Origin of the sequence: Nocardia violaceofusca NBRC 14427, assembly GCF_963869435.1 — a bacterium.
GTDB classification, from domain to species: domain Bacteria; phylum Actinomycetota; class Actinomycetes; order Mycobacteriales; family Mycobacteriaceae; genus Nocardia; species Nocardia aobensis.
The window spans coordinates 1-40,437 of sequence record NZ_CAWMPM010000051.1 but is presented as its reverse complement, the minus strand read 5'-3'; the positions used below and the strand labels follow the sequence as shown (position 1 = coordinate 40,437).

The window sequence follows — 40,437 nt, the reverse complement described above, 5'->3', positions numbered from 1 at the left end:
TGCCGAGGTCGGTGGCGTCGGTGGCGGCTACCTGGCGCTGGTAGTACAGGTAGCTGGTGCCGGCGAGGATTTTGTGCAGCGTCGCTGTCACGTATCCATCAGACACCTAACGACATTCGGATCGCGAGGGCTGGAAGGGACTGAGTTTGTATCAATTCTCGCCGTTTCGCCACGTCGTAAGGAAACTCTCAGCCGGAGTGCAGGAGGTCTGCGTGTGGTGTGTGGATTATGGGGGTGGGGGTTATGGGGGAGAGGGGAGTTGGGGGTTATGTGTATGAGTGGAAGTGGGTGTGAATTTGTGGGGGGTGATGATGTGGTGAGTGGCGGTTGGGAGAGTGATGGTGGGAGTTGCGATTGAAGCCTCCTTTGATCGCCGCCTCCTACCGCTGAAGACTCATCGACAGGAGTCGAGCGAGGCACGGAGGGTGCCAACTAGATCGCAGCGGGGAGCCCGCTCAGGATCAAGATCAAGAACCTCGCCTCTCGGGATGGGAGGTGGTGGGCTGGCAGGACCATCAACATCTGATCATGTCTAGCGTGCCGCGATGCTGCTTTGCGAGAATTAAGAAGCTTCGCAGAAGGGGGAGCGATGACAGCAGCGATCGTTGCAGCTATGGCTGGGACCTTGGGCATCGCGATCGGCCGGTTTTGGGATGTGCGTTCCGAGGCGTTACGTTGGCGGCGTGATCAGATGGCGTCCAGCTACCAACGTTTGGCGGAAGTCTTTCGTACGACCGTCGAAGGGATCCGGACGGTTGCTCTAGCAGATCCGTCTGATCGCCGATTCGTTGAGTTCGTCAATGCTGTTCGCGCGGACAGTAGTTGGGATGACGCGTATTCTGCGGTGTGGCTACATGGATCGCCTAGTGTCGTCGAAGCGGTGACCGCACTCGATCGTGCTGTCACAGAGTTGTTCATCGATGCTCAGGAGCGGCGCCATCGCATCGAAGACTGGTACCGCATCCGTGTACCGGCTCGTTGTGCTTTCGAAGACTTCCTGACTCAGGCTCGCATTGAGCTCCGCCTTCAGCGGGTGACGGTGTCATTCTTCCCGGAGATCCCTCGACAAGTCCTGCTGTCGGAAGCGCGCAGCACCAAGACCGAAGAAGTGTAGTTTGCGGGCCGGCTCGCCGAGGGCCGGTGACCGAACGGGTCCGCTCTCAATTCACGCCGCGCAGGGCGAGGAGCAATGCTCCACGCAACCGAACAAGCGCTTGCCTCCTTCTGGTCGAGGTAAGCGTCGGACGGCGCCGCCGCGACGCCGAGGCCGATCGGTCTTGTCAGAAGCTCTGACTTTTGTGCACAGTCATGTCCCGCAACGGATTTCGCTGGTGTATCGTCATTTGAGATATTCTCGATATCGAGGGGGGTGAGCACAGGGTCACAGTCGTCAAGAGTTGAGTCGAATCAGCTTCGCGTTCGCGACGTGGCTCAATCACGAATTTGCGCACGTCCCCGACGAACGCCTCCGGGCGTTCTTTTTTGTGGACATTTCCGGTGGACGCAACGCGGCGGGTGAGCCTTCGTCCTAATACGTGTGGCGTCGCTAGGTGAAGCTGTTGTGGCAGCGTTGGCTTCATCGACTGCGGCCGAGCTCATCGCTGACAGATCTTCGCCGCGTCAGCGGGGTGGTCTCGTACTGCGCGAGGGGACTCCGGCGATCGACGGGGTGCACTGTCCTGCCAGTGGTCGGTACCGAGGGATGTTGACACCAGGCCTTCGCGGATGCTGTGCCGGCGTGGTGCATGGAGTAGTCAGATTGTGGTGGGGAGTGGATGACAGATAGAGCTGACACGGCGGACACCCTTGTGGCCCTGCGAAAGTCGCTTGACAGCTACCGCTGTCCAGTCGAAATCTCCCCACCCACCTCGTCGGGATATCCCGATCTCGTGTTGCTCGATCCAGCCCGCGGCCTCCTCGCCGTCGATGTCCACCACTCGGTCGCCGGTGATGCTCGTGCGGAATTCGTCGAGTTGAATCGTCGTATCGAGGCATTTCGTGCCGATACTCAGGCCGATGAGGATGTGCCGATTGTTCGTGTGCTCGCCGTCGCCACCGGTCTGTCGGTCCCCACCCGGACGGTGGCCGGCAGGGTGCTGGTTCCCACGGCGCAATTCAACGAATGGCGGTGGCTTAGTCTCATCGCGGAGCAGAACGTCGATCCGCAGGCATTCGACCAGGTTCGGGCTGTGCTGTTCCCCAGCATTGTGTTTACCGTCGATCTGCGTCGAGGAATCTCCGACGACAGTGCCGGTGATCGCGCCGCGCTGCGGGTCGTACTGGACCGGCAACAAGCTTATGTCGCCGAGCGCGACATCGCCGACATGCTCGTCCTGACCGGGCCGCCCGGCAGCGGCAAGACACTGGTGCTGGCGGCGCGGGCACGCTGGCTCGCCGCAGAGCATCCCGAGTGGCGCATCCAGATGCTCTGCTACAACAAGACATTGGCGCCGTATCTGCGTCGCCTGGTCGCCGACGTACCGAATGTCCGAGTGAACCGGGTCTGGGAGATCGCCCACGAATTCGGAATCCGTTTCTCCTACGCCGATGACACGGTGCTATCAGCCGGACTGGCCGCCGCCGTGCGAGCAGGTCTTGCGCAGCCGTTCGACGCGGTGCTCATCGACGAAGTCCAGGACTTCCATCCGGCCTGGATCGAGCTGGCGCACGCGCTGCTGCGGCCCGGAAGGGGAGGGATGCTGCTGGCCGGTGACTACGCGCAAGCCCTCTATAACCCGGGTGACCCGCACAGCTCGCCCCTGCTCCAAGCCGAACATCTGGAATTGCAGCGGCCCTATCGCAGCACTCGACAGATCCTGTCGGCGGTCCAGGGCCTCGATCCCTCGTTCGCTGTCGTTGGTCTCGACCACGCACCATCAGGCCCTCCGGTGGATCTGGTCTGGGCGGCAAGTTGGGACGAGCAGGCCCAGTGCGTCGCCTACGAAGTCAACGCCATGCTCGTCGCTGGTGGTCTGCAGCCCCGTGACATCGGCATCCTGGTCACTCAGTACCGCGGTGCCTACGGCCGCCTCAAACGCGCCTTGGAGGAGTACGAAATCCCCTACAGCGCAATGGATCCCAAGGACAAGGGCGAATTCGACCTGTTCTGCGACACCGTGAAGCTGCTCACCGTGCACTCGGCCAAAGGCTACGAGTTCAAGGCGGTAGTCCTGTTCGGTCTCGAGACGCTGCCCGATCCCGACTCCACCGATCCGGAAACTCTACGACGGGCACGGGTGACCTTCGTCGGGGCGACTCGCGCGATGGACAACCTCGTCATCACCTACACGCGCGACAACAAGTTCCTCACGCGGCTCAGTTCCGACGAGCAGGACGTGGCCCGATACTGCTGGCCAGATGACTACGAGGAGGCAATCGGTGGCTGAGCTGCGTGTCGTGGGGGATTACCGCGGTCCCGGTGAGCAGTTGACCGCCGAGACGTTGGCCCGCCACCTGCCCGACGGTTGGGTCGTCATCGCCAACCGCTCCCTGCCGACCCAGGAGCACGACGACCTCGATCTCACGATCGTCGGACGCAACCTGATCTTCGTCGTGGAGAACAAGCACTGGGGTCCGTCGATCCGAGTGACTCCGGGCCCGTGGATCGTCAAGCAGCAATCACGTCAGAATCCTACCGATCGGGTGTCGTTTCTGGCGCGCAAGTTGGCCGGGCTGCTGCGCACCCGTGTGGCCGGATACCCGAAAAAGGGCCGGTTGGTCGAAAGCTACGTCGTACTGTCCTATCCCGATGTGCAGGTCGACTGGTCAGAGGCTGGCCCCGAGGCCGACATGGTCGTGCTGTTGGCCCAGGCCGCGCAGGTCCTCGCCGATGACGACCGCGCCGCTGCCCCGGCGTTGGCCGGTGCGCGCGAGGCGACCATCGACTTCCTCGATGGATGGCCACAACGTAACGACGTCCCCACCCGCATCGGTGCCTATCGGGTCCTTCAGGAAGTGACGCCCTTGGGGCGGGCACGGGTCTTCGCTGCCCGCGATGATGTCGCCAACCTGGTTTTCCTGCGCTGTTATCCGATGGATGGGTGGGGTCCCCACATCGACCCCGACGATCTCGTCCGTCGCGAGCGCAAGGCCATCGAGAAACTGGCCCACAGTGGGCGCACCCTGCGAACGCAGCCGGTATTCGACGACGACCTGCACCGCTGGATCGTGGTTCCTGTCGTGCTGCAACCTATGAAGACCTTGCCCCAACTTCTGGCGATGCCGACACCGCCGCTCGATCCTGCCACCAGCGATATCGCTGACATCGTCAAGTTCTTGATCGACGCGTTCGGTGGTCTGAAGGACATTCATGCCGCCGGTGTCGTTCATCGCGGCATCGCGCCGTCGCGGGTCGCGCTCGACGGTGAGGCAACCGTGAAGTTCACCGACTTCTATCTGGCCCACCTCAGTGGCGAGGCCACCGTGGCCGACTTCCTCAACGAGCTGGCCGACGTCGGTAAGCCGTTCCGAGCACCCGAATGTCGCGAGCTCGTCGGTTCCGCGACGGCCGCCTCCGATGTCTACTCCCTGGCGCTGGCTCTGCTGTGGTGGCTCCACGCCTCGGCCAACGCCGTGCCTGATGTCGACCTCGCGCCGAAGCGGTCCGAGCTCGCCGAGGTCGCCGCGGTGCTGCGTCGGTGTCTCGTGAGCACCGCGGCGGAGCGACCCGACATCGAGGAAACCCTTGTCGCACTAAGGAAGATGCTGCCAGTGACTGTTAGCGACAACTTCGCTCCCGGGGAGCTCGTCGCCGGAAGGTATCTGATCGAGAGGGCGCTGGGGGAGGGCGGCTTCGCGAAGTCGTGGCTGGCCTCGGATCAGAAAACCGGCCAGAAGCGAGTTCTCAAACAGTATTCGGATTCGGTGCCACGCGACAGTGCGGCCAAGGAGTTCAAAGCCGCCTCCAGCATCGTTCACGACCGCTGCGCGCGGGTGTGGGACATCAACGACACCCCCGCGTTCCTGGTGGTCGACTACGTCGACGGGGAGAGCCTGGCCAACGCGTGCAAGTCGATGATCTCCGCCGAGGACTATCGTCGCCATGCCTTGGACATCCTCAAGGCACTGGCTTACATGCACGACCACGATTACCTGCACAACGACATCACCCCTAGCAACATCATCATCGAACCCGACGGCCGCGCACGTCTGATCGACTTCGGTCTGACTCGGGGGCAGGGATCGCAAACCCGACTGGGGTTGACCCCTTTATACGCGGCTCCGGAGTTGGCAGGCCACGCCAAACGCAGCACCTGCTCAGACCTCTACGGGTTGGGCGTGACATTTCTTCGGTGCATGGTGGGCCGGCTGCCCTTTCAGGAGGTCGACGGTGACTACGACAAGTCGACCCTCAAACCGCTCAGTGAGCAAGAGAAGACGGCGCTGGGCCCGCTAGGGGTCGCGATTGCCGAGCAGTTCTTCCGACTTGTCGTGGCCGACCCGAGTGAGCGCCCGGACTCGGCACGCCACTTCGCCGACGACCTGCGTCGTGTAGCCCCGATGGCGGCAGAATCGGGCACGCCCAAGATCAATCCAACGGTCGATTTGCTGCGTCAGCTCTACCGTGGGAGCAAACTGGGCAATGCGGGCAACCGAGGGCTCGACACCGAATTCGCAGAAAACACCTATGTCGACACCTTGCTCGACACGGAACTGACACCGAAAATCCTGCAGGGACGCATCGATCTGGTGATCCTCACTGGCAACCCAGGTGACGGCAAGACCTCCTACCTCAAGAAGCTGCGTGGCTATCTGCTCGAGTGTGGCGCATCACCGCTCAGCGACGGGTTGGGCGGATGGGTGTGCCAGACCCCTTCCCGCACATTCTCCGCGCTCTACGACGCCAGCGAGGCACGAGACCAAAAAAGCTCCGACGACCTCGTGATTGAGGCGTTGAATCCTCCCGACCCGCATACTCCGCACACGGCGTTGCTGGCCATCAACGACGGCCGTCTACGTCAGTTCTTCCTCCATGACTACTCCGACCTGTACACCGACTACCACAAGGCAATCCGCAAGGGCCTGTCCGGCGAAAACCCCGACGAGGCAACGCGCGTCGCCTACGTCGACCTCAAGCGCCGCACGTTGGCCCCCACCTCGGCAGACGCCGACGGAATCGCCGGGCGGACACTCGACCTGTTCACCCACGATGCGCGGTGGACAGAATGCGAAGGCTGCAATGCCCGCGACGTCTGTCCGATCCTGCGAAACCGAACCCAACTGCGCGGGCCCGGCCGCGCACGGCTGCTGGAACTGGTAACCATCTCCCACCTGCGCCGCCAGCGGCGCGCCACCTTCCGTGACTTCCGCTCCGCGGCGGGATGGGTGCTCACCGGCGACCGCGGCTGCACCGATGTGCATGCCACGATCGACAAACAGATCGACCTGCGGCTGGGCGATGACGCCCTGCATTTCGACCTGGCATTCGACCCCCGCTCCACCGACTACCTGATCCGCGAATGGGCCGACCTCGACCCCACCCGGCTGCCAGTGGCGGCCCTGGAACGCGACGATCGCGCCTCCAACGGCCACGAACCGTGGCATCGTCGCGAATCATTGAACCGTCGCGCCTTCTTCGGCGACCTCGACGGCAATAGCGTCCACCAGCGCGAAGCAACACCGTACCGCTTCCTGCAGGACTTCCAGACCGCGCTCGGCAGCGACGACGCGGCCGCGCAGTTGCTGGACCGAATCCTGCTGGGACTCAGCCGCCTGCTGGGTGCCTTCGGCTACGACGGCCCCAATCTCGCCCTCCAAGACGGCGAGAACAACGGATGGGCCGTGCTTCGCGAGATACCGGCCGCGGACTTTCACCTCAAGCGCCCACCCGCCTCGTCGCCGTATGTCGAGCAGCATGCCGACGAACTGGTTCTCATCCATCCCCGCGCGCAGTTGGCGTTGACGTTGGATTCGGTGGAGATGATCCTGCGCGCCGCCGACGGCGCACTGATCAACGACGCCGCAGCCAACGCGATCAAGCTGGAGTTGTCCCTGCTCGCCGGCAAGTTGATGCTGCACCCGACCTCGACCGCCATCGTCGTCACCCCCTCCGGCGCACCAAATGCCGTGGCGGTACGAAACGGCGCTATAGCCATGGAGTCGCACTGATGAAGATCGAATTGCCCCGAGAGCCGAAAGAGCTGAGAAGTTTCGTCTTCACCGAGCTCAACCTCGTCGAACTAAACTCCATCGAGGTCGATCGGCTGCTGCCACATACCTACGAATCCGCGATTAAGGGCGGTCGACACGCCCCTGCACTCAAAGACGCCTCAGCAGATGCCTACGAGACGACTTATCTGCCCAAACTCCTGAGACGCGACGACGTCGTCGGGTTCGATTCCCCGGAGGCCCGAGACGTCATCGACGCCTGGCTTCGCTCGTCGGTAGTCGCTTTCGGCAGGTCCGGACTGTCGCAACGGGCCGACAAGATGGACTTCATCCGAGCGCGCACCATCGCCGCGTACCGTGCCGGTTTTCCCGATCGTCGACGCAGTCGACAGGCCGACACGGTGATCTACGCTCAGATGCTCGAGGAGGTCAAGCGGCGCAAAGAACAAGGGGTGTTCCCGAGCCAGGCCGATGCACGAAAAACTCTCAGTGAAATCGTCAAGGATTCTGTCGGTGACGGCGTCAAGTTCTCCGACCCCTCATGGTGGGCACCCGAATACGACGGCCACACCGAGGTGGATATCACCACCCTGCTGGCATTGCTATTTCTGGAAGGTTTCGAGGCTCTTCCCGCAGTCAACGAGGCCACCGCCAAGAAGGGACCAAAGAGTCACGAGGCCCACTATCGAACCCATCCCGCGGTGCCGGCGGCAGCAGCGCCGCTGGGCAGCGATGTCGTGAGCTATCTGGTGAGCTTTCGCGATTCCACCCCGCTCCAGACCGCCCACCACCTCACCGCGATCCTCGGGTTTCGATTGTTCCAGCTGCCGCTGCGCACCTCCCGAGCCATCCATCAGCTGCTCGAAGACCACGACCTGCCGCTCGACATGCAGCGCCGCGACGCCGACAATCCGCTCGACCAGTACATCGACTTCTCCGGTGATGTCGCCTCGGACTCGCGCAACCTCGCCCGCACCTGTGTTCAGCGAGACCTTCGGCTCACCCACACCGGTCTCCGGGATCGGTTGGTGCTCAAGATAGTTCGGCGTGCGGCCGAGACCAGCGAAGTACTGGCTAAAGACTACGAAGAATGGACGGGACCGCAGAGGTTCCAGTATCTGGCTCAGCTGCGAGACAACGCCGAGCTCGAACCGTATTTCAAACAGGACCTGCAAGCAGTTCGCAGGGCCAACGAAGACTCCGAGGACGACGACACACTCGCGTTCCTGCAGAGAATTGCTGATCCGACTCGCCCGGCGCTCGACCGACTGACCGATGCACTCTTCGAAGCCACTAAGGCACGAGCCAGGCACGCCGCGCTGAGTTGGTTTCGAGACACCGGCGGACTCAACCGTGCCAACGGGATGCTGGTCGGTGATTCCAAGCGTCGGGAGACGTGGGCCTACGCACCGGGAAATGACCTGGTGACAGCTCTGCTGGGCATCGTGTTCACCGACGACCGTGGCAGAGATCCCCGTCGCGAGATGCTGCTCGCCGACGTGCTCACACAATTCAACAGCCGCTTCGGGCTTCTGATCGACCGGCCACCATCGGAATTCGATACCGTGGCCGCACGCGCTGCAGCCAGCGACAATCTTGAAGCCTTCAAACGCCGGCTCAAGCTGCTCGGCGTCTTCGACGGGCTCAGCGACGATTTCAGTGCCCAGGTTGTCCGCAACCCGTTGCTCATTGGAGACGCACGATGACATCCCGCACCGAGACGTTGTCCGAGTTGCTCGTCGCATACATCGAGACGGCCAAGGCAGGCCACTGTCTGCGCGTCGACGACTTGACGAGCGAGCAAGCTGTTGACCTGCAGGCCGTGGTGGCCGAGCGGTTCGCTGACCGCCCAGGCCGGCCGCCGTTGATGGTTCGCGTGCTCGACCAGAACGGCGGTCGCGGTCGCGTCACCATCGAAGAAGCTGTCGGACTGCGCAACGACATCGCCCACAGCGACGAACATGGCGCGATCTTGATCCTGCTCGTCCCGCCATCCCTTGCGCGCGAGGCAAGTTCGCTCGACAACGCCTTTTTGCGCCTGCCTTACACGAATCTGCTCGAGGCCGCCGCCGACCACGTTATCGACCGTATTCGCGCCGCCAGACCCGATTTTCCTGTGAACGAATTGTCCCGCCTGACCCGCGGGCGAACACCCATCGAGTATTGGCTCGAGTTCCTCGAGTACGTCGAGCGCGACCCACGTGCGCCGTTCGGAGATCATCTGTGGCGCATCGGCCTGATCCCCGACGGCGGAGACGACGATGCGACCAAAGCTCGCCTGCGAGACAATGCCGCGTTCGTGCGCAAAGTCGCCGACCCGGCCGGCGCCGGCCATGCTATCGACGATCGCCTGCGTCAGACCCGTCTGGCCCCCGGTGACCAATTCAACCGGCTTCTGGCGGAGTTGACCGCCCGCGAGGATCACCTCCATGATGCGCGGAAGTGGACTGAAGCGATCGCCGACCGCCTCGGCGTCAAGTTCGACCAATTCAAACTCGTTGACAATGAAATCGACTCTGACCTCGATCACGTGGAAGTACTACCCTTTCGTTCCACGGCAGGCACGGTGGCCAAGTCCACCGGGTTGATGCTGGACGGGGAGAGTCTTGTTTGCCAGATCCGCGGTGATTCGCCGGGCAAGGTGGTAGTCAAATGGCGGACCACTCCCGTCAACACCAAGCGAGTACACAAATGGTACCTGCGCCTTGTGCATCCCGAGGACCTGCGCGAGGACGGCGAAGCCCCCCTGGTGGAGAAACGAGTCGCAGGCACCAAGCGCACAGCGACCCTCAAACTCGACCTGGCGAGTGAGGACATCACAGGTGGTTTTCTCTTCGTCGTGGAAGTCCTACCACTCGATGACGACGATCTCCCCCTCACATTGCCGGAGTCCGCGCTCACCGAATCCGAGCCGTTCGACCTGATCTTCCTCGACGACACCGAGTCACCCGAAGTGACTCGGCCACCAGCTACCGCCCACAGTCTCGGGGCCGCGCGGTTGCGCGCAGTGGCCAACGGCGCCAACTCACTCACCGAAACCAATCCGGTCTGGGAGTGGAACCGTCACCTGTTCAGCCTGCGTATCGACGGATCACGAAGCGTACAGGTCCCGGCCAACGCGGTGACGGTGAGCTTGCAGAAGCAGATCCTCACCGATCCTGGCATCGTCGGCTACGTCGCCACCTCACCCTACGGATTGGCGCTACAGGCCGAGGACTTCAAACCGTTGTATGCAGAGCTTCCTGCAGCGTTCGCTAAGAAACGCAGACAGGTGATGGAGCTGCTCGCAGCTGATTCACGGCGAGACGTCCCGGAAGTCTTTGCCTGGGACGGGGACAGCCGAGCCGTGATTCAGGACTATCTGCAGTCCTACAAGCGAGCCCTCGACAGCGCAGAAGGATCCACGCTGGAGATACTTCAACGCCTCGACACCGTCGACGTTGCGCTGGGCAGCGCCACCAGCGGCGCAAGCGACGTCACCGTGGTGTTGCCGCTGCAGCCTCTTCGTCTGGCGTGGTTGGCAGCCTACGACCAGTTGACCCGCACCTGGGGCGAAGAAATCCTCCAGCGAGGAGTCGCTGCAGGTGAGCGCAAGACCCTCATCGATTTCGAGGGGTTGACCCGCATTGCGCCCACCAACATTCCGTTCGCGGTCGCGACCGCCGAGCGCACGCTCAATGTCTACTTCGACGAACTGACATTCGGCGTCGGAGTCTTGCTGCCGCTCGGCCATCCTGCACCCGACGTACTCGCTGCCACGGTGAGCACCGTCTTCGGCCTCGTCCGCCAATCCGCATCGATGTCGTCAGATTCGGCGATGATCGCGGATCGGTTCATCGAATACCGCAAAGCCCACCGCGACCCCAAAGCACTGCGGTTGGCAGCGATGCACCCTGGCGACGGCGCAGTCCTCGCCGAGGCCCTCGCCGCGTTCGGTACTCGCACCGCCGATGACAGTCTGCGACTCGAAGTCGTCGCCTACGGAGAGCGCGACCGCTACGCCGAGCCGTTGGCCCCGTTGACCCGACTGCAAATTGAGCGTGACGGACAGCAAATCCAGATAGGGCCACCGGAGCATCCCGGCGACTCTCCGGCGGCGGGCGCACGACATGCGAAGCAGAGCCCACTGTTCGCACCAATCGAAGCGTCACTGCGACCGCTGGACAGAATCGTCAGCGATTTCGAGTCCATTCACGTGGCACTGGCCAGTGGGATCAGCGACCTGAAGAAGACCCTGACACCACGGGCGGCGCTCGGACGGTTCACCTCGCTCGAGGACTTGCTGTGCCCGCTGGTCACCACCGATATGTCCGAGAATGACGGTGGATGGACCGTCTCTCCGGCGTTGCATCCGCGCACGAAGACCGACAATGCCACCATTGTCACAGGGCATCGCTCACACCAAACCGCGGCCGGAACAGCGCTTGGCCTAGCGGGTCCCCCGGCACTGCGAGTCGAGGTTACCGGTGACACCCTCGATTACGTCAGGGTGTTGCACGAACGATCAGATTGGGTGCTCACCCTCGACCGCTTTGTCGGCCTGAACTTTTACGAACGCGGACCCTTCCGCCAGGGCGCCACCAACTACATCCTCGACTACGCACCGGACTTCATCGACGGCATGAGCCACCGGCTCACCGTCACCACCGCCCATCGTGCCGAGATGACTTCCATCCTCAAACATGCGATGACCGATCTGGGGCTCGACGCCCTCGAAGCCAGTTCGACCCAGGTGCTCGACGATCTGATGACCATCTCCGGGCGGCTCCTTCTGCGTCTGCAGAGTAGTGAGGGTTTCGCTCGCGAATCGGTCAGCCTCGCCGCACTGGTGTCTCACCTGCGCGGGCAGAAGAAGCTCGACGGCGCCATCATCGTCCCGGTCGACTCGCATCAAGAAATCTTCGGCCGCACTGCGCTCGGCAACGAATCAGGCCGCCGTTGTGACATGCTGATCGTGCGCGTCACCCAGCGCAGGCTCAACATCGAATGCATCGAAGTCAAGTCTCGGCGTTACGCTGTGCTTCCCAATGACCTCGCCGACAGCATCGCCGATCAGCTTGAGACCACCCGAGACCTGCTGGTGCAGCGCTTTTTCGCCAGCGATCCTCCACGCATTGACGCGGCACTGCAGCGTGCCCAACTCGCCGGACTGCTGCACTACTACGCTGATCGCGCGGTGACCAACGGCCTGCTCACCGCCGACAAAGTCGCCGAAACGCACAAGCACATCGACAGCCTCGTCGAAGGCGGTCTCGAGGTCGAAATCACGATGCACGGCTATGTCATCAGCTTGACCGGCAGCGAGGGCCTCCCCGCCCGACATCGCGGCATCCCCATCTCGGTACTCACTGCGGCCGACCTGGGAAAGCTGGGTTTTTCCATCCTGCCCACCGAGGCCTCCACCGCGGCGACAAGCAGCGACAACTCATCAGTGCTCACAGGCGACGTCGAACAGCAGGCGTCGACGCCGAGCACACAGACATCGACACTTCCGGAGCCGGAGGACAGCGACACCACCGGCAGCGACAAGAACGACGAAATCCTCACGCATCCAAGCGAAGTCGAACCCACAGCCACGCCTGCCGCCGTGGCACCGGCCGGACCCTCCCGTAGCGACCAATCGTCCGATGCCGCCTCCGACAGCCACCGACTCACTGCGGAGCCCCTCGGTGCCGTTGCAGAACGGGTCGGGGTTCGCGACGTGCGAGTATCGGTCGGCACGGACGCCACGGGCGTACAGGTCGTCTGGGAACCCAGCACCAAAGGCAGCCCGCACGCCTTCATAGTGGGCATCCCCGGCCAGGGTAAATCGGTGACAACCCGGCGTCTCGTCCGGGAACTGGCCCGACACGGACTGCCGTCGCTGGTCATCGACTTCCACGGAGATATGGCCGCCGACCCACCAGCCAATGCCGAAGTGCTCCAGGCGGAGAACGGGCTGCCGTTTACTCCCTTCGACGTGCTCAATTCCGGTGAGTCTGCGAAGGTCAACCAAGCCTCCTGGGAGCTCGCCGAAGTCATCCAGTTCGTCGGATCCATGGGCGAGATACAACGCAGCAACGTCTACAAAGCCCTCCAAGAGGCCTACAACACCGCCATCGCCGAGCACAGAGTTCCGACTCTCAGCGAGTTCGCCACCGCACTCGAGGATGTGGAGCGACGCACCCGCGGTGCGCAGAACGCGCGCGAGCGCGTACGTCCACTCACCGACTTCGGACTCTTCGATGAAAACGCCTCCCGCGGTTTTGCCCCGCGCGAAGTCGGCATGGTGGTGGATCTGAGCAAGCTGATGCTAGAGGAGGTGCAAATCGCAGCGACGTCGTTCCTGCTGCGCAGGGTCTATCGCGACATGTTCTCTTGGTCCCAGGACGGCACACTCAAGCTCGCGATCGTCCTCGATGAAGCACACCGGGTCGCCAACGACGTCACTTTGCCGAAGTTGATGAAAGAAGGCCGCAAATACGGGGTTGTCGTTCTGGTCGCCAGCCAGGGCTTGTCCGACTTTCACCGTGACGTGCTCGGTAATGCCGGCACGAAGATCGTCTTCCGCACCAATCACCCCGAAAGTAAGGCAGTTGCCCGCTACCTTCGTGGCCGCGCCGGCCAGGACCTCAGTGTTGAGGTCGAAAAGCTGGGAGTCGGGCAGGCATACGTCGCAACTACCGAAGTTCCGCAAGCACGCAAGACGACAATGTTTGAGTGAATTCTCGAACAAACGGCGCGTTCCCGTGGCAGAGCCTGGGCGGGGCGTCGGAGTTTGGCCATGATCAGGACCATTTGACCGGATCAGCGAGACTTTGTGTTGTGGTGGAACAGCATTGGGAATGGTTCCGGCACCGGTTCATCAGATGTTTCGTCGTGGGCCATAGGTCGGCGGCGGGAGTCTCAGGCCCGTCCTGCGAGTGCCTCTGAGACTGGCGCGGTGGCTGCATTTGGTTGCTGGATGCGGTTTCGAGGACACGATACCTGCGGCGCAACCGATTCCGTCGTGCTGGAAACGAACCACGCCAAGGTGCTACCCAGTTAGGCTTTGGGGTTAAGGGGATCGAACCCTTAACCCCTCTTACCTTCTCGTCGGCAGGTCGGCTTGTGGCGGATCGAAGATCATGTCGTGGGTTGGTTGAGCGCCTGGGCTCGACTGAGGATTCTGCTGACGGTTGATCGGCTGCGATGGGTTCGTTCGGCGATCTCGGTGGCTTTGAGTCCTTCGGCGTAATGCAAGGCCAGGATTTGGGCGACCTCATCGGGGTCTCGGCGGCGGGCGGGATCGCGTGCACAGATGACCGCCGCGATTTCGCTCCATGTGGTTGTGTCCGCAAAGGTCGCTTCCGGCGTGCGCACGATGTCGTCGGCCGAGGTGCGTGACGATTCCGGCAGTGCATCAGGAATCGTTATCGGTCCGGTCGGTGCCGCGGTTTCTGTTGTGGCGCTGGTGTCGTGGGGTGGTTGTGTGATCGAGATGAGGGCGACGGTGGCTTGGGTCATCGAGCCTTCGATGATCAGCGGCCACAGCCACGCCTGGTTGTGCGGGATGCCCGCGAGTTCGGCGAGGGACCGCAACGCGGTGAACGACAGCCAGAACGCGCCCGCTGCGATGAGGACGGTCAGCACGACGGCGAGGCGGTGGGCGGTGGTACTGCGCACCTGCTTTCGCTGCAGCACGGTGACACCGTGCACAGCGGTCAGCAACGCGATCGGCGGCACCACTGCGACCGCACCGGCGATCGGCGGGGCTGGTGCGTGCAGCACGGCGGCGTGCACAGCGTTGCCGGTCACGCTCACTGTCGCGGAGGCGGCGAGCACACACCAGAAGAAGGCGTGCGCACGGTCGGGACGGTGTGCACGGTCCGGGACGCTCGGCGAGGTGGGCGTGCGCACGACGGTGTCGGGTGCGGGCATGGGGTGTGGTCCTTCGGACAAGCGGGGATCCGGTGTGCACGCGGCAGTGTTCATGTGGCCGTAGGTCCTTCGGCCGTGGCCAACGGGTGGGGCTCGCCGGTGAGTACGGCGAGGGCGGCGGCGACTTCGAGCAGGTTGGCTTTGACGTAGGTGGCCGTGGTGCCCGCGGTCTTGCCATGGTGGCCGGCGTAGGCGCGGGCCACGGCGTAGCCGAAGGTGCGCTCCACCCACGTCAGGGTGGTATGGCGAAGCCAGTGCATGGTCACGCCCTGCACGGCCACCCACGGCAGCTCTTCGCCGATGCGCGACCAGATGTGGTCGTAGCGTCGCGAGGTGATGGGTGCGCCGTTGCGGTAGCGCAGCAGCTGCCCCGACACTGGCGCGTTGCGAGCGGCGCCGTGCGCGCGCAGGTGGCGCATGAGGGTGGGGGAGACCGGCTGCCAGCGGTCGGTGCCGTCTTTCTCGCGGAGCCACACCAGGCATTGGTCGGCGTCGAGGTCGCGCGGTCGCAGAGCCAGTGCGCCGCTGCGCCGGCACGCGGTCTCGATGTGCAGGCGCAGGATCAGCGCGTCCAGTTCCCCGTCGTTGCCGGTCTCGGCGGCCACCGCGCAGATCTCGGCCAGCTGCCCGGACGGAATCGCGTAGCGGTGCGAGGGTTTTCGTGTGGGTTTGGCGACCTTGCGGGCGGGGTTGTCGCTGGGGCGGATCCAGCCGGTGCTCTCGGCGTAGCGGTAGACGCAGCGCACCGCGCTGACGAAATGCTCGACCGCGCTGCCTCCGCCGCGAGAGGCCCGGTTGGCGCGGGCGTGCTCTTGGACGACGCGGGCCATGGCCTCGAGGTCGGCTTGGGTCGGCTCGTCGAGGCGCCGTGTCGCCCATTGTGTTTCCAGCCGCCGCAGATGCGCGTCGTAGGTGCGCATCGTGCCGGGACGCAGCGTGGCCCGCACCTGCGGGACCACCTCGGCGAAGGTCGGCACCAGCGCGGTGGTGCCGACGAGATCGGCGGGGCTGATCCCCATCTGCGCCAGCAGGACCCGCGCGGCCGCGACCGCCTCGGCCGATGGCGCGGGTGTTGTGTTGGTGGTCATCGGTGTCAGCGCTCCAGCAGTGCCAGGCCGGGAGCGAGCACCGTCTCCATCGCGGCTGGCGCGACGATCCCCAGCCGATCGCCTGTGCGTCTGCCGAGAAGGAGGACGCGGTCGCCGATGACCAGCTGCACGCGGCGCCGTTGCCGCAGGGGGATATGAATGGTCCCGTCGCGCATCAGGATCGGGCCCTCGGGGTCGGGGGAGGTGACGAGGATTCCGTGCTCGGCGCAGCGCAGGGCCAGCCGGTCGCCGGCTTCCCAGCCCAGCGCGGCAAAGACCTTGCGATCCACGACCCGCCCGCCTCGCCCGACCGTGGACATCCCGACGACGAGGTCGGCGTCCGGCGCGGGAACAGGCAGCGGGGCAAGCGAATGCGGGCCGTGGATCAGCTGCTGCAACGGCGTCTGCGGTGGGATCACCGGTGCGATCACGCGCACCACCCCCGCACACCGAGGGACAATGAGGGTCCAACGAACGCACGCGAATTTCGCATTCGTGCTACCAAAGTGCGCGGGTCACAGACTGTTGTCACTGGTCGTCCTTCGCGTGGTTGAGTGCGCTCACACACGCGGACGCCGAATGTGTCACCAGTGACACGAAACGGTGCGCGAGGGGGGACTTGAACCCCCACGTCCGAGGACACTGGAACCTAAATCCAGCGCGTCTGCCAATTCCGCCACTCGCGCGTGATGGTACGACCGTCCAAACTCTACCGGCCCGGGGGCGGATCGCGAAGCCGCGCGGGGGTGTCGTGTACCCACGGGTAACACGAACTGGGATTATAACGATTTCGCAACTCCCAATATGAGGAACCCTCAACTTTCTGACTTCCAAGTAACCCTGCCACCTGGGGGTTCAAACATGAGGGAGGGTCATGTTTGGTGGCGTTCTTGTACGTACGTACCGAAATACTCGACGGTAGGGATGTGGGGGCCGGGGAAACGTGAGGCTTTCCTCATGATTTTGTGCGAACCTGAGGCTTCGTCAGGTCCTCAGGGGTGAGGGACGCCTGTGCACGCAAGAGCGGGCCCCCGCGGGGTGAGCCGCCACGAGAAGGAAGTCGATACGTCTTGACGATCAACGAACGCACCGGGACCGGAACGAACGCGAAGGTCGTTGGGGGAGTTTCGGATACGGGTATCAAGTCGTCGCTGCTGGATCGCCTGCTCGGTGGTGAGAAGTACGCGCTGGCCTTCGGGGGGCAGGGGGCGCAGTGGCTGCGGGAGCTCGAGGAGATCGGCCGCGACAGCGCACTCGAGCCCGAGTTGACCGCCCTCGTGCGCGAGGCGGACGCGCGGCTGGAACCGGTGGCGGCGCAGCTGCTGGTGGTCCGGCCCGTCGGCTTCGACCCGATCGCGTGGATGCTCGAGGACGAGCTCGCCGACGGTGCGGAAGGGGAGGAGTCGGCGGCGCCGTCCGCGCAGGCGCTGCGCTCCGCCGCGGTGTCGATGCCGGGTGTGTTCCTCGCCCAGGTCGCCGCGCTGCGCGCGTTGCGGATGCAGGGGCTGGATCCGGCCGAGCACGCGCCGACCGGCATCGTCGGCCACTCCCAGGGCCTGCTCGCCGCCGAGGCCGCGACCGCCCACGGTGCGCGCGACGCGGAACTGCTCGCGCTGGCCCAGTTGATCGGTGCGGCAGCCACGCTGGTGGCGCGCCGGCGCGGTCTCATCCCGGTGGGCGACAAATCGCCGATGGTCGCGGTGTCCAATGTCGACCCCGACGAGCTGCGCGCGGTCGTGGCCGAGGTGTCGGAGGGTGTGGATCCGAATGTCGCCGCGGTGGTGTCGATTCGCAACGGCCGCCGGCGGGCGGTCCTGTCCGGCACCGTGGCGCAACTGGAGCGGGTGCGGCAGCGCTGTGCCGAGATCAACGCCGAACAGACTCGCGATCGCGACGCCAAGAAGCGCGGCGGTGCGGTGTTCGCCCCGGTCTTCGAGGACGTCCAGGTCGAGGTCGCGTTCCATCACCCGGCGCTGGCCGAGACCGTCGAACTGGTGTCGACGTGGGCCGCGCAGTGTGAGATCGACACCGAACTCGCCGCGCAGCTCGCCCGCAGCATTCTGGTCGACCCGGTGGATTGGGTACAGGTCGTCGACGACACCGTTTCCGGTGGGGCCCAATGGATTCTGGATATCGGCCCCGGCGATCTGCTGAGCCGCCTGACCCAGGGTTCGCTCAAGGGCACCGGCGTCGGAATCCTCGCGGTCGCCACCCGGCCCGGACAGCGCAGCCTGTTCACTCCCGGCGCGGCCCCGCAGGTCGCACCGGCGTGGGATGCCTTCGCGCCCAAGCCGATTCGGCTTCCCAACGGCCGCATCGTGGTCGAAACCTCGTTCACCCGCCTGACCGGCCGGTCGCCGATCCTGCTGGCCGGTATGACCCCGACCACGGTCGACGCGAAAATCGTTGCCGCCGCGGCGAATGCGGGCCACTGGGCCGAGCTGGCCGGTGGCGGTCAGGTGACCGAGCAGATCTTCGCCGATCGGGTCGCCGAGCTGAAGACCCTGCTGCAGCCCGGCCGGGCCGTGCAGTTCAACTCGCTGTTCCTCGACCCGTACCTGTGGAAGTTGCAGCTGGGCGGTAAGCGACTGGTGCAGCGCTCGCGCACCGCCGGCGCCCCGTTCGACGGCGTGGTCGTGACCGCCGGCATCCCCGAACTCGACGAGGCCGTAGCGCTGATCGCCGAGCTGACCGAGGCCGGTATCGCCCACGTCGCGTTCAAGCCCGGCACCGTCGCGCAGATCCGCGCGGTGCTGCGCATCGCCGACGAGGTACCGGATTACCCGGTGATCATGCACATCGAGGGTGGCCGCGCGGGTGGCCACCACTCCTGGGAGGACCTCGACGACCTGCTGCTCGAGACCTACGCCGAATTGCGCAACCGCGACAACGTCGTGATCTGCGTCGGCGGTGGCATCGGCACCCCGGAGCGGGCCACCGAATATCTGACCGGCGAATGGTCGGTCTCTCACGGCTACCCCAAGATGCCGCTGGACGGCGTGCTGGTCGGCACCGCGGCCATGGCCACCCTGGAGGCCACCACCGCACCCGAGGTCAAGCAGCTGCTGGTCGACACCCCCGGCACTCCCGACTGGGTCGCCGCCGGGACGGCTACCGGCGGAATGGCTTCCGGCCGTAGCCAATTGGGCGCCGACATCCACGAGATCGACAACTCCGCCTCGCGCACCGGCCGCCTGCTCGACGAGGTCGCCGGCGACGCCGAGGCCGTGGCCGCGCGCCGCGACGAGATCATCGAGGCGCTCGACAGCACTGCCAAGCCCTACTTCGGCGACGTCGCGAGCATGACGTACCTGCGCTGGCTGGAACGCTACGTGGAGCTGGCCGCACTGCTGCCCGAACATCAGCGCGCCGGTCGCGACGGCTTCGACTGCGGCACCGACCTCGGTGACGCCATCGCCGACGCCACTCGTTCGGTGTGGGCCGACATCACCTGGCGGGATCGGTTCGCCGAGATGGTGCGCCGCGTCGAGGGCCGCCTCAACCCCGCCGACCGCGGCCGCATCCCGACCCTGTTCGACGACGACAGCGTCTTCGAACGGCCGGTGCACGTGATCTGCACGCTGAAGGAGCACTACCCGGCCGCCGCCGAGACCGTCCTGCACCCGGCCGATGTGCCGTTCTTCGTCTCGCTGTGCAAGACCCCCGGCAAGCCGGTCAACTTCGTGCCGGTCGTCGATGCCGACGTTCGCCGGTGGTGGCGTTCGGACTCGCTGTGGCAGGCCCACGACCCGCGCTACACCGCCGACCAGGTGTGCGTGATCCCCGGAACCGTGTCGGTCGCCGGCATCACCCGCGTCGACGAGCCGGTCGGTGAACTGCTCGATCGTTTCGAACAGGACACCGCCTACACGCTGATCCGCGGCGGCGTCACCCCCGCCGCCGTCGACGGCCGCCGCCGGGCCGACATCGGTTCGGGCGCCATCGACATCGTGCTGGCCGCGCCCGATGTGCAGTGGGCCGGGCGCACCACTACCAACCCGGTGCACCGGCTCGGCGATCTGCACGAGTGGACCGTCGACACCCAGGGCGCGCTGCACCGCCCGACCGGCGCCACCCTGGTTCCCGCGACCGGTCCGGACGCCGACAACGCCTACGTCGAACTGGCCGTCCCGCTGTCGCCCGCGAACGAGGTCCGGATCCGCATCACCGTGCCGGGCTCGGTCTACAACGGTGGCGCCCCGGTGGTGACCGAAGCCGATGCCGAGACCGCGATGTCGGCCCTGCTGGCCGTGGCCGCCGGGCAGGCGCTGCCGGAGATCAAGTCCGCCAACGGAACTCATGTCGCACACGTGAATCTGGCGTGGACGCCCGATATGGTCGCCGACCACGCCGGTGTGACCGGTTCGGGTCTGCCGGAGGGCCTCAGCACCATCGGCAGCCGGGTTCCCGACGTGCTGGTCGGCGCCTGCTGGCCGGCCGTCTTCGCCGTGCTCGGCGCGAGCCGTGTCGAGGGCGAAAACGGAAGCGTCATCAGCGTTATCGAGGGCATGCTGGATCTGGTGCACCTGGACCACCAGGTCGATCTGGTGCGCGAGCTGCCCAGCGATCCGGCGGTGCTCAGCGTGCGCGCGGAATCCGCGTCGGTGATCGACACCGACCTGGGCCGCGTCGTCGAGGTGCGGGTCACCGTCGGCGTCATGCGCGATCACGGTCTAGAGACCCCGACCGTCGCGACGCTGGTGGAGCGCTTCGCGATTCGCGGCCGCAACGGCGCCGGCGAACTTACCGATCCGCCGCGTGCGGCCGGGACGGTGTCCGAGGAGGCGACCGAAACCCCGCGTCGCCGCCGTCGCGACGTCACGCTCACCGCGCCGCGGGCCATGGCTGCCTTCGCCGAGGTCTCCGGCGACCACAACCCGATCCACACCAGCAACGCCGCCGCGAAACTCGCGGGCCTGGGCAGCCCGATCGTGCACGGCATGTGGCTGTCGGCCGCGGCCCAGCACGCGGTCTCGGCGGTGGATCCCGAATCTCCGCTGCCCGCACGCACTGTCACCGCCTGGACCACCCGATTCCTCGGTATGGTCCGGCCGGGCGCGCAGATCGATGTGCGCGTCGAGCGGATCGCCGTCGACCGCGGCTGCGAGATCGTCGAGGTGTCCTGCCGGACCGGCGGTGATCTGGTGATGACCGCGACCGCCCGGCTCGCGGCCCCCAAGACCGTCTATGCCTTCCCCGGTCAGGGCATCCAGACCAAGGGGATGGGACTGGACGCCCGGTCGCGGTCGAAGGCGGCCAAGCAGGTGTGGGATCGCGCCGACAAGCACACCCGGGAAGCCCTGGGCTTCTCGATCCTCGCCGTGGTGCGCGACAACCCGACCTACCTCAAGGCCCGCGGCGTGGAATACCGCCACCCGCAGGGTGTTCTGCATCTGACCCAGTTCACTCAGGTCGCGATGGCCACCCTCGGTGTGGCGCAGGTCGCCGAACTGCGTGAGGCCGGTGCGTTCGTCGAGGGCGCGATGCTGGCGGGTCACTCCGTCGGTGAGTACAACGCGCTGGCCGCGGTCGCCGGTGTGCTTCCGCTGGAAGCCGTGCTCGAGGTCGTCTTCCAGCGCGGCTCGGCCATGCACGAGCTGGTGCCCCGGGATGCGCAGGGCCGCAGCGACTATCGGATGGCCGCCATCCGGCCGTCGCAGATCGGACTGCCCGACGCCGAGGTGATCGACTTCGTCGCCGGCGTCGGTGAGCGTGTCGGAGAATTCCTCGAGGTGGTGAACCTGAACCTGCGCGGTTCGCAGTACGCGATCGCGGGTACGGTCGCCGGGCTCGAGGAGCTGGAAGCCGAAATCGAGCGTCGCCGTGCCGAATTCGGCGGCAAGCGTGCCTTCGTCCTGGTGCCGGGTATCGACGTGCCGTTCCACTCGACGGTGCTGCGCAAGGGTGTGCCGGAGTTCCGCAACAAGCTCGAGGAGTTGCTGCCGGAGAATCTGCATCCGGAAGTCCTTGCCGGACGCTACATTCCGAACCTGGTGCCGCGGCCGTTCTCGCTGGAGCGCGACTTCATCGCCGAGATCGCCGGCTACGTGCCGTCGGAGCCGCTGCGTGCGGTGCTCGACGACTTCGAGTCGTGGGCCGCGCGTCCGGAGGAACTGTGCCGGGTGGTGCTGATCGAGCTGCTGGCCTGGCAGTTCGCCAGCCCGGTGCGGTGGATCGAGACCCAGGATCTGCTGTTCTCCGACACCGGACGCGGTGGCCTCGGTGTGGAGCGGTTCGTCGAGATCGGCCTGGCGGCGACGCCGACCGTGGCGAACCTGGCGAGCAACACCCTGAAGTTGCCGCAGTACTCCGCCACCAAGGTCGAGGTGCTCAACATCGAGCGCGAGGCCGGCGTGGTGTACTCCACCGATACCGATCCGGCTCCGGTGGACGAGCCGGAAGAGACTGTGGCCGAGGCGGTTCCGGCCGCGACGGCCGCCGCGGCCGCCCCGGCGCCGGCTCCGGTCGCCGCCTCCGGTGGTCCCCGCCCCGACGACATCACCTTCACCGCCGCCGACGCCACCCGCGTGCTGATCGCGTTGTGGACCAAGCTGCGGCTGGACCAGATCGGTCCCGTGGACACCATCGAGGCGCTGTGCGACGGTGTGTCCTCGCGACGCAACCAGCTGCTGGTCGACCTCGGCTCGGAGCTGTCGCTGGGCGCGATCGACGGTGCCGCCGATGCCGATATGGGCGCGCTGTCGGCGACCGTCGACCGGCTGGCCCGCACCTACAAGCCGTTCGGCTCGGTGCTGTCCGACGCCATCGGCGACCATCTGCGCAAGGTGTTCGGACCCTCGGGTAAGCGCCCGGCGGCGATCGCCGATCGGGTGAAGAAGGTGTGGCAGCTCGGCGACGGCTGGGCCCACCACGTCACCGCCGAGGTGTCGCTGGGCACCCGCGAGGGCGCCAGCGTGCGCGGCGGGGATCTCGGTGGACTGGTCCCCGGTGCGTTGAGCGACGGCGCTTCGGTGGATGCCGCGATCGACGCCGCCGTGCAGGCCGTCGCCGCGCGCCGCGGAATCAGCGTCGCGCTGCCGGCCGCCGGTGGTGGCGGTGGCGCCACGGTCGACGCGGCCGCCCTCGGTGAATTCACCGAGCAGATCACCGGGCGCGACGGTGTGCTGGCGACCGCCGCCCGGGTCGTGCTCGAGCAGCTGGGCCTCACCGACCACGTGTCGGCGCCGGAGGCGAGCGACGAATCGCTGGTCGACCTGGTTTCGGCCGAATTGGGTTCGGACTGGCCGCGTTTGGTGGCTCCGGCCTTCGACGCGCGCAAGGCGGTGCTGATCGACGACCGCTGGGCCACCGCCCGCGAGGATCTGGCCACCCTGTGGCTGGGTGGTTCGGGCGAGGACACGGTCGACAGCTTCGTCGGAGCCGGTAAGGCCGTTGCGGCACAGGCGCAGTGGTGGCGCAAACTCGCTATGGGCGAGGCGCGTTCGGTGCTGGCACGTACCTATGAGCGGATCGCCGAGGTGGCCCTGAGCACCGACGAGGGTGTCTGGTCCGCCGACACCGCGGTGATCACGGGCGCGAGCAAGGGGTCCATCGCGGCCTCGATCGCGGGCCGGCTGCTCGCCGGTGGTGCGACCGTCATCCTCACCACGTCCAAGCTCGACGACGACCGCCTCGCCTTCTACAAGCAGCTCTACCGCGACCACGCTCGTGCGGGAGCCGCGCTGTGGGTGGTGCCGGCGAATATGGCCTCCTACTCCGATATCGACGCACTGATCGACTGGGTCGGCAACGAGCAGACCGACAACGCCGGTGGCGCGAAGGTGCTCGTGAAGCCCGCGATGACCCCGACGCTGCTGCTGCCGTTCGCCGCCCCGCGGGTGGCCGGTGATCTGGCCGATGCCGGCGCGCGCGCCGAAATGGAGATGCGGGTCCTGCTGTGGTCGGTGGAGCGCCTGATCGGCGGTCTGTCCGCCCTCGGCGCCGACCACGACGTCGACGCGAAACTGCATGTGGTGCTTCCGGGTTCGCCCAACCGCGGCATGTTCGGCGGCGACGGCGCCTACGGCGAGTCGAAGGCCGCGCTGGACGCGGTGATCGCCAAGTGGCGGGTGGAGAAGTCGTGGGCGCAGCGGGTCACCATGGTGCACGCGATGATCGGCTGGGTGCGCGGCACCGGCCTGATGGGTCATAACGATCCGCTGGTCGCGGCCGTGGAGAAGGCCGGCGTGCACACCTGGTCCACGCAGGAGATGGCCGACGAACTGCTCAAGTGGTGCACGTCGCGGGCTCGCGCCGTCACCGCCACCGGCCCGCAGCAGATCGACCTCACCGGTGGCCTGGCCGGAGCGAAGCTGGATCTGTCCACGCTGGCCGACGATGTCGAGCGCGAGCCGGAGGCCGTCGCCGATGACGAGCGCGCGACGGTCCCGGCGCTGCCGGTGCCGCCGACGCTCACCTCGGCCCTGCCGACTCCCGAATGGGGTTCCGTCACCGCCGATCTCGCCGATATGGTCGTGATCATCGGCGCCGGTGAGCTCGGGCCCTACGGCTCCGCGCGCACGCGCTTCGAGATGGAGGTCGCCGACGAACTGTCCGCGGCCGGCGTCCTGGAACTGGCGTGGACCACCGGTCTGGTCACCTGGGAGAACGACCCGAAGCCGGGCTGGTACGACGTCGAAAGCGGCGACTACGTCGAGGAATCGGAGCTGGCCGAGCGCTACCACGACGCCGTCGTACAGCGCTGCGGCATCCGCCGCTACGGCGACGACGGTTCCATGATCGACAACGCCGCGCCGCTGCTCACCTCCGTCTTCCTCGACCGGGATCTGAGCTTCGTGGTCAACAGCGAGGCAGAGGCTCGCGCGTTCTACGCCGCCGACCCCGAGCACACCGTGATCAGCCCCGTCGCCGATTCCAGCGACTGGCAGGTGATTCGCCAGGCGGGCACCGAGATTCGGGTGCCGCGCAAGGCGAAGCTGTCGCGCACCGTCGGCGGCCAGATCCCCGAGGGCTGGGATCCGACCCGCTGGGGCATCTCGCCGGATATGGCGAGTTCGGTGGACCGCGTGGCGCTGTGGAACATCGTCTGCACCGTGGACGCGTTCCTGTCCAGCGGCTTCAGTCCCGCCGAGCTGATGAGCTGGGTGCACCCGGCGATGGTGACCAACACCCAGGGCACCGGTATGGGCGGTATGTCGTCGATGCGCTCGCTCTACATCGACAACCTGCTCGGTGAGCCGCGGGCCAACGACATCCTCCAGGAGGCGTTGCCGAACGTCGCACTGGCGCATGTGGTTCAGTCCTACGTCGGCAGCTACGGCGGCATGATCCACCCGGTCGCGGCGTGTGCGACCGCGGCGGTCTCGGTCGAGGAGGGTGTCGACAAGATCCGTCTCGGCAAGGCCGAGGTCGTGGTCGCCGGCGGTTACGACGATCTCGGTATCGAGGGCATCGTCGGGTTCGGTGACATGTCGGCGACCGCGGATTCGGCGGCTATGAGCGCCAAGGGCATCAGCGACCGCTACTTCTCCCGGGCCAACGACCGCCGCCGCGGTGGGTTCGTCGAATCCCAGGGGGGCGGAACGGTTCTGCTGGCCCGCGGTGACATCGCCGCGGAGTTCGGCCTGCCGGTCCTCGGCGTGGTCGCGTTCGCGCAGTCCTTCGCCGACGGCGTGCACACCTCGATCCCGGCCCCCGGACTGGGCGCGCTCGGCGCGGGCCGCGGCGGTGCGGAATCGCGGCTGGCCGCCGAACTGCGCAAGCTCGGCGTGACTCCGGACGAGATCGCGGTGATCTCCAAGCACGACACCTCCACCGCCGCCAACGATCCCAACGAATCGGAGCTGCACGAGCGGCTGGCCGGCGCGCTGGGCCGTTCCGAAGGCGCACCGATGTTCGTGATTTCGCAGAAGTCGCTGACCGGTCATGCCAAGGGCGGTGCGGCCGCCTTCCAGCTGATCGGGCTGTGCCAGGTGCTGGAGCAGGGTGTGATTCCGCCGAACCGCAGCCTCGACTGCGTCGACGAGAAGATGGCCGAGTATCCGCATCTGGTGTGGCCGCGGCAGCCGCTGCGGTTCGGGGATCGGTTCGCGCTCAAGGCCGGGCTGGTGACCTCGCTCGGGTTCGGGCACGTGTCCGGCCTGCTGGCGGTCGTGCATCCGCAGGCCTTCGTCGCGGCGCTCGATCCGCAGCGCCGCGACGACTACCTGCGCCGCGCCGAGGAACGCCGCCTGGCCGGCCGTCAGCGGCTGGTCGAGGCGATGTGCGGTGGTGAACCGCTCTACGAGCGGCCCGCCGACCGCCGTCTCGGCGGCGACGGCACTCCCGCCAAGCAGATCCGTCAGCTCGAGGCCGACGTGCTGCTCTCGGCGGAGGCCCGCCTGGGTGCGGAGGGGCTGTATCTGGCCCACGGTTCCTGCGGCACAGGCGAACTGGCCGGTAACCGGGAGGCCGAGAAGTAAGGAGATCGGGCCCGGGAAGTAACAACTCCCGGGTAACGATCCGCCGATACCGATGATGGCTCGTCGAATCCGTAGGCTGCGGATTCATGACCATCCTCGGTATCGGCCTGGATCTGGTGACCATCTCCGATTTCGCCGAACAGCTCGAACGGGCCGGAACCACCATGCTCCGGGAGAGTTTCACCGCGGGTGAGCGGCGTTACTGTCAGAGCAAGGGCACCGATCCGGCCCGCAGCTTCGCGGCGCGGTGGGCGGCCAAGGAGGCCGTGCTCAAAGCATGGGCCACCTCCCGGTTCGCCCGCCGCCCGCAGATCGGTGACAACCCGTATCCGCTCATCGAAGTGGTGAACGACGCCTGGGGCCGGCCCAGCATCAAACTGCACGGACTGGCGGCGGAATTCCTGCCGCGGGTGCGGGTGCACCTGTCGATCACGCATGACGGCGATACGGCCGCCGCGATGGTCGTTCTCGAGGATCCGGGCGAATTGGCCGATCTGATCGAAAATCCCTGAGGCGGTACGGGCTTCAGTGGCCCGAGTCGGCCCGTCGCTCCTGCGAAGGCCGGAACCGGCGACGTCTCGCTCACACGTCGCCGGTTCCGCCCTTCGTCGGAGCGACGGAAAGTCCTGTCGGCGACCGGTGCGAGTCGGGCGCGATCAGGCCGTCGTATCGCGTTGTCCGGTGCGCGATTCCTTCTCCGCGATCAACAGGTACGCGACCATGAGCCGCTTGAGTTCGGCCACGGCCGCTTCGTGGCTGAGGCCGTCCTGTACCGAGAAGTTCAGCATCGAATACACCACGTGCACCAGCACCTGCGCCATCATCGAGCGGCGCCCGCGCGGGGTGCGCGGCATCAGCGGCCGCAGCATCTGCTGGACCGCCTCGGCGAATTCCTTCTCGTGGATGGCGCCGGTGGCGCGGGTCGACGGGGTCGACTGCATGGCCAGCCACACCTCGCGCCGCGACGGATCGGTCATCCACAGTTCCGCGAGGTGGTCGACGAGCTTGTTCATATGCCGCAGCCAGTCCATCGACGGAATTTCGCCGTGGAAGTCGGCGAGCTCCTGGGAAACGGCCACCAGGTCTTGGCGATTCAATTCGCAGACGATGACGTATTTGTTGGCGAAGAACTGATACAGCGTGCCGATCGGCACCTCGGCGCGGGCGGCGACCTCCTCGCAGGTGAACGATTCGAATCCGACCTCGACCAGTAGTTCGCGCGACGATTGCAGCAGCGCATCGAATTTGCGCTTGCTGCGTTCCTGGGTGGGCCGCCGGCGCGGCATCAACTCCTGTGGGTCGTCCTGCAGCTCCAACGCCGGATCAGGACGCCGGTTCGACCTCGGTGCCGTGCGCGCTTCCACCACATACACCAGGCTAGCGGTAGCGACACGCGGATGACACACGGTGCCGACTTCCGTACCCGCGATTCGGTCCGATTCATAACCCATCCACGCCGAATGTGGTGACGAACACATACCGAGTAGATCTACATCAGCGGGGGCGTGGCGATTGTCGATCGTTCCCGCTGCGGCGCTGAACCGCTGCTCGGCGCAGCTTCTCCGGGGCGGTTCCTGCACACGGAAGGCTTGATCTGTGGTGGTTCGACCTGTGGTGACTCTCGGAGCTTCGATCGCCCGCGACTGCGTGGACGCGGTGGCCCTGCGCGACGGAAGCGCAAAACTGACCGACCGGGTGCTCGCGCACCACGTGGCCGAACTCGGCGCCACGGCGCCGGCCGGACTGCCCGGACTGATCGAATCGCTGCTGGACGGACTCGCCGCGGAGGTCGAGGCGGAGTACGAGATCGCCGGGGCGGCGGTCACCTACCGCGATGCGGCGGGCCGGCGGGCGGTGGTCACCGGATTGGCGTCCGGGCCGTGGTACGAGGCCTCGCTGGTCTCGGCCAAGTCGGCGCATCTGGCGCTGGCCCGCGCGATGACCTGGGCGAGCGAATTCGACCATCTGCTGATCTGCGAGCTGATGCCGGGATATCAAGGCTTCTCGCTGATTTCACCGCATCGCGACCGGGTGGTCGCGGCCACGGCGACTGCCGCCGGTTTCGTCTCCGAGGATTCGGTGCGGCTGGGTATCGCGGCCGCGTGGGATCAGCTGGATGCGGCGGGCGTGCGGCCCAGCGCGGTCGTCGCGATCGGCTCGGCCGCGGAGCATCCGGGAGTCGCCGCGGTGTTGTCGGCGGGCTTCAACGCGCCGGTGATCCCGTGTGCCGTCGCGACGGCCGGGTCGGCGATCGGTGCGGCGCTCGTGGTGCAGCCGGAGGCTTTCGTCGCGGGCGTGGGGGATCGCGCACGGGTGTCACGCAATTCGGTCGCGGTGGTCGCCGCGGCGAGCGTGCTGGCCGGGGGGCTGACCATCGGTGGCGTGCACGAGCTCACCGACCATCCGCGTTCGGATGCCACCACCCGCCTCGCCGACGCCCGCAACGCGCAGCCGAGCCGGGGTCCGCGTCACGCCCGCCCGGAACCCGGTCTGCCCGCAGTGGATTCGATTCCGGAATTGCCGGTCGACGGTCCTGCCGACCAGCCGTCGTCGGGACCGCGGCATGCCGCGCCGGATCCGTCGACCGCCGATCCGGCCTCCGCCGGCTGGGGTCCGGACGGATCGTCCTGGCTGGGCGTGCGCGGTTCGGATCCGGCGAGTGAGCCGAAGCGCCTGGCGAAGGAGGCGCCGCAACCGGATTCACCGGAGCCGCAGGCGAAGTCGGTGATTCCCGCACCGACCGAACCTGTCGGCGCACCCAACGGCTCGCTGCTGTTTCCGGGTGAGTCGGCGCCGCCGCAGCTCGGCACCGCCGAATTCAACGAGTGGTGGGACAACCATTGGCGGCTGACACTGCGGTGGATGGTCGCGATGATGCCGCAGCGCGACTGAAGGCCGCGAAGAGCCGACGAGGGGCCCGGGACGATCGTCCCGGGCCCCTCGTCTCGTCCGTCCCGGTCCGCGCTACACCGACAGGTCGCGGCGCAACTTCGCCACATGCCCGGTCGCGCGCACGTTGTACTGCGCCACCTGGACGACGCCCTCCTCGTCGACGAGGAAGGTGGAGCGGATGACGCCGGTGATGCGCTTTCCGTACATCGTCTTCTCGCCGTAGGCGCCCCATTCCTGGAGCACTTCGCGCTCGGGATCAGACAGCAGCGGGAAGGTCAGCTTCTCGTTGTCCCGGAATTTCGCCAGTTTCGCGGGTTTGTCGGGCGAAATGCCGAGGACGTCGAGGCCGGCCTCGTTCAATTCGGCCAGGTTGTCGCGGAAGTCGCACGCCTGCTTGGTGCAGCCGGGCGTACTCGCGGCCGGGTAGAAGTAGACGATCACCTTGCGGCCGCGGTAGTCCGCCAGCGACACCGGCTTACCGTCGGCGTCGGGAAGCGTGAAATCCGGCGCGGGGTCGCCGGGGCCGAGTTTTTTGGTATCGGTCATGCCAGCACGGTAGCCCACCGATGTGACAACGGACGCGACATCGGCGACGGCGGATAGACTCGACGGCCAGCGACCTACCGGAACGACAACAGGAGACAATGTGGCGAGGGATACCGAGCACATCGAGCGGGAGATCGAAGCCGCGCGCAACCGGCTCGCGGGCACACTCGACGAGCTCGCGGTGCGGGCGGACCCGCAGCGGATCGCCGACAACACCAAGAAGGCCGTGGTGGCGAAGGTGAACGAGCCGAAGGTGAAGTACAGCCTGATCGGCGCGGGTGCTCTGGTCGGCGTGCTGGTGCTGATCAAGATCTTCCGCCGCTGACGCCGCAGAAACGACGGAACCCGGTGTGACAGTGTCACACCGGGTTCTTTGTCGTCTGCGGCGATTACCGCGCGGATCAGACGGTCGGGCAGGCCATACCGGTGCCGTCGGGATCCAGGTGCGGCGAATAGCCGGGCTCACCACGGAACAGCGGGGCGCGACCCGCCGCCCGGGCCTCGTCACAGTTCTTGAACGTGCCTCCCGCCGAACCCGTCTGCGTCAGCCCTGCCGAGCCGGTGGCGCCGATGGCGTCATCGATACCGGAGGATCCGGTACCGGCGGAACCGGTGGGGATGAAACCGTCGGCCAGGGCGGACGGGGCGGTGGAGACGATCGGGGCGGCGAGGGTGATCAAGCCCGCGCCGGTCACGATTAGCCTGCGAACGTTCATGTATTCCTCGATGTCAGCTGCGGTTGATACGGCGGACCGGCCGCACTCCCCGCGGTGGCAGGGCCGGAACCGCCGAGTCTACTGTTCTGATGGCGACCGCCGTTGTCAACCGCACGGCCGAGAGCCGCTTATTCACCCAGGCGGCGGCCCGTCATATGTTCCGCCGGAATACGTCCCATTCGTCCGGCCTCGAAATCGGTTACCGCGTCGATGATTTCCTGTTTGGAATTCATCACGAACGGACCGTATTGCACGACCGGTTCGCGAATCGGCGCGCCGCCCAGCAGTAATACCTCGAATTGACCGGTGGGTCCCTCCTGGCGGTCGTCGGCGGTCAGCGCGACGGCCTCGCCGTGGCCGAGTACCGCCAGTTGTCCCTCGGTGAGGGCGCGGCCCTCGTCGCCGACGGTGCCGCTGCCGGCCAGCACGTAGGCCATCGCGGTGAACTCCTGCGGCCACGGCGTTTCCAGCCGCGCGCCGGGACTGATCGAGGCGTGCGCGTAGGCGATGGGCGTGTAGGTCGATCCGGGGCCTTCATATCCGCCGACGTTGCCGGCGATGATGCGGACGAGTGCGCCGCCGTCGTGGGAGGTGACCAGTGTCAGCTCGCTCGCGCGCAGATCCTGGTAGCGCGGGTCCGCCATCTTCAGCGACCGCGGCAGGTTGACCCACAGCTGCACACCGTGGAAGACGCCGCCCGAGATCACCAGTTCCTCGGCGGGTAGTTCGTCGTGCAGGATGCCCGAGCCGGCGGTCATCCACTGGGTGTCGCCCTCGGCGATCGTTCCGCCGCCGCCGTTGGAATCGTGGTGAACCATGGTTCCGTCGATCATGTAGGTGACGGTTTCGAAACCGCGGTGCGGATGCCACGGGGCGCCTTTGGCCTGGTAGGGCTCGTAGGCGACCGGGCCCATGTGGTCGAGCAGGATGAACGGGTCGGCGGTGCGCACATCGAGGCTCGGGAACGGCCGGCGCACCTCGAATCCGGCGCCCTCGAGTTGTTTGTGGGCGGTGGTCACGGTCCGGACCGGCCGCTGTCGCATGGTCTGCTCCGGGCGGGGCAGTCGCGGCAGCACCAGGATGTCGTCGACGGTGATCGCGGGCATGATGTCCTCCTAGGCCGGTTGGTGTCCATGTCAACCAATAACTCGGTAGGATCATTCCCATGGTGCGGTGGCTGGACGAACAGGAGCAACAGACCTGGTCTGCGTACATCCGGCTGCGTCAGCGGCTCGACGCCGCGATGGCCGCCGGGCTCGCCCGCGACGGACTCTCGGTCTCCGATTACGAGATTCTGGTGGCGCTGTCCGGCGCGCACGAGGGGAGTGTGCGGGCCCGCGACCTGGCCGCGCAGATCTGCTGGGACAAGAGCCGGCTGTCGAAGCATCTGGCGCGGATGGACAAGCGGGGGCTGGTGGTGCGCAGTCCGGCCGCCGACGATGCGCGCGGCCGGCTGATCTGTCTCACCGATTCCGGTCGCCGGGCACTGGAACAGGCCGCGCCCCGGCATGTCGAATTGGTGCGGCGGCTGTTCGTCGATCAGTTGAGCGATGTGGAGGCCCGGGCGCTGCGGTCTCTGTCGGACAAGGTCAGTGCGCGGGCCGAGAGCGACGCGGATGAACCCGGGAAGGTCGGCCGGCTCGATCCGTCGGAATGAGGTCCGACCCGGACGCTCACGTCTCGTCGGTGCCGTGCGGTCGTTCGAACTGCGTTCGCTTCCAATCGCCGAACGGTTCGTCGCGTTCCCGCACCGCCTCCCGGAAACCGGTAGTGGCCGAACGCAATTGGAAGGCATACCCTTCGCGGGTGTGCCGGGAGATACCGTCGAAGACGGTGCTGACCATCCCGGAATTGGCGACGCCCTGAGCCAACAGTGAGCTGTTGAGCGCGAGTTTCGCCATGATCAGCTGATTGATCGGCATGCGCGAAATGCGTTGCAGCAGTTGTTCGGTGCGTTCGTCGAGCTCGTCCGCGGGGCAGGACTCCACGGCCAGGCCCCACTCTTCGGCCTGTTTACCGCTGAGGCAGTCGCCGGTGAACAGCAACCGCTTCGCGCGCTGGTCGCCGAGCCGGTGCGCCCACATCCCCGCGGCCGGAATACCCCACACCCGGGTGGGGGGATAGCCGATCTTGGTGTCGTCGGCGCAGATGATCTGATCGCAGAACAGCGCGATATCGGTGCCGCCCGCGACGGCGAATCCGTGCAGTTTGGCAACCGTCGGCTTGTTCGCGTGCAGCAGGCTGGAGAAGCCGCGGTTGAACCGGCTCATCATCTGATAGTCGACCATGGGATCCCATGTGCCCCACGGGTTGTGGTTGCGCGCCTGCACCACCGGATCCACGACGGTTCCGGTCGTGGGCTGGGCCGACACGGTGGGGGACAGGCCGTTCTCCGCGAAGATCGAGAGGTCGTAGCCGCCGCAGAATCCCTTACCGCGCCCCGAGACCACCATCACGCGCACGCGCGGATCCAGGTCGGCGCGTTCGACCGCGTGCGCGAGTTCGATCGGGGTATCGGCGGTGATGGCATTGCCGTGCTCGGGCCGGTCGAACGTGATGCGGGCGATGCGGCCGGTCACCTCGTAGGTGAGGGTGCGGTAGGCCGGGCCCTGCTCCGGTTCCGGACGGTCGGCGAACAGCGAGTCCGCACCGCTGGTCAGGTCCTCGCGCCAGGCCGCGGGCCGGGTGCCGGAGTGGTGCGCGTCGTCGGTCACCCAAGAAGTGAACTCCAGTTCACTTCTTGCTGTCAAGGGGGCGCGCGGTCCCGCAGGGTTCAGGGAGACGGGTTTGCGTCGTCGGCGAGCCAGGGCGTCACCGGCGGTTTGATCCACAGGATCTTCTCGTCCGTGTGAACACGTTGTGCGGCAGGATGATTCGGGTTACGCGTGGCCCACGCATCCTTCTCGTCGAGCAGTTGTGCGACCAGTGTCCAGGTCTCGTCGGTACTCGGCGGATTGGTATCGGCCGCGCGCGCGAGTTTTCGGCGCGTGGCCGCCGGGACGGTCGCGAGTTCGGCGCCGGAGACCCCGCGCTGCCATAGATAGGCCGCGAGCCGTCGCGCCTTCTCGGCGCGGCCCTTACTGGCGTGGTCGGTATGTGCGTAGTCGGCCATATCGGTTCCCGATCGCGAACGGATGCCGTCGAGCCTAACCACGTCACCGCCGCGCCGGACTAGAGGATCCACTCCGGTCGATAGTCGGCATGGTCGGCCCAGCACAGCGCGACGCACCGTAACAACCGATCCTCTCGCCCGCCCCCGTCCGGCAGCTGTGCCAGCGTGACGATGAGCCGCTTGGCCAGCACCTCCCGCAGCACCTGCTCCGGATCGTGCCGCGCGATATGCGAATTCGCCGGCCCGTTCCCGGCGACGATCACGTCGTGCGCGCCGGCCCGCACGCTCCGATCACCGCGCTCGAACCGCCACGCCCGCCGTTCCCCGTCGACGGCCCGCGCCGCATGTTCGTCCTCGCGTAACCGCGCATCGATGAACTCGATAATGCTCCCCACGATTGTTTGGACGCCCCAGGCCGGTGACCGGTTCCGGTCGGCGGCCGATCAGGGTCGGCGCGAGATCACCATGATGTATTCGCAGGCAGCGTTCGTCCCGTTGGCGAAGCCGTGGTCCGTGTCGGCCTGGAAGAACAAGGAGTCTCCCGTGTTCAGGGTTTCGCTGACCCCGCCGATCAATACGGTGAGGGCGCCGTCGAGCACCACGAGTTGTTTCTCGGTGCCGGGTGGATACGCGGGCAGCAGTCCGGTGGAGACCTGTGCGGGGAGGCGGTGAACGATCATCTCGCCGGTTCCCGCGCCCGGGGCGGCGGACACCATATGCCGTTCGAAGCCGGTTTCCGGGTCGCGGAAGACGGGGCGATCGCTCTTGCGCAGGACGACGGCCGAGCCGGATGCGGCAGCAGCCGACCCGCCGATCAGGTCCGAGAGGGACGTGTCGAGCGCGTGGGCGATCCTGGACGCGACGCCGATGGTCGGGCTCTTCTCGCCGCGTTCGACCTTGGACAGCATCGCCCGGCTGACCGACGACTGCGTCGACAACTGCTCCAGCGTCAGGCCCGCCTCCTCGCGGCGTCGCCGCACGTTTCCGCCGAACGCGCCGGCCAGGTCGTCACCGTGGTGTGGTCCGGTCACGTTTGCGTCTTGCTCGACCACCGTGCTCCTCGATCGATGGGTATCTCGCCGCCCACAGTGTATGTTTCTTCGATCGGAGATGTTGTCTTCTATCGAAGAACTGCGCAATGCGCTATCTGGAGGTTCGATGCGTTTGGTTTCGAGTGGCCGGCACCATGCCACATTCGAATTCGGTGACCTGCAAGTGATCTCGTTGCGAGACGGCTACATCGATATGCCGCCGACCCGGCTCCGCGACGAGGACGGGTGCGCGCTCGAGCAGCTGCCGGCCGCCGTGCCGCTGGTCGGCGACAACTTGCGGCTGTCGGTGAACGCCTTCTTCGTCACCGACGGCACGCGATCGGTGCTCATCGACACCGGCGCGTCCAACGCCTGGCACGACCCCACCATGGGGTTGATCTACGACGCGCTCGACGACGCGGGAATCGATCGCGCGCAGATCACCGATGTGGCCGTCACGCACAACCACGAAGACCACGTGAGCGGCCTGATCGCACCGGACGGTTCGGAGGCGTTCGCCGAGCTCGAACGCGTGTGGATCGGCGCGGGCGACACGTCGGTGTTCACGGGTCGGCTGGAGCCGCTGCGCGACCGGGTCGTCCCCGTATCGGAGCGGGTCGCGATCAACGACTGGATCACGGCGATCCCGACCCCGGGGCACACGCCCGGTCACACCGTCTACGACATCACCAGCGGCGCCGCCCACCTGCTCGTCTGGGGCGACACCGTGCACGTTCCCACGCTCCAATTCGATCGGCCGGCCGTGTCCTGGGAGTTCGACGGCAATCAACCCCAGGCCCGCGCCGCGCGGGCGAGCCCCCTCGAACAACTCACCCGCCCACACCACTTCGTCGCCGGCGCCCACCTCGACTCACCCGGCATCGCCCGCGTAACCCCCGCCGGCGCCGGTTACGCGCTGGAATACCTGGCCCCACCGATCGGCTGATCGACCGGGCCGTGGGCGTGCGGCAAGGCGCACGCGGAATCTCTGTGCGGCGGAGTGGGATTCGCCGACCATTCGAGTCGGGAACGCAGAAGACCCCTGACCGGCATCCCAGGTCAGGGGTCTTCGTGTGGAGTGCGCCATCAGGGACTCGAACCCCGAACCCGCTGATTAAGAGTCAGCTGCTCTGCCAATTGAGCTAATGGCGCTTGGACCTCCGGATCGGGCCTGCAGGCTCCGTTCCGGTGCGGGAGAAACCATAACAGTTGGGTAGGCGGAAAGTGAAATCGGCTGTTCAAAGGCTGTTCGAGGGGGGATGGTGATCTTGCGTGAATGCGGTAACGGTTGGCGGGCCGGAAGGGATGAATCGGGCAAGAGTGTGCGGGGCCGGCTCGTCGTGTTCACCCGGTTGCGATCCTTCCACCTGGCAGAATGGGTGGGCGTGGTCTCGACCGATCCCCGCATGCGTGGTGGGTTGAGCAGCGTGGCTGGGCTTCCCGGTTGCGCACGAGGCATGAAACGGGGTTGCACATGGGCGGACGTCGAGGCTCGCGGCGGATGAAAGTGGTGGCGGGGTGGTTGGGCATGGTGTCGATGCTCGCCCTCGCGGTGACCGGATGCAGTGATTCCGGGGCAACGGGAAGTGGATCGGTGATCGAGGCGAATTCGGCCATCGACCTGGTCACACCGAAGGTGCTGACGCCGATCGCCGATGGCGCCGTCGGAGTTTCGCCGGCCGATCCGATTCCGGTGAAGGTGGACAACGGGAAATTGACCGCTGTCACGTTGCTCACACCGGACGGCACTCCGGTGGCCGGGCAGATCGCGCCCGACGGGACCTCGTGGCAAGTGACCGAACAGCTCGGCTTCAACCGCACGTATCGCCTGCGGGCCGAGGCGGTGGGGATCGGTGGGACTACCTCGACGACCATTAGTTTCACCACCCTCGCGCCGCGCAACAAGACGCATCCGTGGTTGCTGCCCGGGGAGAACGAGGTCGTGGGAATCGGGCAGCCGGTCGCGATCCAGTTCGACGAGAACATTCCGGATCGCCACGTCGCGCAGGATGCGATCAAGATCACTACGACACCGGCGGTGGAGGGCGCGTTCTACTGGGTGAACAATCGCGAAGTGCGTTGGCGCCCTGAGCATTTCTGGGCTCCGGGAACCAAGGTCACGGTGGATGTGAACACCTACGGCCGCGATCTGGGTGGCGGCCTGATCGGTGACTCCGATATCCATTCCAGCTTCACCATCGGTGATCCGATGGTCTTCACCGCCGACGACAACACCAAGATGGTCACCGTCGAACGCAACGGCCAGGTGATTCGAACGATGCCGACCTCGATGGGCAAGGACTCCACGCCCACCCAGAACGGCATCTACATCATCGGCGACCAGTTCGACCACATGATCATGGACTCGTCCACCTACGGTGTCGCCGCCACCGGCCCCAACGGGTATCGCACCCCGGTCGACTGGGCGACACGCATGTCCTACAGCGGCATCTTCATGCATTCGGCACCCTGGTCGGTCGGCCAGCAGGGCTATTCGAATACCAGCCACGGCTGTCTGAACCTGAGTCCGGAAGACGCCCGCTGGGTCTACGAGAACGCCAAGCGCGGCGATATCGCGATCGTCAAGAACACCGTCGGTGACACCCTGTCCGGTGTGGACGGACTCGGCGACTGGAACATTTCGTGGGCGGAGTGGAAGGCCGGCAACGCCGACACCAACCGCTGACCGACGCCTACAGCGGGCCTTCCGGACATCCGGAAGGCCCGCTCTTCGTCGGGGCCTCGGGGCGGCTCGCATTATCACCTCGATCTCCGGCAACGCCGAGCCGGTACAACCGCCGTCCGGCGACCGGACGCTACACTTGCGCCCGCCAATCGATGTTTCGGTGACATCGGGACCGAGGTGCACGGTGCTGCGGCTTCCCGAAATCGCCTGTGTTCGTGGCTCTTCCGGAGCGATTGCCGCTCCGCTGCGTGGTTGGCGACGGCTCCCCGGTGCGATTCGGTCTCGACTTGCTGAAGGGTCAGGTCCTCATGGGTGTGGGAGATCGGTACGCGGTGACGTCCGTCGTGTCGGTTATCGTTGCCGTTCTCGCGGTGACAATGGCCTCTGCTTCCGGTATCGCGGTCGCTGGACCGGCGGATCCGCCGGCGCGCTTCCTGCGCCAACATCTCGACTGGCGTCCGTGCGAGGATGCGGCCCTGGTGGCGGAGGGCGCGGTCTGCACGGATGTCGAGGTGCCCCTCGACTACGCCGACCCAGAAGGGCCGAGCATTCCCATCGCGGTCTCGCGGATTGCGGCGAGCGACACAGCACACCGTCGCGGTGTGCTGCTGACCAACTCGGGCGGGCCGGGTACGCCGGGGCTCGATGCGTTCGACCTCGTCGGTGATGTGCTCGAACCGGATGTGCTGAGCCGCTACGACCTGATCGGCTTCGACCCGCGTGGCGTCGCCCGCTCCGGGCGCCACCAGCGCTGCGGATGGCCGGTCGCGACCCCGATCCGCTCGGCAGGTGTCGGGCTACCCGGATTCGTCACCGAAACGGCCCTGCAGGCGCGGCTGGCCGCCGACTGCCTGGTGGGAGGTGATCGGAACTGGATGCGGCAGCTCAGCACGCGCAACACCGCCCGCGATATGGACGTGATCCGTGCGGCACTGGGTGAGGACCGCATCAGCTATTACGGCGTGTCCTACGGGACGTATCTGGGCGCGGTCTACTCGCAGTTGTTCCCCGGCCGCTCCGATCGCATGGTGCTCGACAGTGCCATCGATCCGCAGCGCTATTGGCTCGGGTTGCAACAGGACTGGGGGCCGGCCGTGGAAGCGGCCTTCGACGACTGGGCCGCCTGGGTGGGGGTGCGGGATCGGCAGTATCACCTCGGCGACTCCGCGCCCGAGGTGCGCCGGAGAGTCGAGGCCCTGATCGACCGGGCATCACTGTCGCCGATCGTGGTCGAGGGCTTCGGCTTCGACGATCATGTGCTGCCGAATCTGCTGTGGACGATGTTGCGGGACGCGCGCTTGAACGATGCCCTGGCGGCATCGGTGCGGGCGGTCGCCGACGCGGCGGAGGGACGCGCACCCGAGGTGCCCCCGCAGCTGCACCAGCAGATCGAGTACTACGAGCACGACGAAGACTCGGTCATGGTGCAGATCTGGTGTGCGGACGCGCCGATGCCCGCCGATCCCGCCTGGTACTGGAATGCGATCCAGGCGGCCCGGCCGAGTCAGCCGATCTTCGCCGCATTGGCCAACAATATCCAGCCCTGTGCGTTCTGGCCGCCGCCGGTGGAACCGCCCACCGTGGTCGACAATGCCGTGCCCGCACTGATTCTGTCCGCCACCGGCGACAACCGCACGCCTCATGCGCATTCTGTGGCACTGCACCGACAGATGTCGGGGTCTCGTTTGATCACCTTGGCCGACACCAGGATCCACATGGTGCTGCGTCCCGGTCTGAGCACCTGCATCCTCGACACGACCAACGACTACTTCCGGGACGGGGACTTCCCGGCGGACGACCGCACGTGCCAACCCACCACACTCATCGAATGAGTCGTCCGATCGGGCCGGACGGCAGGCCGAGGACTCGGATCAATGACGAAGGGGCAGGTCCGGAATCTCTTCCGGACCTGCCCCTTGCAGGGTGACCGACGGGACTCGAACCCGCGACAGCCAGGATCACAACCTGGTGCTCTACCAACTGAACTACGGTCACCATTGCCGGTAACAACCGGCGCGGTAGATGGTAGCGCGAAGACCGCCGGGAAACCTAATCGGCGGGTGTGGCGGGTGGCTGGGTGCCGGTGGAACCGGCGCTGACCTGCGCGGCGATCTCCGCGATCTCCGCGGTCGAGGGCCCGGGGGCGGCAACGAACGCGGTCCGCCGGTAGTACCGGAGCTCGCGGATGGATTCCTCGATATCGGCGAGGGCGCGGTGGGCCAGGCCCTTCTCCGGCTGGCCGAAGTAGATGCGCGGATACCAGCGCCGGCACAGTTCTTTGATCGAGCTCACATCGATCATCCGGTAGTGCAGGTGGGCGTCGAGTTCGGGCATGTCGCGGGCGATGAAGCCGCGGTCGGTAGCGATGGAATTGCCGGCGAGCGGCACGGTGCCGGGGGTGGGAACCCACTCGCGCACGTAGTCGAGAACCTGCTGCTGCGCCTGCTCCATGGTGACCGTGGAGCGGCGCACCTCCTCGGTGAGCCCGGATTTGGCGTGCATTTCCTGTACCACCGGCGGCATCGCCGCCAACGCGTCGTCGTCGGCGTGGATGACGATATCGACGCCGTCGCCGAGGATATTGAGATCGCTATCGGTTACGAGCGCGGCCACCTCGATCAGCTTGTCGCTGTCCAGGCGCAGGCCGGTCATCTCGCAATCCATCCACACCATCAGTTTGTCGGACACCCCGGCAACCTTAGTGCGCGGACGGTGCGAATCGGACCGACCGCACCGGATGCGCGCCGTCCGGCCCGTTGCGGCCGCATTCCGGCAAATCTCCCGCTACAGTTTGCCCAGGTGTATGCGTGATTCCAGTGGTGCCGGCAGCGGTGGGCAGGGCGACGGAGGATCGGCGATGACCAGTTCCGAGGACAAGGCGGCGAAGGCGGCGGCCGCGCGTAAGGCGGCCGAGGAAGCGGCCCGGGTCGCGGCGGAGG

General features: G+C 66.3%; 25 protein-coding genes and 3 tRNA genes. 13 read left to right on the top strand and 15 right to left on the bottom strand.

Annotated elements, in window-relative coordinates; translation table 11 throughout:
* The first annotated feature begins 589 nt into the window (after positions 1-589).
* The 5 genes from AC5592_RS33150 to AC5592_RS33130 all read left to right on the top strand — a co-directional run bounded on the left by AC5592_RS33150 (position 590) and on the right by AC5592_RS33130 (position 13,810).
* Complete coding sequence (locus tag AC5592_RS33150) at positions 590-1,114, top strand: hypothetical protein (RefSeq protein ID WP_157122396.1); 525 nt, start codon at positions 590-592, stop codon at positions 1,112-1,114.
* A gap of 694 nt (positions 1,115-1,808) precedes the next feature.
* Entirely contained in the window at positions 1,809-3,386 is a 1,578-nt protein-coding gene (locus AC5592_RS33145; RefSeq protein ID WP_198164004.1) for a 3'-5' exonuclease, read from the top strand.
* Complete coding sequence (locus AC5592_RS33140) at positions 3,379-7,107, top strand: protein kinase domain-containing protein (RefSeq protein WP_063066455.1); 3,729 nt, start codon at positions 3,379-3,381, stop codon at positions 7,105-7,107. The genes AC5592_RS33145 and AC5592_RS33140 overlap by 8 nt, the downstream gene beginning before the upstream one ends.
* Entirely contained in the window at positions 7,107-8,813 is a 1,707-nt protein-coding gene (locus AC5592_RS33135; protein ID WP_063066454.1) for a methylation-associated defense system protein MAD7 family protein, read from the top strand. Before AC5592_RS33140 ends, AC5592_RS33135 begins: the two co-directional genes overlap by 1 nt.
* A complete protein-coding gene (locus AC5592_RS33130; RefSeq protein WP_063066453.1) occupies positions 8,810-13,810 on the top strand; it encodes an ATP-binding protein in 5,001 nt (1,666 codons plus the stop codon). Before AC5592_RS33135 ends, AC5592_RS33130 begins: the two co-directional genes overlap by 4 nt.
* A gap of 401 nt (positions 13,811-14,211) precedes the next feature.
* Here AC5592_RS33130 and AC5592_RS33125 read toward each other — a convergent pair whose 3' ends face one another.
* The 4 genes from AC5592_RS33125 to AC5592_RS33110 form a co-directional block, all read right to left on the bottom strand.
* On the bottom strand, positions 14,212-15,006 hold the full coding sequence (locus tag AC5592_RS33125; protein WP_063066452.1) for a DUF2637 domain-containing protein: 795 nt from the start codon (positions 15,004-15,006) through the stop codon (positions 14,212-14,214).
* 50 nt (positions 15,007-15,056) lie between these two features.
* The gene (locus AC5592_RS33120) at positions 15,057-16,094 is read right to left on the bottom strand and encodes a tyrosine-type recombinase/integrase (RefSeq protein ID WP_063066451.1); all 1,038 of its coding nucleotides are present in this window, start codon (positions 16,092-16,094) and stop codon (positions 15,057-15,059) included.
* 5 nt (positions 16,095-16,099) lie between these two features.
* Positions 16,100-16,525 (bottom strand): hypothetical protein, encoded by a 426-nt coding sequence (locus tag AC5592_RS33115; RefSeq protein WP_157122394.1) that lies wholly within the window; start codon positions 16,523-16,525, stop codon positions 16,100-16,102.
* A 173-nt stretch (positions 16,526-16,698) separates the two neighbouring features.
* Positions 16,699-16,780, bottom strand: a tRNA-Leu gene (locus AC5592_RS33110).
* A 384-nt stretch (positions 16,781-17,164) separates the two neighbouring features.
* Between AC5592_RS33110 and AC5592_RS33105 the strand changes: the two genes are divergently transcribed.
* On the top strand, positions 17,165-26,515 hold the full coding sequence (locus AC5592_RS33105; protein ID WP_063066449.1) for a type I polyketide synthase: 9,351 nt from the start codon (positions 17,165-17,167) through the stop codon (positions 26,513-26,515).
* A gap of 86 nt (positions 26,516-26,601) precedes the next feature.
* Positions 26,602-27,027 carry a holo-ACP synthase AcpS gene (gene acpS, locus AC5592_RS33100; RefSeq protein ID WP_030517926.1) on the top strand — a complete coding sequence of 142 codons (426 nt, stop codon included), beginning with the start codon at positions 26,602-26,604 and terminating at the stop codon, positions 27,025-27,027.
* Between the two features lie 144 nt (positions 27,028-27,171).
* On the opposite strand, the gene AC5592_RS33095 is transcribed toward acpS, so the two are convergent.
* On the bottom strand, positions 27,172-27,801 hold the full coding sequence (locus AC5592_RS33095; RefSeq protein ID WP_228533674.1) for a TetR/AcrR family transcriptional regulator: 630 nt from the start codon (positions 27,799-27,801) through the stop codon (positions 27,172-27,174).
* Positions 27,802-28,129: 328 nt separating this feature from the next.
* Between AC5592_RS33095 and AC5592_RS33090 the strand changes: the two genes are divergently transcribed.
* Positions 28,130-29,407 carry a DUF7159 family protein gene (locus AC5592_RS33090; protein WP_157122392.1) on the top strand — a complete coding sequence of 426 codons (1,278 nt, stop codon included), beginning with the start codon at positions 28,130-28,132 and terminating at the stop codon, positions 29,405-29,407.
* 72 nt (positions 29,408-29,479) lie between these two features.
* On the opposite strand, the gene bcp is transcribed toward AC5592_RS33090, so the two are convergent.
* Positions 29,480-29,953 carry a thioredoxin-dependent thiol peroxidase gene (bcp, locus tag AC5592_RS33085; RefSeq protein ID WP_036498963.1) on the bottom strand — a complete coding sequence of 158 codons (474 nt, stop codon included), beginning with the start codon at positions 29,951-29,953 and terminating at the stop codon, positions 29,480-29,482.
* A 100-nt stretch (positions 29,954-30,053) separates the two neighbouring features.
* Here bcp and AC5592_RS33080 point away from each other — a divergent pair, with 100 nt between their 5' ends.
* Positions 30,054-30,278 (top strand): DUF3618 domain-containing protein, encoded by a 225-nt coding sequence (locus AC5592_RS33080; protein WP_036498967.1) that lies wholly within the window; start codon positions 30,054-30,056, stop codon positions 30,276-30,278.
* A gap of 76 nt (positions 30,279-30,354) precedes the next feature.
* Here AC5592_RS33080 and AC5592_RS33075 read toward each other — a convergent pair whose 3' ends face one another.
* Positions 30,355-30,669, bottom strand: coding sequence for an excalibur calcium-binding domain-containing protein (locus AC5592_RS33075; protein WP_036498971.1), 315 nt, complete (start codon positions 30,667-30,669; stop codon positions 30,355-30,357).
* A gap of 128 nt (positions 30,670-30,797) precedes the next feature.
* Entirely contained in the window at positions 30,798-31,775 is a 978-nt protein-coding gene (locus AC5592_RS33070; protein WP_036498974.1) for a pirin family protein, read from the bottom strand.
* A 59-nt stretch (positions 31,776-31,834) separates the two neighbouring features.
* On the opposite strand from AC5592_RS33070, the gene AC5592_RS33065 reads away from it, so the two are divergent.
* A complete protein-coding gene (locus AC5592_RS33065; RefSeq protein WP_036498976.1) occupies positions 31,835-32,326 on the top strand; it encodes a MarR family winged helix-turn-helix transcriptional regulator in 492 nt (163 codons plus the stop codon).
* 16 nt (positions 32,327-32,342) lie between these two features.
* On the opposite strand, the gene AC5592_RS33060 is transcribed toward AC5592_RS33065, so the two are convergent.
* Genes AC5592_RS33060 through AC5592_RS33045 form a run of 4 tightly spaced genes read right to left on the bottom strand, consistent with a single transcriptional unit; the run spans position 32,343 to position 34,833 of the window.
* Entirely contained in the window at positions 32,343-33,383 is a 1,041-nt protein-coding gene (locus AC5592_RS33060) for a crotonase/enoyl-CoA hydratase family protein (RefSeq protein ID WP_063066447.1), read from the bottom strand.
* Positions 33,384-33,442: 59 nt separating this feature from the next.
* Positions 33,443-33,781, bottom strand: a complete 339-nt coding sequence (locus tag AC5592_RS33055) for a hypothetical protein (RefSeq protein ID WP_036498981.1) — start codon at positions 33,779-33,781, stop codon at positions 33,443-33,445.
* A 59-nt stretch (positions 33,782-33,840) separates the two neighbouring features.
* The gene (locus AC5592_RS33050) at positions 33,841-34,176 is read right to left on the bottom strand and encodes a DUF6221 family protein (protein WP_063066446.1); all 336 of its coding nucleotides are present in this window, start codon (positions 34,174-34,176) and stop codon (positions 33,841-33,843) included.
* A gap of 48 nt (positions 34,177-34,224) precedes the next feature.
* The gene (locus tag AC5592_RS33045) at positions 34,225-34,833 is read right to left on the bottom strand and encodes a helix-turn-helix domain-containing protein (protein WP_063066445.1); all 609 of its coding nucleotides are present in this window, start codon (positions 34,831-34,833) and stop codon (positions 34,225-34,227) included.
* A gap of 106 nt (positions 34,834-34,939) precedes the next feature.
* On the opposite strand from AC5592_RS33045, the gene AC5592_RS33040 reads away from it, so the two are divergent.
* A complete protein-coding gene (locus AC5592_RS33040; protein ID WP_063066444.1) occupies positions 34,940-35,758 on the top strand; it encodes an MBL fold metallo-hydrolase in 819 nt (272 codons plus the stop codon).
* A gap of 133 nt (positions 35,759-35,891) precedes the next feature.
* On the opposite strand, the gene AC5592_RS33035 is transcribed toward AC5592_RS33040, so the two are convergent.
* Positions 35,892-35,964, bottom strand: a tRNA-Lys gene (locus AC5592_RS33035).
* A gap of 349 nt (positions 35,965-36,313) precedes the next feature.
* Here AC5592_RS33035 and AC5592_RS33030 point away from each other — a divergent pair.
* A complete protein-coding gene (locus AC5592_RS33030; RefSeq protein ID WP_036499067.1) occupies positions 36,314-37,498 on the top strand; it encodes a L,D-transpeptidase in 1,185 nt (394 codons plus the stop codon).
* Between the two features lie 377 nt (positions 37,499-37,875).
* Positions 37,876-39,330: an alpha/beta fold hydrolase gene (locus AC5592_RS33025; RefSeq protein WP_232329661.1), complete on the top strand. Its 1,455-nt coding sequence runs from the start codon at positions 37,876-37,878 to the stop codon at positions 39,328-39,330.
* 90 nt (positions 39,331-39,420) lie between these two features.
* On the opposite strand, the gene AC5592_RS33020 is transcribed toward AC5592_RS33025, so the two are convergent.
* Positions 39,421-39,493 (bottom strand) — tRNA-His (locus AC5592_RS33020).
* Positions 39,494-39,547: 54 nt separating this feature from the next.
* On the bottom strand, positions 39,548-40,186 hold the full coding sequence (gene orn / locus AC5592_RS33015; RefSeq protein WP_036499070.1) for an oligoribonuclease: 639 nt from the start codon (positions 40,184-40,186) through the stop codon (positions 39,548-39,550).
* Positions 40,187-40,437 lie beyond the last annotated feature (251 nt).

Excerpts from the sequence above, each read along its gene's own strand:
- AC5592_RS33040 (WP_063066444.1), top strand. The coding sequence starts at position 34,940 with ATGCGTTTGGTTTCGAGTGGCCGGCACCATGCCACATTCGAATTCGGT.
- acpS (WP_030517926.1), top strand. The coding sequence starts at position 26,602 with ATGACCATCCTCGGTATCGGCCTGGATCTGGTGACCATCTCCGATTTC.
- AC5592_RS33070 (WP_036498974.1), bottom strand. The coding sequence starts at position 31,775 with ATGCCCGCGATCACCGTCGACGACATCCTGGTGCTGCCGCGACTGCCC.
- AC5592_RS33025 (WP_232329661.1), top strand. The coding sequence starts at position 37,876 with ATGGCCTCTGCTTCCGGTATCGCGGTCGCTGGACCGGCGGATCCGCCG.
- AC5592_RS33130 (WP_063066453.1), top strand. The coding sequence starts at position 8,810 with ATGACATCCCGCACCGAGACGTTGTCCGAGTTGCTCGTCGCATACATC.
- AC5592_RS33150 (WP_157122396.1), top strand. The coding sequence starts at position 590 with ATGACAGCAGCGATCGTTGCAGCTATGGCTGGGACCTTGGGCATCGCG.
- AC5592_RS33075 (WP_036498971.1), bottom strand. The coding sequence starts at position 30,669 with ATGAACGTTCGCAGGCTAATCGTGACCGGCGCGGGCTTGATCACCCTC.
- AC5592_RS33065 (WP_036498976.1), top strand. The coding sequence starts at position 31,835 with ATGGTGCGGTGGCTGGACGAACAGGAGCAACAGACCTGGTCTGCGTAC.
- AC5592_RS33125 (WP_063066452.1), bottom strand. The coding sequence starts at position 15,006 with ATGCCCGCACCCGACACCGTCGTGCGCACGCCCACCTCGCCGAGCGTC.
- AC5592_RS33120 (WP_063066451.1), bottom strand. The coding sequence starts at position 16,094 with ATGACCACCAACACAACACCCGCGCCATCGGCCGAGGCGGTCGCGGCC.
- AC5592_RS33030 (WP_036499067.1), top strand. The coding sequence starts at position 36,314 with ATGAAAGTGGTGGCGGGGTGGTTGGGCATGGTGTCGATGCTCGCCCTC.
- bcp (WP_036498963.1), bottom strand. The coding sequence starts at position 29,953 with ATGACCGATACCAAAAAACTCGGCCCCGGCGACCCCGCGCCGGATTTC.
- AC5592_RS33055 (WP_036498981.1), bottom strand. The coding sequence starts at position 33,781 with ATGGCCGACTACGCACATACCGACCACGCCAGTAAGGGCCGCGCCGAG.
- AC5592_RS33095 (WP_228533674.1), bottom strand. The coding sequence starts at position 27,801 with ATGCCGCGCCGGCGGCCCACCCAGGAACGCAGCAAGCGCAAATTCGAT.
- AC5592_RS33135 (WP_063066454.1), top strand. The coding sequence starts at position 7,107 with ATGAAGATCGAATTGCCCCGAGAGCCGAAAGAGCTGAGAAGTTTCGTC.